Source organism: Bartonella schoenbuchensis R1, assembly GCF_002022685.1.
Taxonomy (GTDB): domain Bacteria; phylum Pseudomonadota; class Alphaproteobacteria; order Rhizobiales; family Rhizobiaceae; genus Bartonella; species Bartonella schoenbuchensis.
In genome coordinates this window covers 922745-980415 of sequence record NZ_CP019789.1, presented here as the reverse complement: position 1 = coordinate 980415, position 57671 = coordinate 922745, and the positions used below count along the sequence as shown (strand labels likewise).

Below are 57671 nucleotides of genomic sequence, written 5' to 3'. Positions count from 1 at the left end.
GATTTAATTACACAAGTCGGGAAAGACTTATTAAATATAGGTCCTGATCGACTGCGAGTTATTGCATTTGATAATCTTTTAATTAATAAGGCGCGTGAAATTCAAGCTTCGTTTCTTATTCGTGGTTTGCGTGATGGTACTGATCTCGATTACGAAATGCAAATGGCAGGGATGAATAAGATTATGGCTCCTGAATTACAAACTGTTTTTTTACCGGCAAGCGTTTCTAGTCGCCCAATAACTTCTACATTAGTGCGCCAGATTGCTGCTATGGGGGGAACGTTATGCCTTTTGTTCCTCAAAATGTTGCACAAGCTTTATGTTTGAAATTTAAATCCTTGAAGGAAAAATGATTGTGTATATTAGAATTTTTGCCATTTTAACATGTATTGTTCATCTTTTTTCATTTAATGCTTTAGCAAATGAGCATAATACCCTTGTTTTATCTCTTAAAAATGGTGATATTGTTATTCGTTTGCGTCCTGATCTTGCACCAAAACATGTTGCTAGAATCAAGCAATTAACACAAGAGGGTGCTTATAATAATGTCGTATTTCATCGTGTTATTCCTGGTTTTATGGCACAGACAGGCGATGTAAAATTTGGAAAAAAAGATAGTACTGATTTTGACCTTAAGCGCGTTGGTATGGGTGGTTCAGATTATCCTAATTTAGTGGCAGAGTTTTCAAAACAGCCATTCAAGCGTGGTACTGTTGGTATGGCACGTTCACAAGATCCTCATTCAGCAAATTCTCAATTTTTCATCTGTTTTGATGATGCTACTTTTTTAAATGAACAGTATACTGTTGTTGGGGAAGTTGTAAAAGGAATGGATGTTGTCGATAAAATTAAAAAGGGCACTGTAAGTAACAATGGATCTGTAACAAATCCTGATGTTATTGATACTGCTCATTTGCAACGTAATCAATAAATCAAAGGAATAATTATATGGTTGAGATAAAAGACCCAGAAAATACATTAATTCTTGAAACAACAAAAGGCAATGTAGTGATTGAGTTGTTTGCTGATTTAGCTCCTGGTCATGTGGTACGTATTAAAGAGTTAGTGCGTGAAGGTGCTTATGATAATGTTGTTTTTCATCGTGTTATTGATGGTTTTATGGCTCAAACTGGTGATGTGAAGTTTGGAAAAAAGATAGTGAGAAATTCGATTCATCACGTGTGGGTATGGGGGGTCAGATAAGCCTGATTTGAAGGCAGAGTTTTCAAATATTTCTCATAAACGTGGTACAGTTTCTATGGCACGCAGCCAGAATCCAAATTCTGCTAATTCGCAGTTTTTTATTTGCTTTGAAGATGCTCCTTGGCTTGATCGTCAATATTCTATATGGGGGCAGGTTATGGAAGGTATGGAAAATGTTGATAAGATCAAGCGTGGTGAACCTGTTGTAGAGCCTGATGCGATTATCAAAGCTAGAATTGCTGCAGATACAAAGTAGTATTAGAATATTGTGCAGATAATTTCTGTTTACAGTTTAATTTGGAATTTTATTGAAGTTGGTGTGAATTGTGTATTTTGGTGTAAATAGAATTTTTCAATTTTGAATTATTTCGAAATAACAAGCCTTATTGAAATTGGTTTTTTTACATCAGAATACACGGTTGCTTTATATTATGTTTTTCAAAACAAATATTACAATATTTTTATGTTTATATTTTTCTAAGTTTTTTAGTGAAAAAATGCACCAGTTTTCATGAAGTAAAATATTATTCCGGTATAGCTGCAAAGTATTTATTTTTGTTTTGGTGCTGTTACTCCAATTTATTCGAGTAAAATATCATTTCTGTCTTAATTTGTTGTGTTTTAAATGTTGAAAAAGGAAGAAATGCTAAAATTATTTTTATTTGTAAAATAAAGTAGCAACCCAGATTATCAGTTTATATTTTAGCAAGAAATTTCACGGTAGGCTTTAAAGTTATAAAATAGAGCACTATTTTGTTTCATAATGTAGAAGCTGTGTAATTTTACTTTGAACGTAACAAGTATACGTGACCATAAAATGGATTCAGACAAATTGATTATATTCATACTAAAATTATTCAAGCATTTATGGCACTGAAAACATAAAAATAAAGTCAAAGTCATTGTTATCGAAATACAATACTTAAGGTTATTTAAGACTGTAGTGGATAAATGTTAGTGTTTTAAGCTATATAATCCAGACACTACAGATATTTTTATTCGTCTGGCTGTTTTTAGTGTGTTGATTGTTTGATAATAAATTCTCATTTATTTTGTTGAACTCTCTTAAGGCTGATTTCAGGGTTTAGTAGAGTAAAATCATTTATAACACTTATAATAATACGATCAAAAAAGGAATTATGTTTGGTTGCTAGGCGATATGAATTTGTTCAATCAAAAAGACGAAAATGATGATTAAGACGTTTCACTATAACAAAATCGCTCAAGATGGACAGGCCCGTTTGGGTGAAATTATAACAAGACGTGGACGTATTCGCACACCCGCATTCATGCCCGTTGGAACGGTAGGGACCGTTAAGGCTATGTATATGGATCAGATACGTGATCTTGGGGCAGATGTTATTTTGGGTAATACTTATCATTTAATGTTGCGGCCTGGGGCTGAGAGGGTTGCACGTTTAGGAGGTTTACATGAATTTGCACGTTGGCCTGAACCTATTTTAACAGATTCTGGTGGTTTTCAAGTTATGTCCCTTTCAGGGATTTGTAAAATCACAGAGAAATGTGTGATTTTTCGCTCTCATATTAATGGAGCGTATTATGAAATGAGTCCAGAACGTTCTATTGAAATCCAAGGACTGCTTGATTCTGACATTCAAATGCAGCTTGATCAATGTATTGCATTACCTGCGAGTGAGAAAGAAATAGAAGCTGCTATGGAGCTTTCATTGCGTTGGGCACAGCGTTGTAAGACAGCTTTTGGTGATCAACCAGATAAAGCGATGTTTGGTATTGTTCAAGGCGGTGATAATATGAAATTGCGTGAACGTTCTGTTCAAGCATTGAAAGAGATGGATTTGAAGGGCTACGCTATTGGAGGACTTGCAGTTGGTGAAACTCAAGATATTATGATGGCGGTATTGGATGCTACTTGTTCTCTTTTGCCAGAAAATAAACCACGCTATCTCATGGGAGTAGGCACTCCAGATGATATTTTAAAAAGTGTCGCTCGAGGTATTGATATGTTTGATTGTGTTTTACCAACGCGTGCTGGGCGTCATGGTTTAGCTTTTACCCGCTTTGGTAGAATAAATTTGCGCAATGCACGTTATGCAGAAGATTCTCGCCCTCTTGATCCACAATCGCCTTGCCCTGCTGCACGTGATTATAGTCGTGCTTATTTGCACCATTTAGTCAAATCTAATGAAGCTCTTGGTGGCATGTTGTTAACTTGGAATAATCTTTCTTATTATCAACAGCTTATGCAAGGTATTCGTACTTCCATTAAAGCAGGATGTTATGCTGATTTTTGTGCAGAAACGAGTGCTTTATGGGAGCAAAGCAATAAGGCGTTAGCACATTAAGTATGTGTCTATTTTTGACGGTATTTGAGTTGTTTTTCATTGTGTTAAGTTTATCTTCTCATGAAGAGAGTTTTTCTTAACAGTTTTGATTGACGAGAGTAACTTTTTTGAAAAATATAAAACTGCGCTATCATAAAAATGAATTGCGCAGTTTTATTGAAACATTTTCTCTGTCAATTTAACAGAGATTATTGCTCCGATACGCATTACCTGATCCGGAGAAAAACAGTTTGTTTTCTGTTTCTGGACAACTTTTTAGATTAACAATGTTAATTACAGGTTAGTGATTTCTTAAAGAAGTATGAAAATTGCATTTTTTATACAAGATCTTTAGATACGCAACATATATTAGCATGGTGCTGTTTATTATGTTTCAACCAATATTATGAACACTCGTTTTTTGTTTTACTTAATTAGTGGTATTACAGTTTGTAAGCAGTTGCTTGTATAACATTTATTTCAAAATTATGACTATGGTTGATTTAAATGCTGAAAAATAGCATCTGAAAGCTGTTAATAGTATTACACGTCATTTTGACGATTACGATTATTATTCAAGTTAATACAACTTAGATTGGATGAGCTTGCGAGGGGAGGGTAAGTTGCTTTTATTTTTGTGACTGTTGTTATTTTATGGGGTTGATAATAAAAGCTATTGAATAAATAGATTTGATAAATACTTCAAAGTATCTCTTTTTTGCAATATTCACATTAGAAAATGTGCGTATATTAATACTAAAGTGTCAATATTTTATTCTTATGAAACAGTATGTTTCATTATTTTTTCATTGAGAAAGAAATTGCCTGTTTCACTTAGAATACAGTTCTTTAATTTTGCAAAAACCCCAAGCTCTCCTTTCGCAGAGCTTGAGGATTTTAATTATATTAATTAGCCATTTCTTTTTTTAGATTTGCATCAATTTTATCGAGAAATCCTGTTGTAGAAAGCCATTTTTGTTCTGGTCCGATCAAAAGTGCGAGATCTTTTGTCATAAAACCTTCCTCAACAGTGTTGACACAAACTTTTTCTAATGTAACGGCAAAGTTTTTCAACTTCTCATTATTGTCAAGTTTTGCACGATGAATCAGACCACGTGTCCATGCAAAAATAGAGGCGATAGAATTTGTTGATGTTTCTTCACCTTTCTGATGCTGACGGTAATGACGTGTTACTGTACCATGCGCAGCTTCTGCTTCAACAATTTTACCGTCTGGTGTCATAAGAACGGAAGTCATAAGACCAAGGGAACCAAAACCTTGAGCAACGATGTCTGATTGAACATCACCATCATAGTTTTTACATGCCCAAACATATCCACCTGACCATTTGAGTGCTGAAGCAACCATATCATCAATCAAGCGATGCTCATAATGTAATTTGCGGCTTTCAAATTCAGTTTTAAATTCTGTATCGAATATTTCTTGAAAGATATCTTTGAAACGACCATCATAGGCTTTTAAAATAGTATTTTTTGTCGAAAGATAAACTGGAACATTTCGTTGTAGGCCGTAATTGAAAGATGCGCGTGCAAAGTCGCGGATTGATTCATCAATATTGTACATGGCCATAGCAACCCCTGCGCTTGGGGCATCAAAAACATCGTGTTCTATAATCTGACCATCATCACCAACAAATTTGATACTTAGCTTTCCTTTACCAGGGAATTTAAAATCGGTTGCTTTATATTGGTCACCAAAAGCGTGGCGCCCAATAATAATAGGTTTTGTCCAGCTAGGAACGAGGCGTGGGACATTTTTACAGATAATGGGCTCACGAAAAATGACTCCTCCTAAAATGTTACGTATTGTGCCATTTGGCGACTTCCACATTTTTTTTAAGTTAAATTCTTTAACACGTGATTCATCAGGAGTGATAGTTGCACATTTTACACCAACCCCATACTGTTTAATAGCATTGGCAGAATCAATAGTGACTTGATCATTGGTTTCATCTCGGTTTTTGATGGAAAGATCATAATATTTAAGATTAATATCGAGATAAGGGTGGATCAATTTGTCTTTTATATGCTTCCAAATAATACGGGTCATTTCATCACCGTCGATTTCAACGACGGGATTTTCTACTTTGATCTTTTCCATTAGAAGTCCTTTTTCATTTAAGTAATATTATCTTCTATAACACTTTCAAGTCTATGATGAAAAGTAAAAATAAGTGAGAATAGAAGAGTATTAAATTTCATAAGCAAAGAGTTATTGAATATATCAATAAGCTGTTTTGTAATTTTTATTTTTTAAAACAAAATTATAATGGATAAAAATAAACTTTATGAAATAACCTTTGTTTTTTCTGTATTTGTTTTAATATTTATTTGTGTTATATAAAAATCTGTAAAAGTGTTATTGAAATACATCAGCTCAGATGGGGAGGGGAGAAGAATGGTTTTTATTAATTCATCTCAGTTAAACATAAAAATTGATGAATATCAAAAGCACAGCTTACCTATAGAGCAGCATTTTGGCGAAACGCTTCCCGACACTATTCAGGCACCATCTGTATCTATTGATACTAAAGATATTTTTCCTTTAAAATTTTATGATGCATTATCATATATTAAAGAGGTATCTGATGATAAAATTCAAACTGCCGAAGCTTTATCTCCTGTAATGGAGTCCACTCATTCTGTTGCTTTGTGGGGGAATTTGATTGACGCTGATTCTTCACAATTTCAGGGGTATGATGATGTTCCAAGTGGTCACTTTCAGGTTTATGCCCCTTTGACAATAAGCGATAATCAATTGAAGGATCTTGTACATTCCTTAGCAAAAGAAGGTAAATTGCTTGGAGGATCACAAGCTTTATTTAAAGCTTTAGATCATGATACTGCCAGAATATATAATCGATCAGCTATGGAAAATTTTACTGGAAGACCTGTTGATTGGAAAAAAGGTTATATGTTTGGCACAATGTGGGATCGCCGCGTGATTGATGAAAAATTAATTCAACAATTTGAACAAGAAGGTAAGCAGATATTTACTGGAGCTATAGGATCTATACATTTTTCTATTGTGTATTAAATACTGTTTAATACATCATATTATTTGCTAACAGCTATTGATAGCAAAATATGGATATTTTTTAGATATACTGAATAAATTCATCACCTTTGAGTTTGCTAAATTTTTCAACAAATGAAGAAATTTTCTTTTGTGTAGCAAATTCAATATGAGCACTGTAACTGCTCTTCATTGATGTAAACTATCAATCATTTTTGTTCCAAGCATGCTTAATTCTATAAGCTTGCATTTGTCAGCATAAGACTAAAAAGAGAAACATCCATATTTGTAAGGTACAAATTCATAACTTTGTTTTTCTTCCCATTTGTAAATAAAATAAATATTTTTGAAAATCTGTATTGAAAGACGTCCTCCAAATTCTTGAAGCAAGGCTAACAATAGTTTTTGCTGTTTGAATAGAGTCTTGCCTTTTTTTGTTTCCATAGTGTTATCTCGGGTGTCTGATTGAACGGTATTTTACGGTACAAACCGGTAGATGAATTTGAAAAACCATTCAAATTTCAACAAGTCGCGCGGGTTTATATTTGCTTGGTATAAAGTCAATAAAATTATAGTACAAAAAAGCATTTATGCACTGATAAAATCACCAATAAACTGTTTATTTTCAGTTATTTATGCTGTTTTTTCTTTGGAAAAATGCACTATGTTATGCTATAGTAAAAATAGCTTTTCATATCCGTATTTTGTTTCAATTATTTTCCCTAGAAAAGGTGTAAAAATATGATCAATAAAATAACTTAATAGGTTATCTTGGTGCAGATCCTGAGAGCAAGACAATGGCATCTGGAATAGAAGTAGTGAACTTTCGTATGAGCACTTCTCAAAGTTGTACAGATAAAATAACCCCTCAAAAAGTAGAGAAAACAGAGTGGCATTCTGTCGTGATTTTTAATCCACATCTTGCAAAAGTTGTACTTCAATATCTGAGTATTGGAAAAAAGATTAATTAAAATCAGTATGATGCATCACAGCAGTATATTCAAGTGTTAAATGATTATCGATGTGCGAAAGGGTTTCAGAGTGCGGTTTATAATGAGATGCCAACATCTTATGATGACCGAGGAAGGGAAAAATGAGTTGAGGTAGCAACTGATCGCTATAAAGCTATGCAAGAGGTTATTAGAGAAACACAAGGGTTATATCGTCAGTATAATCTTCATGCTGCATTGCAGTATATCGTTATTGAAGATCAACAACTGCCATATTTTGTCAGTTCTCTATATATTGCTTTGAATGCTCTTCATAAATATTTTGATCGTTAACCAAAAGCGAGCATCAATAATATTGAGCAACTAATTACAGCAGTTGTTATTATAAATAAAAATGCGGAAACTTTCAATCCAAAGCGCCACAGTAAGCTAATTGGGATAGACATGATGCTGATGAATATAAGCAGCCCTATTGGAAAAACAAAGTTATCAATTGCCAAATTCATTTTATTCCTCCATTACTTTTTCTGTTTCTCATTTATTTCTTTTAACATTTGAATAGCTAGGTCACGTCCTATAATCGCTTTACGGCGTAGTTTCAGATATTTAATGATGGAATAAGGAAGTGAGATGGTTAATACTACCTTTACACAAGCCGCCATAGAAGTTACGGCCTGTGCTAATAAGAATAGAGTAAAAATCATTTTTCTCTCCTTCTTGGATTTTGATTAGCCATTATTTCGTTAATTTTTTCAATTGCTTCGTCCAATTGTTGAATTATGTCCTTCAGTTTCTTTTTTACTATTATGTATAATCCTAAAAATATCGGTAAAGATATGGATATTAAGAGAAAAGCCACCAATCCTATTGCAGTTGGGATATCAAATTGATCTCTATCTAGATTACCCAATATTAAAAGAGTATTAGATAAACCTAAACTTATAAAAAATATTAGTATTAGTTGCATCCGTGAAATAACACCAAACTTCATTACCTTCTTCATCTCTTTTTGTGTGTTGAGTATCGAATCCCATTTTGAAGTCATCTTTTCTCGTTCCTTGATTGCTTTACTATGCTTTTTAATCATGTTATCGTAGTTTTCTATTGCTGGATTATAGAGATCAACAGAATTATCGTGTGTATAACTTGTATTCCAACCGTCTTTTATTATTTTATAAATGGGGTAAATTATACTTGATGCTACGAGTATTCCCGCTGTTATTATGACGGCGTAGATCATTGTTGCCCCTCCTGATTTTTTTTGAGTTATAGGCCCGTATAATTAATTGATTCGATGAGAGGGGGCAATTTACACCATATTTAGATTGAATGAGATAAAAATATACTAGATCGTGATTTTAGTTGACAGGAGGATAAAAATAGTATTTACTAATGAAGCGGCGTGAGTGTCATTGTGTTAAAAATTACAAATTAATGTAATTAGTTTTGTTGTTGAAGGCCCTACGAATGCGGGTTTTTTATTAAAGTAATCAAGTTTATTCGTTTTTATTTATTGACGATTTATTGACCTCCTCTTTGTTCTTGAGAGTGAGGTTTTTTTATTGTCTCAACTACTCGAAAGGAAAATAACTATGGAAGAAATACCAGTAGTTATCACAAGGCCTGTGTGCGTTCTTGGCGACAACAAAGCCACTGTTAACATTTATTGCACGGTAAAAGCATCTAAATTGATATGGTTTGATAAGATTGAAAAAAGGAAAAAGACAACAGCCATTCAAATCTTAGAAGACAAAAACAAAATTATACTGCAATAGGAATATACGAATATGGATATAAATTTTTTTAATCACAACGCTTTTTCATCAGAAGTAATGACAAAAGCGATTGAAAACTATGAATTTAAACCTAACCTGATTGGTTCACTCAACCTTTTTAAGGAGGTTGCGACAAACAAAACAACGGTTAGTATTGAAAAACGTAAATTATCGCTCATTCCAGTAAGTGAACGTGGTACACCTCCAACAGAAACAGAAAAAGATGAGTATGATCGTCGGTGTTTTAAAACAACACCTATTATTAAAGAGTATATTATAAAAGCGGAAGAAATTAAAGACTGGCGAGAATTTGGCATAGAAGATCAGTTTGAAACAGTAATGAAATTTATCGCTAAAAAACAAAAGAAGTTGATTTCAGAAATTGAACTGATATGGGAAAATATGCAACTTGGAGCTATTCAAGGTGTTGTCCTTGATGCAGATGGATCAGTGATCTATGATTGCTATGAAGAATGGGGAATCACGCCACAAAAGGCTATTGATTTTAAACTAGATGAGGACACAACAGATGTTGCTTATATGGTTAATCAAGTCGTTACAAATATGGCGCAAGCTTCAGGCAATACATTTTCTATTTATTCACGAATTATTGGGTTTTGTGGAGATGAATTCTTTTTCAAGTTAAAAAATCATAAAGCAATTCGTGACACCTATTTAAATACACCTTCAGCACGAATATTAAAGAACACAGCAGGTATTACAATGCCTGGTACTATTGAATCAGGAAGTTTTAAGAGTTTTGATTTTGCAGGTGCGACGTTTATTAATTACTGCAACATTCATGATTATAATATGAACACTAATAGTTCAAAACGAAGCATAGGAATCAAACCTGATGAATGTCAATTCGTTCCTGTTAATGTACCTGGTGCATTCCAAAAAACCTTTTCTCCTGATAAAGGCGTGGAGTTTATCAATACAGTTGGAAAGCCTCTTTATACGAGACTTATTGTAGATCGTGAATCTGCAACATGGGCCAAGCTTGAAGTATGCAGTTACCCACTCTTTGTCTGCGCGCGTCCTGAAATGCTCTTTAAAGCAGTAGTGAGAGCAAAATAAAATATGCTAGCACACGGGCTGCTTAGTTAAATGTTTGAGATAGATGAAAACATTTTTGGGTAGCCTGTGATCTATACATGAAAGAAAAATAGAGTGATCTTTTCCTTTCAAGCTGATTATAATTTAGAAATTGATGGTGTTGTTGGTGCCAAAACTCAAGTAGCATTAGATATGCTACTCCAATGATTAGCTCCCGCCATTCCTGTAAGTATGGGAGGATTTGAGAAGGAATAGTACAAACATTATTATGAAGATAAGAATAAAACCAAATAGTTTGCAGGGCTATTATTGCTAGTTCAGCTCTTATGGAAGCAGAACAAATGGGGGCGTTCGATAATTTCAAATTTTGATAGGAAAAATGAGTGCCCTTGTAGAATCATTTACTCATATTAGTAAAGCAATTTCGGATCATTGGTGGATTGATACTATTTTTGTGGACTTGATTATTTATATTCATGTCAAATCGGTAAAAGAGTTTGTCTGAAAGCTTACAAGAAGGACAGAGCGCTCTAGAAGGATATCTTTTAAAGGGCAGAGGAGAGCAAGGAGTGAAAAAATATCTTGCGATTATACTTGATGCATCCGCTGTTCTTTTAGAGATTGTAATGGATGTTTGTCAGATTAGAGAAAGAAAGTTGAACAAACGCAAACAAATAGAGGAATCTTTAAAGACAGTAACACGTGACTGGAAATAAAAGGCGAGATTAGCAAGAAAAGTGATGCTGGTATGCATTCTGGTCTTTCTGACTGGGTGTGTAGTAACAAATGAAGATGCTGCTTGTATTGGGTGGTTGCCAGTGCATTTGGATCAAAAGATTACAATGTGATCAGTTCAAGCTTAGCAAGAGATATTTTAAAGAGTAGTGAGTGTGGGAAACATTTGTATAGGTTGTTAGAAAACCAATTCACAAAGAGTTCAAGGGAATTGTTAGAGGGCAAGTTTGGAAAATCTTATTCTCTAACCTTACTACTTTATTTTTGAGTTTTAAAAAGGATAATAGAATCAAATAGATATAGAGATGAAAAAGTAACTGGTACGCCCAAGGGGCCCACCAGTCCCTTTTTTTGCATTTGTAACCTATTGATTTTATTATTATTTTTTTAGGTTAGGGAATGAAATAATCAGGTTAGGGAATAGGATTTTTACATAGACTTTGTTTATTATGTGCTGTAATATCAATAAATATGAGATCTCATATACCTGATGGAATTCTTGATATTGCTAAGAATCGAGCGTTACCATTTGATTCGTTCCAACCTAATTTGGAAACATTACAAGCTATTGAAGATGTTGAAGTAGGGCGTGTCAAACGTACATCCTTGAATGGTTTACGTGCTATGATCCACAACGATCAAGATAATTCAAAATAGAAATTTAACATCACAATCATTTTGTTTTCTGAACATGCTTCCATCCACACAACTGTTTACCGTGCTGATTATGTTTTAAAATGTCTCGTGCTAGGTTTGGACTGATCGTATTGAGATCTTGTCTGTCTAAATAAATAGGCAACCATCCTAGACAAGAGGAAGTGTATTTATTTGTCGCGCAGCCAGTTAGAGAGATCAGAGCGCACATTATCATCACTTTTTTTGTTAATCTCATCTTCTATTTTTAACCTTGTTTTGGCTGCCTTTAAAGCTTCCTCTGTCTGTTTGTGCTGTTCAACTTTCTTTCCAATCTGACAAACATTCATCAAAATCTCGAAAAGAGCAGCGGATGCATCAAGTATAATCGCAAGGTATTTTTGCACTTAGATAGCTCTGCCTTTCTTGTAATCTTTTAAATAAGTTCTTTTGACACGATCTGAGACGAGAACAATAATCAATCCTACAAAAATAGCAGCCATCCACCAATGATCCGAGATTGCTTTACCAATATGAACAAGTGGCTTTACAAGAGAACTCATTTTTCCTATAGAGAGTTTAAGATTATCAAATAGCCCCATTTGTTCTGCTCCCATGAGAGCTGAAGTGGCAGCAAGACCATAGCCCGCCGTTTGGGTTTTATCTGCATCTTTAATAATATTTGTCCCATTCTTTCTTAAGTCGGCCATGCTTACACCAGAGCGACGGGGACTAATCATTGGAGTGGCCACATCTAGCGCTGCTTGAGTTTTAGCGCCAACAACACCATCAACCTCTAAATTATGATCAGCTTGAAAAGCAAAGATTGCACTGCGTGTATTTGGTCCATAATCACTATCAATGGCAACAGGATAACCAAGATCATTGAGACGTTTTTGCAGCGCTTCAACACGGTAGCCTTTACACCCTAGTCGTAAACCATTGGCACGAACTGAATTACTAACCTCTGCTGATTTCTTTGTGAGAGCACAATAAGCATTACGCATGCGTCGGCCATATTCTTTGACCATACCACTGCCATTGTAAGCACGTGCAATGGCATTAAAATCCTTGTCTCGTAAACTTGAAGCAAGGCCACGGACTTTGAAAAAAGAAAACATTGCTCTTATTTGTTCGTCTTCACACGAACACATGCTGGTGACAAAATCTTGAACACTATTCCAACCAAGGATACCATAGTTATTTCCCATAATTTGACCAGCACCATAAGAAGCAGATTTTAAAGCAGCTTCTTCATCAATGGTCATAGCTGCAATAAGTAATTGTAAAGCTTGAGTATTGGTTTTTTGCTCTTTATATCCCCCATCTTTAGGGCTGATCCACTTCTCTCTCGCAAGATCTTCTGTAATAGCTTGTTTACGCTTATGAGGGGGTAAATTCTTATAAAACTGATGTTTTTCAAAAAGGACTTTTACACGCTGTTCATCATCAAAACCTTTACCATCTGACTCCACAGAAATAATCGCAGCAACGACAGCTTCTTCACACCCAATCTCTTGTGCTAAGGATTTCACCAGACCTTGTGTACGTGCTTTGCATTCACCATTGAGTAATTGTTCTACAATCTCTGTCATATATCTTCCTTATCCATGTGAATAACACCTTCACCTTCATCGTACTCTTCAATGTCCTCTGGGTTTTGTGCTGTTGATGTTACTTTTTGATCATCCCCTTCAAAGCTTCAAAAAAGACAGCATCATCTTCTTCAGAAGAGATATTCGTTACATAAGTGACTTCAAATGTTAAAATAGAACCATGCAATGCTAAGGAGCCATTATCACCAAAAGCCATGGCAATGTTTTGTAAGCGACAGCTTTCAACTGTGTTGTTAAGACTGGGATTACTATGGAAAATCGCTTCAATTTCCCAAGCTAATTGATCAACAAAACGCGCTCCATTTTCTCTTGTGTCATAGCATTCAACATCAACCGTTAAAACACGTCGTCTTGCCCCATAATCGTGTCCATCTTCTATCGTTTCGTTTGGAGTCGATACATTAACAAACGGATGCTCTTCATTAAAGAAATTAAAGTCTCGCATATTGTAAACTTCATCACCAGCCGATGTCTTGCTAGCTTTAATTAACTCAACAAACGTCTCTCTTAATGTATCTCGTAGATGCATCTTAAATCCTGTTTAGGACATATCAGTTGAAAACTATAAAAAGCATTGAATAGTATCAATAATAATACTATATAATAAAATTATGAGTCATAAAATTGAAAAAATAATCAGCTTGATGAAAACATCACCAAAGAACATAAAGTTTTTAGATTTGTTGGCTGTATGTAGACATTTCTTTGGAGAACTGCGGAACAATGGTTCAAGCCATTTTGTTTTTAAAACCCCGTGGTTTGGAGATCCTCGTGTAAATATTCAAAAAAGTTCTGGTAACAAAGCAAAAGCTTATCAAGTTAAACAAATCTTACAAGCGATAGAAAGGATAAAGAATGAACAATAATCATTATACGTATCGTGTTCTGTGGTCGCAAGAAGATGAGGAATATGTTGGTTTATGTGCTGAATTTCCTTCTCTTTCATGGTTAGATGTTAAAGCAGAGAACGCTTTAAAGGGTATTATGAACCTCGTTACAGAAGTTGTTGAGGACATGCAACGCAATGGAGAGGATGTTCCTATACCTTTGTCACATGTAAAATATAGTGGCAGATTTCAGTTAAGAATACCGCCAGAACTCCATAGACAATTAGCAATTCAAGCCGCTGAAAATGGTGTGAGTTTAAATAGATATATTTCTTCTAAACTGTAGCTCCTTTCCTCGATGCTTTATGAAGATGGAAAACTAATAAAAAAATTTACTTTACATCAGACACAGCGTCCTCACGAAGGATAAGCTTATACATATTTGCTTCTGAGGCTTGTACATTTGCGACAGTAAAATTCTCTTGGGAAGTGAGTAGAACAATACGATCTCCTAGTTCAGGAAGCACGCCTCCAATATCATTGATGCAAACATCAAGTTCTTTTCTTGGGATTGTTGTTTTTACTCTTCCCCCAGCTTCTGGCTCTGCATGCTTAATGCTATAAATCGCTATGATATGAAAAGATTGCCCTGTTTTCTTTCGTGTATAGATAACGGGCTGCCCAAAAGTGTCGCGTACATCTTCAATCATTTGACTGAGCAGCCCATACCATTGCATTTTATTTTTCTCCCACTACTGCTTTGAAGAGCATTTCAGGACGCGTGCAAATGAAGAGTGGGTAACTGTATACTTCAGGTCTCACCCATGCGTTATGTTCGCGATCTACAGTAAGTGTAGTATAAAGAGGTTTGCCAACTGTATTGACAAACTCCCAGGTTTCACCCGGAGCAAATGTTTTTTGGAATACACCAGGTGCGTTAACAGGGAAGAATCGGCATTCATTAGGCTTAATCCCTATAGCTTGTTTGGTGCCAGCTTTAGCGTTTACATTATAGTTACCAATATTACGATAATTGATAAATGTTACACCAGCAAAGTCAAAACTCCCGAAACTTCCTGATCCAATAGCTCCAGGTGTTGCAATACCTTTTGGGCTATTTAATGTTTGTGCTAAGGGTGTGTTGAGATAGGTTTCACGAACTGTTTTGTGATTTTTTAATTTTGAAAAGAATTCACGTCCACAAAGCCCAATAATCCATGACCAATTGGAAAATGCACCACTTGATGCTTCCACCATATTGGTGACAACTTGATCAACCATATTGGCAACATCTGTTGTGTCATCATCGAGTTTAAAATTAATAGCCTTTGGTGGTGTGATTCCCCATTCCTTGTACCAATCATAGACCACTGATCCGTCAGCATCAAGAACAACACCTTGAATAGCTCCAAGCTGCATATTTTCCCAGGTCAGTTCGATTTCTTTGATCAGTTTTTTTTGTCTTTTAGCGATAAATTTCATCGCTGTTTCAAGCTGGTCTTCTGTACCAAATTCTCGTCGGTTTTGAATTTCTCCTGATTTTATAGTATCGCTTTTGGCAATACGTGTTGTTTCAAAATATCGAATATTACGCTTATCTCTACCTGCTTCTATTAAAGGCGCACCGCGTTCACTTGTTGGAATGAGCGATAATGTATTATTACATCTCTCAATACTAACAGATGTTGTAGTTGTTTCAACTTCTTCAAAAAGATCAAGTGAGCCAATCAGACTAGGTTTAAACTCATAGTTTTCAATTGCTTTCATCATTGTTACCGATGAAAAAGCATCATGATTAAAAGATTTTATATCCATATTTGTATGTTTCCTATCGCAATAGAATGTTATTTTTTTCTAAGATCTGAATGGCAGTTTCCTTTTTCTTTTCGTCAATTTTGTCAGGCCATATCAGTTCAGATTTTTTTACTGTGCATAAACGCACTGTAATCGTTGCACGTTGATCGCTTTGTGATACATCAACATTGGCATAAGAAATTCCCGCTGGAATTTCACTGCCATCTGATGCATCAGGATTAAACGGCACATATTTGCCCGTTGATTTCACAAGCCCCATGACGGTTCCCGCTACAACTTCATCTCCTTGTGCAAAGATTACTTCCTCGTTTGACATGTCAGGATCATAACGCCCAAGATAAGCGCTATCACGAGGACCTTCATAAAAAACTTTACTCATTATATTGCCCTCCAAACTTTTTCCCATTTTGCATAAATATTTGTCTGAGTGTTTACTTCCGGATGGGGTGCATAAGACGATACGGCTAAAGCCTCGCTTTGTGACGTAGCATTAGCTAGAATAATGCTCTTTGCTTCTTCTAAGCTCATACCATCTTGAATAGCTTGTGCTGCATTGAAAGAAACACCTAAACGCTGCGCTTGCTTTTCCAAAGTCATAAAGCCCTGAGCACGCCTTCTTTCTTGTTCAAGTGTCGCTTGAATAACTACGTATTTATTTTCATTGACGTTATTATCTTTGTTAAAAACTTCAGTGTTAACACCAACGTCGACAGCATTTTCTTCTGCAGAAACTTTAATTTTTTCGCTTTCCTCTCCTGCAGGCAATTGTGCGGAAAGCTCGTAACGAAGCTGGCGCTAAGAAATCAGCTCACGGTTTGAGAAAATTAGCTGCAACAAGAGCTGCCAATGCTTGTGCAAATGTGCCTTGCGCATCTGCTAACCCAAGTTTTACAGCTTGAGCGCCTATAAATGTCTCTGTTTTCGTGTCGCGGATCGCTTGAACACTCGTAGGTCTGTTTTGAGTGTTTTTGTTTTTTCTGTCTGTGTGATGCTGGTTATGATTTTTGGATATGATTTTATGTTTTGTGTGTTTTTTGATGAATTTTTTTAAGTTTAATTTTTAGTTTTAAGGTGATTGTTTTGGTTTTGGTTCCACAGGGGTTCTTCTTGAGATGATGATGTAGGATAGAATGTTGTGGGGAGAATTTTGTGGTTTTTTTGCCCAGTTATTGGGTTTGAGGTGTTGGTTTTATTTTTCTGTTTTTTGAAAAATCGTTTTCCTCTTTTGATCCCATTGGTTTTGGGAGAAAGTGTGGGTGAGAGTTATGCGTCGTGTCTTAAATAATCATATTTGTTCTTGTATCCTATCAACCGCTCTGTTGGCAGCTCTGGCTCATTGCCTCTATCCGAAAAATGCAGTTGCTCAATCACAAAATTGTACGGGTGATGTTCAGGGGAATGGGGGGACTGATCGGCCTGGTGAGCCGATTGTGTGTGAGAGTGGATCAAAGTTTCTGAAGGGGCCTCGAGAAATAGATATGGGAAAAGTCTCTGATGAAGGTCAAGAAGCTGCTGTCACGGTGAAGGGGCAGGGGGCAATTATTACGATAGAGAGTCTGACGGTTAATGGTGAGGGTGCTGATGCTAATAAGCCGGCTGTTAAGGTGAAGAAGGGGACGTTGGTGTTGGAGGGGGTGTTGAATATTTCAGATGTCAAAACGGCGGTAGAGATTGATGGGAAGGGCTCTACTGTTATGCTGCTAGGGGAGACTGGTAGGAAGTCTATTACGATTAAGGAGGGAGGGCATGGGTTTAAGGTGAAGGGAGGAAATTTGTCATTGAAAGGGAAGACGGAGATTACGGGAGTGGGAAGTGGGGGGGTGGAGAGTACGGGGATGGAGATAAGTAATGGGGGAATGGTGTATGTGGAAGAGGGTGTGACTTTTGATAAGGTCACAACGGCGATAAGGATTGCGAGGGGTAGTGGAGAGGCGAGTATAAGTGGTAGGGGGAGTATGAATGTTACAGGAGAGGGTATTGCGATTCAGGTGGAGGGAGGGGGGAAGGCTAGTGTGACGTTGAAGACAATTACGGGAGATAATAAGGGTACGGGGATGGTGGTTTCGGGGAGTGGGGATTTGACGTTGAATGATGTGACGATGACGGGGATGAAGACAGCGATGCAGGTGGTGAGTGGGACGGCTAGTGTGATGGGGGAGACGCAGATTACGGTTAGGGGGGGTAATGGGATCGGGGTTAAGGTGGAGAGGAGTGGAACGTTGAATATGATGGGGGAGACGATGATTATGGTTACGGGTACGGGAGGGGTTGGGGTTAAGGTGGGGGAGGGGACGGTGAATGCTACTTTGACGAATACGAGGATTACGGTTGTGGAAAATGGGACGGGGGTTAAGGTGGGTGAGGGGACGGTGATCATGAAACAGGGGTCGATTACGGGAGATAGAACAGGAACGGGGGTACAGATGATGGGAGGGAACGTGACGTTGGAGGGGGTGAATATTTCAAGCTTCATGAAGGGGATAGAGGCAACAAAGGGGACGCTGAAGGTGAAAGGGGGAACGCAGATTACGGTTGCGGATGGTGGGACGGGGATAAACATGACTGGGGGGACGTTGAACATGAATCAGGGGACGATTACGGTTAAGGGGGGTGGGATTGGGGTGAATGTGGGGGATCGGTAGAAGCTACTTTGACAAATACGGTGATTATGGGAGGGAATACGGGGGTGACTATGGGGAGTTCGGGGGAGATGACGTTGAATAGTGTGAATATTTCAAAGGTGGGAACGGGGGTGAGTGCGACAAAGGGGACGCTGACGGTGACTGGCGGGTCGATTACGGTTGAGAATGGCGGAAAGGGGATAAACATGACTGGGGGGACAAAGTTAGAGGTGAGTGGGGGGACGGAGATTAATTTTACAGGAACAGGTACGGGGGTGCATGCGCAGAATGTGACGGGGGCGGTGAATTTGACGGGGACGACGATTGAGGGAGATGGAAAGGGTCATGGGGTGGGGATAACTATGGGAAGCACGGGGAAAATGACGTTGACTAGTGTGAATATTTTACAGGTGGGAACGGGGGTGAGTGCGACAAGTGGGACGCTGACGGTGACTGGCGGGTCGATTACGGTTGAGGGGGATGGGAGGACAGGTGGGGTTGGGATAAACATGAATGGGGGGACAAGTTTGACGATGAATGGGGGGACGATTGGGTTTAAGGGGGATGGGAGAGGGGTTAAGGTGCAGGGAACGGCGACGGTTAATTTGACGGGGACGACGATTACGGGAGGGGGAAATCAAGGGATAGGGGTGTGGGCGCAGAATGTGAAAGGGACGGTGACGTTGAATGAGGTGACGATTGAGAAGGTCAATCAGGGGGTGTATGTGAATGGGGGTGAGAGTTTGGAGGTGAGGGGGGGACGATTAATTTAACGGGAGCGGGGACGGGGGTGTATGTGTGGAATGGGACGAAAACGGTTAGTTTGACGGGGACGAAGATTACGGGAGATAGGAGTGCGAAGAGTTATGGGGTGGGAGTGCAGGGGGTAACGGGAACAGTAGTGACGTTGAATGGGGGATCGATTGATAAGGTGCAAACGGGGGTGTGGGTGTATGGGGGTGAGAAGTTGGAGGTGAGGGGGGGACGATTAATTTAACGGGAGCGGGGACGGGGGTGTATGTGTGGAATGGGACGAAAACGGTTAATTTGACGGATACGGTGATTAAGTTTAAGGGGGGTGGGATTGGGGTGTATGCGTGGGGGTGGAGAAGGTTGGTTTGACGGATACGACAATTGAGGGGGATGAAACAGGTACGGGGTTGGAGATGAAGGGGGGAGTGGCGTTGCTGCATGAGACAAATATAAGAGAGGTTGCAAATGGGATGACTATCGACAAGGGAATTGTACAGATGATTAGGGGAGAGATTGAGTTTAAGGGAGGGCATGGGGTTAGTCTTACAAAGGGATATGCTCATTTAGAAGATCTTACTATCGATGGAAAGGGAGCAGGAGGAGTGGGGATTAAAATTAATGAAGGGTTAGTAGGGTTGTATGGCACAAACTTGAGAGATGTCGGAAGTGGGGTGAGTATTACACAGGGAGCTGTCAAGATGGTCAAGGGAGAGATTGGGTTTAAGGGGAGTTATGGGGTTTATCTTTCAAAGGGGGGAGCTGGTTTAGAAGATCTCACTATCGATGGAAAAGGAACAGGAAAAGTAGGGATATGGATAAGTGGGAAGGGGACAGTGTTGTTAGAAAGGGTGAAGATTGAGAATGTACAAATGGGGGCAAGTGTAAAAGGAAGTGGGATGCTAAAGATGATTGGAGGGGAGATTAGGGGTGATGGAAGTGACAGGAGTACGGGGTTGGAGATAGTCCATGGAATGGTGCAGTTGGTTGATGTGGAGGTTTCAGGGGTCACAACGGGGGTAACTATGGCAGGGGGTGGGATTTTGATGATGGAGGGAAGAACGAAGATTACTTTAGCAGATGGGGATGGAGGGGTTGGGCTTAAAATAATGGGGGGTAATGCTTATTTGGCAGGTATAGTGGTTAAGGGAGAGGATTGGGGGAGAGTGAGGACGACAGTTAGGACAACAGCTATGGAGCGTACGGCAATCGAGGTGTCACAAAAGGGAACGCTGTTGTTGAAAGAGGTCGATTTGAAGGATATCGAAAATGGGATAACTGTCACAGAAGGGGCTGTCAAGATGGAGGGAGGAGAGATTGAATTTATGGGAGAGTATGGGGTCAAGATGGAGGATGCATATGCTTTCTTAAATAAGGTTACTATTACAGGACCTGGTTCTGCTGAGATAGGAGTGGGGATGGAGGTGGTTGGAAAGGGAACGGTGAAATTGGAAGATGTGATGATAAAGGAGGTTGCGACGGGGATAAGTATGATAGGGGATTGGATGTTGAACGTGAGTACGGGGACGATTGAATTTAAGAAAGGTTACGGGATCTATCTTTCAAAGGGGTATGCTAATCTAGAGGGGGTCAAAATTATAGGATCTGGTTCTGCTGAGACTGGGATGATGGTGCGGGATAGCGCTAAAGTTGTACTGAAAGGGACTTCCTCTCTTACAAATGTATATAAAGGTATGACGATCATAAACGGATCTGTCTGGATGACTGGAGGGGAAATTGGGTTTAAGGGACAACATGGGGTTTATCTCTCAGAGGGATATGCTTTCTTCAATAAGGTCAATATTACAGGATCTAGTTCCGCTGAGACAGGGGTGAGGATGGAGATGAGGGGAAAGGGGGCGGCATTGGAGTTGATCGATGTCAAAATCTCAGGGGTACAGAAGGGAATATGGGTCGCTAATAAAACTGTGAAGAATGAGACAGATACAATAAATGAGAAGCTAGTGTGGAAGACAAAAGGGACGAGGCTAGTGTGGAAGACAAAAGGGACGCAGACGCTAACGGGAGAAATGACGATAACGGGAGGGGCAATTACTTTAGAAAAAAGCAAAGGCTTTGGGTTTGGTATTCAGATGGAGGGATTGAAAAAGGCTCATGTGACAGAGCTTAATATTACAGGGGCTGGTCTTACTGAAACAGGGGCAGGAGTGGTTATCAGTAATTCAGAAATGGTCACAATCAATGACGTGACAATTCAAAAAGTCGCAACAGGGATTACTATGATGGGGGATGGGAAGCTGAATGTAATTGGGGGAACAATCTCGCAGGTGGAAAAGGGGATTGCTATCGCTGGGGGGACACTTTGGGTAAAGGGAAAGGCGACGGCTACTTTGACGGGTACGAGGATTATGGGAGATGAAAGTGAGAAGAGTACGGGAGTGGAGGTGAGTGATGGGACGATGATATTGAACAAAGTGACGGTAGGGAAGGTCAATAAGGGGATGAGTATTACAAATGGGGCTGTCAAGATGGAGGGAGGAGCTATTACTTTCCATGGAGATCACGGTATTTATCTTTATGAGGGAACGGCTGTCTTAAAAAAGGTTATGATGACATATCAAGGATCTAAGCATGATGCAGACTTCATTAATGTTGCAGGAAGAGAGGCAAGTGTTGCTGCAATAAAGGTGATGATCACAGGAAATAATAAAGGACAGGGGCTGCATGTGACAGAGGGTGGACATGTCACTCTGAACCATTCACATTTAACGCAGGTGCAAAATGCAATGACCGTTAATAATGCATCTGTATGGATGGGTAATGGTGCTATTAATTTTGTAGGGCAATATGCTATCAAAATGAACGGGGGAAAGGTTCTGCTCAATAATGTACAGATGAATTATAAAGGTTCTAGCAATACTACTGACTTCATTAAAGTAGAAGGAAGAGAGGCTGTTATTAAAACAATAGATGTAACAATTAATGCTAATAACAGTGGAAAAGGGGCACACGTTACAAAAGGTGGACATGCAATCCTAATCCGTACAAGCTTAAACGATGTTGATAAGGGAATAACCATTGAAAACGCTGAGCTAACTATGATCAGTACTTCAATGAGTTTTAAAGGACAACATGGGGTCAGTTTAAACTTCGGAAAAGCTATTTTAAATAAAGTCAACATGAAATATACAGGAAATACCAATACTGCTGATTTCATTAAAGCAGACGGAAAGGGAGCAGATATTAAGGCAAACAGAATTATAATTAAAGGACCTGGAGACAAAGGACGGGGCATACATGTAACAAACAGTGCAAAAATCACACTTCTCCGTTCGGAATTCACACATGTTGCTGAAGGAATCTATATCGATAGTGGAACAGTGAATGTTGAAAGCTCAACGATTACAGTAAATGGTAAAAATTCCTATGGTATAAGTCTTTTTGGGTCACACAAACCGGCATCTCAAGTACGGCTAAAAGGATCCCGAAAAGCTGCGCAAAATCTAGATGTTTCAGAAATAAGCAAAAGGGAGGGCATAGGATTTGTTAGTTTAACACAAACAATTTTAAAAGCTACAAATAGCACAGCTATTCATGGAAAAGGAGCTAAGAGTTTCATTGCTTTAAAGAACTCAGATATCTCGGGTAATCTTTTATTAGAAGCTAAAAATGGATCTTCTGTAATGCTTGCGGCAAATACCTCCTCACTGACTGGTGGTTCGCATGTTGATCATGAATCCGATGCTCTGTTTTATTTAACGAATAAATCAAAATGGGTCCTAACAAACAGAAAAAATCAAAATTCACAGAATTTATCTTCATCTATTTCTGATGTAATACTTAAAGATAGTGCTATCATTTTTGAAAGACAAACTTCGGGTAATTATCAAACACTGTACATTGGAACAGGGCAGGATAACATTTATCTTGCTCAAGGTGATGCGCAGCTTCATATCAATACTCAACTTGATAAGTCACTTGATCCTGATAAAACCGACCGTGTTCTGATTCATGGTAACGTTTTGGGGACAACTAAAATTCATATACATGCTACATCAGGTAATGACAATAAAGATGATAACAATCAAAGTATATCAATAGTGCAGGTTTCTGGAACGGCAAAGCAAGATTCTTTCAAGTTAAATTATGGTTATATCACATTAAATAATTCTCCTTACCAATATCATCTTGTTGCTTATGGTCCTGATTCTAATGTAGGGAAAGCAAATCCTGAACAAAGATTGGTTGGGGGAGAGGGAGATTTTTGGGATTTTCGTCTTGAAAGTAAATATATTGATCCTCATCCTCGTCATCCAGGAAAAGTGCCATCTAAACCAGCAATCGTACCACAAGTTCCAACTTATCTGCTCTTACCCAATTCCTCTTGCTTTTTAAGTGTGTCTTGTTTTTGAAGTGGTTTTGCTGACCGAGCTAATGAACGCAAAGGGGATTCATCCATATGAATAACACCTTCATCATACTCTTCAATTGTCTCTGGGTTTTGTGCTGCTGATGCTGCTTTTTGATCATCTCCTTCACCTGGGGTTAAGCCTTGGGTAGAGAAGCTGTTAAGCTATATCAAGGAACATTATACAATAGGTGATACAGTGGTAGAAAAGAGTACAAAACTGATTATAGAAAGATGCATAGAATTGCTTTCTATTTTCACTTTACACGACATTTATTAGCTCATTTAAAAGCTTTGAACTGTTAAGGAAGCCATAGAATTTACTGCCATTTAAATTACTTTCGTCAAAAGGATATAGCTAATAGTATAATTTCACTATTTTATTATAAAAAATAATAGAAATTTATAAGATTTATTCTGTCTACAAATAAAACAGCTCATTTGTTAAGTAATTTTGTATCTTTTATGTAGAACAACATATTGCCAGGTTGACGAATTTTTCTAAACGCGATAGTTGAAGATACTTTTACGCGGGAATAATGAGCGGGGAATATATGGCAGAGAAGACACTACAGTCGCTTTTGCAGACATATCGTGAAGAAGCACGTACCCAACGGGACAAAGGAACATATTTTGAGCGTCTTGCTCTTACTTATCTCACTCATGATCCTGCCCAATGTGATGAATATGAAAATGTTCAAACCTTTAAAGATTGGGCTAAAGAAAATGGTTGGGATGCTCGCGATACCGGTATAGATCTTGTCGCAAAGCTTCGTAAAGAAGACGGTTTTGCAGCCATCCAATGTAAATTCTATGATGCAGACTATAGAATTAGAAAAAGAGATATTGACAGCTTTATTTCAGCATCAGGTAAATCTCCATTCAAGCGACGTGTTGTTATAGACAGTACCGAAAAACCTTGGAGTGACAATGCTGAAACAATGAAAGAGGGGCAAAGTATCCCTGTTATACGGATCAATCTTTCTGATATGCAACAAAGTCCTATCCGTTGGGAAATCTTTGCAGCTAAAAATCAAATTGTTCTGGCACCAAAAAAAGATTTGCGTGAACACCAGAAGGAGGCATTGCATGCTGTGCGTTCTGGGCTTGCTGAAGCAGACCGTGGCAAGCTTATTATGGCCTGTGGTACAGGTAAGACATTTACCAGTCTCAAGATTGCTGAGGATTTAGCAGGTAAGGGTAAGCGTGTCTTATTTCTTGTTCCCTCCCTTGCTCTCATGTCACAAACGGTGCGTGAATGGGCAACCGATGCACAAATCCACTTAAGATCCTTTGCAGTGTGTTCAGATACACAAGTTGGAAAACGTCGTAAAAATAACGATGATATTGCTGAAATTGATGTGTCGGATCTTGTTTTTCCAGCAACAACCAATGCTGCTCAACTTGCAAAAAATGCTAGCGATGTTGTGGCAGACGAAATGACCGTTGTGTTTGCAACCTATCAATCTATTCAAGTTGTTTCTGATGCCCAAAACGAACATGGCTTACCTGCATTTGATCTTGTCATTTGTGATGAAGCTCATCGTACAACAGGTGCAACAGTAAGTGGAAAAAGTGAATCTAACTTCATTAAAGTGCACTCTAATGAGTTTATTCGTGCAAAAAAGCGCCTTTATATGACAGCAACACCCCGTATTTTTGGTGATAACGTAAAAAGTCAAGCCAACGCAGTTGGTGCAGTTCTTGCTTCAATGGATGATGAGCAGCTCTTTGGTAAAACACTTTTTTATCGCGGCTTTTCATGGGCAGTGCAAAATGGTCTTTTAACAGACTACAAAGTCATCGTATTGACAATGGACGAAAAACTTGTGAGTTCAGCTGTACAAAAGCGCCTTAGTGATAGCGATTCTAAACTTATCCTTGATGATGCAACAAAGATCATTGGGTGTTATAAGGCCCTAACCAAAACCGACATAAAAGCTGACGTTAGCTTTGACCCTGCGCCTATGCAGCGTGTTTTAACATTTTGTAAAGATATCGAAAGCTCTAAACTGCTCCGTGATGAGTTTTCTGCAGTTGTTGAAGAATATCTTGATTATATCAATAAAGAAAATACTGAAAACGAACCATCTCTGAAATGTGAAGTTAAACATGTTGATGGCACATTTAATGCTAAAGAGCGTAGTATATTGCTTGATTGGTTGAAAGCTGATGCTGGGGATAATGTTTGCCGTGTTTTGACGAATGCACGCTGTCTATCTGAAGGGGTGGATGTTCCAGCTCTTGATGCCATCATATTTTTACACCCGCGTAAGAGCGTGATAGATGTTGTTCAGTCCGTTGGGCGTGTGATGCGTCGTGCTGAAGGTAAAAAAATGGGCTATGTCATTCTACCAGTTGGAATTCCTTATGGTATTCCAGTGGAACAAGCCCTAAACAACAATGAAAAGTATCGCGTTATCTGGCAAATTTTAAATGCTTTACGTGCTCATGATGACCGTCTTGATGCTACGATTAATCAAGCATCACTAGGGCAAGATGTAAGCAATAGGATTGAAATCATCAACATTACTCAAAATTCTGAGCTGCAAGCTGTTACTTCTGTTGTAGATGATCTTCCAACACAGGCAAAATCTGCACACTTGAACATAGGAACATCGAGGAAAGACTTTACTACCACAAGTGAAGTTCAAGGGGAGCTTTCTTTCTGTGTTGATGAACTCTCGCGCGCGATCAAGGCAAAGATCGCCCAAAAATGTGGTACGCGTGAGTATTGGGAGGATTGGGCTAGCAATATTGCTGACATTGCCAAAAATCATATCACGCGTTTAACAGGCATTTTAGCAGAGCCAGATACTGAAGTTCGGCAGGCCTTTGATAAATTTTTGACAGAACTGCGTAATGATTTAAATGATGCCATCACAGAAGATGACGCGATTGAGATGCTCGCACAGCATGTTATCACCCGCCCTGTATTTGAAGTGTTGTTTGAAGGGTATCAATTTATTCGTGATAACCCTGTGTCACGTGCCATGCAGCGTATGCTTGATGTTCTGAATGAAGCTAACCTTGAAAAAGAATCCAAAGATCTTGAAAAATTTTACGATAGTGTAAAAACACGCGCCAGTGGCATTACCGATCCACAGGCAAAACAAAGCTTAATTTTAGAGCTTTATGATAAGTTTTTTCGTTATGCTTTTCCACGCACTGTGGAAAAACTGGGGATTGTTTATACTCCTGTTGAAGTTGTCGATTTTATTATTAACTCAGTCAATGAGGTGTTACAGACTGAATTTGGGCAAACACTTGGTTCACCCGATGTTCATATCGTGGACCCGTTTACGGGAACGGGAACTTTTATCACACGGCTTTTACAATCTGGTCTGATAAAACAGGAGGAAATGGAACACAAATTCCGTCATGAGATTCACGCTAATGAAATAGTATTGTTAGCATACTATATCGCCGCCATTAATATTGAGACGACATATCATGGCATTATGGGTGGAGATTATGTACCATTCAAGAAGATTTGTCTAACCGATACATTCCAGCTTTATGAGCACAAACATGAGCAGGAGCAAGGAAAAGACCTGTTTAGTGATCTGATGAAGGATAACAGTACACGCCGATCACACCAACAAAATCTGAATATTCGTGTCATCGTTGGCAATCCACCTTATTCTGTCGGGCAAAAGAGTGAAAACGACAATGCTAAAAATATCAGCTATTCCAAATTAGATAGACGTATTCACGAAACCTATATTGCTCAGTCTAAAGGTAATTTAATACGATCACTTTATGACAGTTACATTCGAGCAATTCGTTGGGCAAGTGATCGCATAAAAGATTGTGGTGTCATTGGCTTTATCACAAATGCTGGGTTTATTAATACACGTTCTATGGATGGCTTACGAAAATGTTTGAATGAAGAATTCTCAAATATTTATGTACTCAATTTACGGGGTGATATTCGTAAAAATATGTTAAGTAAAGGTCGTGCTCAAGAAGGTCAGAATGTTTTTGGGAGTGGAAGTATGACAGGTATTGCTATTTCTATTCTTATCAAAAATCCCGCAGCACAACAGCGTGGAAAAATTTATTATTATGACATTGGTAATAATCTCACGAGAAAAGAGAAACTTTCTGAACTTCAACGTTTGGGCAGTGTTGGTGGCATCAAGCGTGAACACGGCTGGCAGGTGATTACACAAGATGAACATGGTGATTGGCTTAACAAGCGCAATAGTGATTTTGAAAAATTTCTAGCCTTAGGGAATAAAAAAGACACTGATCTAAAATTATTTGAAACTTTTTCCTGTGGTATTGTAACAAACCGTGATGCTTGGGCATACAATTCAAGCTATGAAGCCTTAGCAAGAAATATGAGCAATATGATTGCTTTTTATAATAGTGAAGTAGAGCGTTTTAATGCTGCATATCTACATTTTGACCATAAAGCACGTGCAAATGCTTTGAATAGTTTTATCAACACGGATGCTAGAAAGATCAGTTGGAGTAGAGCTATTAAACAACAGTTAGCCAAAGGAAATATTTTTACATTTGAGGACGACAGCCTTACTCAAAGTTTTTATCGACCTTTTATACGCCAGTGGCTTTATTATAATCGTGCTTTTAATGAGATAATATCTCAAATGCCGCGTATATTTCCCCTAAAAGAAGCAGTCGAAAACAGGGTGATACAAATCACAGGACCTGGAGTAAGAGGGGACTTTTCAGTTATCATGGCTAAAAATTTACCTGATTATGGTGCGATGGATGCTAGTCAATGCTTTCCAAGATATGTTTACGAAAATGCTATGTCTTTAGAAAATGAGGGTGCAGAGCAGATACATTTATTTGAAAATTGCGTAAAGGAAGCCAAGGCAGATGGCTTACAGCGACGTGATGCTATAACTGATGAAGGATTAGCGTATTTTAAAGAAGCCTACCCTGATGAAACAATTACGAAAGATGATCTCTTCTTTTACGTTTATGGAATTTTACATTCTGAGGATTATCGTGCCCGCTACGCTCATAATCTTTCCAAACAATTACCTCGTATTCCAACGGTCAAAAAGTAGAGGACTTTTGGGCTTTTGTTGAAGCTGGTCGAAAGCTTGGTGATTTGCATACAAACTATGAAGAGGTCGAGCCATATCCCGTCACCTATAAACAGGGTGATCCAAGCACTTGGGTTATTGATGATGAAGTGAATTTCTACCGTGTTGAGAAGATGAAATTTGCTGGTAAACGTGGTGATATTGATAAAAGCACTGTGATTTATAATGCACAAATTACTATGCAAAATATCCCATTGGAAGCTTACGACTATATAGTAAGTGGTAAACCTGCTCTTGAATGGGTTATGGATAGGCAAATTGTGAAAATTGATAAAGCAAGTGGCATTGTTAATGATGCTAATCGCTATGCTGTGGAGACTGTTGGTAATCCTGCTTACCCTTTAGAATTATTTCAACGGGTGATTACTGTAAGTTTAGAAACAATGAAAATTGTTCGTGATCTTCCAAAATTGGAAATAAGAGAAATTGAGGATACTCAAAAAACTGTACACTAAAAAAGTTTAAGTACAGCTTGGAGCTATCTCCTTAAATAAAAAGAAGCGTTGTTAATTTTTCAAAGTGGGTAAAGTCTGTTTTAGCAATCACACCAGCAGCTAGTGAACTTGTGTATGGTTGCCTCCTGTATCAATACAAGCTGCTGCTATTTGTATCCCGTCTTTGAAACCAGGATGTGGCCATCGTTTTCGAAGATACTCATCCAACTGATCCCAAACATCGAGAGAAGAGGGATCACCCGGCAGAACTTGATAATCAATGTTCCAACTTTCTTCACCACGCCCCCAACCTACAACTTCAAGCTCTAAGCGATCATTTTGTACATCAATACCCGCTATGAGGAGGACTGCTTGGGCAGGAGCAAGAGGATAATCTTCACGTTGGGCATACAAACTATCCAGATCAATGACTTCTCCTGATTTATCTTCCCATGGTTCACCTAAAACACCATTGACAAAAACCTGTAAAAGCGCAGGATCATTTTTAGCTTCTAAGAATTTGATAGCGCATTCTCCCCATGTCATCCAAGGTGAATAGAGTGCTGAAATATGGTAAGAGCGCAAACGAGATCTCATTGCCTCTTGTGTCGGTATCCAACAAGCTCCCCTTTCTTCAGACAATAAATCTTCTTTACGGTGTTCAGCATGTTCATGACCACAATGCGCACAAGCAAATACGGCTTTTTCAGGATCCCCTTTGGGCCATTTAATTTGCGACCAAACAATGGGTTGAAGTGTACCACATTCATCACAAGGCACATTGTAATATCTCTGATCTCCTAAGGCAAAATCTTTAGCGATACGACTTGTGATACGGTGACGTGGTTTAGAAAATTTGAAAATCTTTTGTTGGATAAAAGTTGATGTACATGTTTCAGCAAGAGTTACTGGATCTCCTCTTCGATTAACATTCAATGGATAACCATCAACTTCATCAAGGATCAAATAACGAATAGGCATTGATCGCAAGCCAGCAGCACTATTGGCTCCTGTAAGCATCAATACCCCACCATCAAATTCTTTCGAGAACATTGTATTCCCCTTGTCTCTAGCGCGGGCAGGGGAGATACGTTCGCTTAATGCAGGGCTGGCTTCAATCATAGGGTCAAGACGGGTCTTAGATACTCTCTTAGCCAGATCAACTGTAGGCATGACATAAAGAATAGGGCCAGGACTGTGGTGAATAACGTAACCACAAAAGTTTAAGCCAGCTTCTGTTATACCAATCTGTGTAGCTTTCATCACAACTGTTTTTTCAACCGGTACGTAAGAGGAAAGATTGTCCATGATTTCCCGTAAATAAGGGGTGCGTTTAGTTCTCCATAATCCAGGTTCAGCACTGGCTACTGTACTCAAATAACGGTTTTTATCTGCCCATTGTGAAACTGTGTAAGGGGGATCTGGTTGACAAGCTTCACAGGCATGAAAATAAACAAACCCTTCTCCTGTATTAGTCATTCTTCTCCTCCTTATAATTGAGAGGGTCTTGATCATGGAAAGGAAGAGGAATACTAACTGCTTTTTATAATAACACTAAACAAACTAATAGAATCACTTCCAATTTATAAACAATATATATATCAAAATGATTAAGGTGATACAATATGATGTAACAATAAAATTTTATAAAATAATGTATTTTTCTTTCCTTCCTTCACGATCAACAGTTGTCTTTCGTAACTGTTCAAGAGCAATTTTCTCTCTTTCAAGCGCGACTTGCATTCTCTGGAGTTTTATCTTGTGTTCATTAGCTCCTTCTATAGAAGCCTGCTTTGTTTTTGTGCGAGGTTTTCCATCATCGCCTACAATATAGGCTTGCTTGGTGGGATTCTCATTCCATAGAGCAGTGGCTAATTCTTCATTGATAGAACCGTCATCATAAAGCGCTTCATCAAACTTTCCCGTCTTAAAACGAGCAATAACCGCGTTAGGATAAACACCCATCTTCTTCGCAAACGCTCGAGCCGACAGTCCTTCTCTATTCTTTTTATTCATTGTTTTTGTTATTTTCTGAACTAATTTTTAAAAGACTTTATTGTATTTGTGGATACATTTTGATATACATTCGTTATGAAAAATATTAAAATATGTGGTATAAACTGGGACGAAGGTAATTGGCCTAAATGTGCTAAACATGGAGTTTCTAAAAAAGAAATTGAGTATCTATTCTCTGGTTATGGTCGCTTAGTTATCAAAGATGATCCAGATGTTAGAGAAGAAAGGTTTAGAGCTATCGGGAAAAGCTATAATGAACGATATATTTTTTTAGTTTTTACCTTTAGAACAATGAACAATAAATTATTCGTGCGCCCCATTAGTGCTCGTTATATGCACCAAAAGGAAATTGATTTTTATGAAAACCTTTAAGTTAAAACAAATGCCTGTTTTTAAAACCGATGCAGAAGCAGAAAACTTTGTAGATACTGCAGATCTTACAGAGTATGATTTAACTGGTTTTAAACCCGTCCATTTTGAATTTTTACCTAAAGAAGCCTCTATTAATATTCGTTTGCCTCAAGCGCTTATGAACGCTTTAAAGGAAAAAGCTAAAAACCAAGCTATTCCCTATACACGTTATGTCCGACATCTCATTGAGCAAGACTTACAAAAAAGTTATCGCGATTAACATCCTGTTAACTTAACATGCAAGCTACTTACGATGTTAATGTACTACAAATTGAAAAAGCTGATGAATTTGCTAAAATAGATAAATTTAAACAAATGGCTTAAAAGCTATCTCGCCATGGAAGGAAGATAGCGTATGATAATTGTTATTTTCCAATAATTTATGTGTACAATGTACAGTCATTTAAAAATTCTGTCGCTAGCGATATGTTGCGCTTGATTGCCCCGCAACACACGTACCCCACTGGAAAGTACCTTTTAAAAACTTTTCTTCCGATAGTTTGGTTTGAAACATTAAAATCATCATATTGTTTGTATACAATTGGTATAGTTTAAGAGCGTGGGGCCTTTTGATTGACCATATATTCTTGCCGAGCAATTTGGCTCTGTATATTTTTGGTTAGCCTCTCACGTGCATGGTGTTCAATAGAACTTGAGATCTTTGGTTTAGACATGACATAAGCAATCGAGGTGCCTTCTTGTTTTGCAATTGGGAACCTATCTCCAGAGGTTCTTGTAAAGACATGCCCTCCCATCTTTAGATTGACACGCTCTGGAAATTTTCCTCCCCGAATAAAACCATGGGGCATAATTTCTCTTTTGCCGAAGATTTTATAAATCACGCCACGTTTCGTTTCCCTTGCCTTAAAAATCTTAAGAGGCAATAGCGAAGCTGAACCAATGATATCCGTTTCAAGAAATTTTGCTGTGGCTTTGCCGCTAATATAAATACCTTTCTTAACGCGCTTTGGTGGAATTGAAGCATCCTCTGCAACTTTCTTTTCAGCAAAACGTTCAACCTGCTTTGCTGTGCTATTAATGGCATTACGCAAAGCCCAATGAAGACGCGGTGCTTGAAGACTAGTAAAAGTATTTTCTGCTTGTTGCAGATACCACTTGGCATGGATCTTTAACCCCAAAACCTAAGCCTTTTTTGTCGCACGCGTTGTGGATTTAGAAGTTTTTGCTTTTGGAGATTGTTCGTCGGATTCTATAGACGTTTGCTCAACATCTTGAGTAGTCTGTTCAGTATCTTGCGTATCTACATCTGTAGAGACTTCTTGCTTATTAGGTTCTGGTATAGAAACTTCTTGTTCATTAAGCGCTGGTTTTTCATCAACAGTTTGTTCAACTTCTTCAACGACCTGTGCAACCTCTTGAGTACTAACATCTACAGAGACCTCTTGCTCATTAGGTTCTGGTACAGAAACTTCTTGCTCATTAACCTCAGGTTTTGCATTAACGTTTTGTGATCGCCATTGTTGATAAACCTTGGCAGCACCAGCGCGTTTAAGGCGACAATACACCTGATAAGAAACCTCAACGAATGGCTCACTTTTTGTGGAAGGCTCAAAACGAACGGTTGTTTTGTTATCACCAAGAACACACATAGGTCTTGTGATAACTACTTGTACTTTTCCCATAATTATTCCTTTGGAGAGATTGAGACATAAAAAAGACCTCACTCTCAGGAGGAAAGAAGAGTGAGGTCAATAAGTGTATGTCAATAAATAGGAGTGACTAAATTTGAGTTGTTTAATAAAAAACCCTGCAAACGCAGGGCTTTTAACAACAAAACTCAAAAGAAAAATTTACATAAATCTGTAATTTTAGACGCAACAAAACCAGTGCAGTAGCGCTATTAAATACTATTTATATCCCCATGTCAACTAAAAAAATCACAATCTGGTATTTTTTATTTCAATCAAACTAAATATGGTATTTGTTAAGTGTAAATGGTCGTAGAAGAAAAATTGTAAATTTTCTCATTACATCTGATGACTCAAATATTAAGCTCATGACGTGCTGCCGTTGCTAAAAAGGCAGATCGTGTTAAGCCTCTTTCTTGTGCACAATCATCAATTGCGCGCAAGAGCCCTCGTTCAATTGATATATTCATACGCACCACTTCTGAATCATTTTCAATAAATGGAACTTGTATTAAAAAAGCTCCTTCCGACAAAGCTATTTTGACAGTTTCTTTCTGTATCACTTCTTCAAATTTTAAAGGAGTTGGCAATTTATCCATTTCTTCGCAATATAATTGAAGAGCTTCTGTTGCATTAGCAATAAGATTTTCTTCCTGATCGGCAGCAGAAAATAGTCCTTTAAAATCAGGAAACTGAACACCAAAAGCAGAATTTTCATCCTTGTGAACAAGAGCAAAAAATCTTTTCATTCTTCTTTTCCTTTTTTTAACCAGCCCGCTTGTTGTGCAATGGAACGTGCTGTACCGATTGGAAGATCTTTTTTAGGATGGGGAACAATAATTACTTGACCATTTTTCTTAAATTTATGATGAGAACCTTTTACTTTAACAAGTTCAAAGCCGTCACACTTCAATTTTGCAATGATTTTTCGGCTATCTTGTTCCATTTTATATACTCATAATGTGTAAATATATACACATTTTATTAATTTTAAATCTGATGTCAACTCTTTAATTAACGATCAAAATATTTATGAAGAGCATTCAGAGCGATGCGTAGAGAGTTGACAAGATGTTCCATTGGTTGATCTTCAATAACCAGATGCTCTAATGCATCATGAAGATTATACCGACGATGCAAAACTTGTACTTCTCTAATAACCTCTTGCATAGCTTTATAGCGATCAGTTGTTACTTCAACCCACTTGTTCCTTTCGCTATCATCAGAAGATGTTGGCATTTCATCATAAATAGCCCCTGGTAATCCTTTCGCACACCGATAATTGTTTCGCACCTGAATATACTGCTGTGATGCGTCGTACTGATCTTGATTAATCTTTTTTTCCAATAAATATAACCGCCCTACATAAGTGCCCATAATCGGGTTTTTCGCATCTTGAATGCTTATCCCATAACGCTTGGCACGCATTTCAAGTGTCTGTTGATATGAAGACTTATCAGATGTTTTTGCACGCGAGATACGTCCATTGGGTTCTTTTATTTGACCGGCTATTCTAGGTTTTCCCCTTTTTTTGCGTTTCTTCATGAACAACTCTCCTGATTAAAACGGAATTCTGTCATTCAAAGTTGTTTCTAAAGACTGTTGTTGTCTACTATTCTCCCATGCCGTTGCTTGCTCTTGAGTGGTCATGTCAGGATCAGACTTTTGAACGCTATCAAGGATCTTCAATTCACCCTTATATTGCGGCAAGACAATTTCTGTTGTGTAGTGTGTTTGCCCGCTTTTATCTTGCCATTTACGCGTCTGTAATTGACCTTCAACATAAACCTTGGAACCTTTACCCAGATACTGAAGTGCAACCTTTGCAAGATGTGGATTAAAAACCACTATAGAATGCCATTCTGTTTTCTCTACCTTTTCACCTGTTTTTTTATCTACATATCTTTGAGAAGTGCCTATACGAAAATTCGCCACTTCTACTCCAGATGGCATTGTTCTGCTTTCTGGATCGGCACCCAGATAGCCAATTAAAGTTACTTTATTAAGCATGTCTTTATATCTTTTCTAAGGAAAATAATTGAAATGAAATACGGATATGAAAAGCTGCTTTTACTATAGCATATACAGTACATTTTTCCAAATAAAAAACAGCATAAATAACTGAAAATAAACATTTTATTGTTGATTTTATCCGTGCGTAAATATTTTTTTGTGCTACAATTTCATTTGTTTGTTTTATTGTTGACTTTCGAACTTTTTTGTGCGATATAAATTGTATTGAAAATTAAAGAGGGACCAAATGAAACGAGAAGCTCTTCTTAGGGAATTGCGTAAAGAAGCTAGAAAGAGAGACATTCATTATAGTGAAGCTCTTGATGCGGGTAAAGGCTCGCATTGTTTAGTGACTTTTGGAGATAAGACGACTGTTATCAAATCTGGTGAGTTAACACCCCTTTATGTGAAAATAATAAAAAAGCAGTTAGGGGTGTAAATAACGGTTCAAACGCTTTTAATTTTTCGTTTCAAACATGTTTTGGTAATAAATGAGGTATAAAAATGGAATATATTTATCAAGCAAAATTAGAGGCTGATCCAGATGGCGGTTTTGTAGTAACTTTTCCGGATGTACCTGAAGCAATTACAGCAGGAAAAGATCGTGCTGAAGCACTAGAACATGCGGTTGAAGCTTTAGGGTTGGCGTTGCGTAGTTATACTATGCGTGGGTTGCCTTTACCTACACCACAACGGTATAAAAACTTAGTGGCAGTAACAGTGGATGCGTGGAATGCTCTTAAATTGGCAGTGGTAGAAGCTTTTAATGAAGCTAATATCACAAAAACGGAATTAGCTAATCGTCTCGGCAAAAAAGAAACAGAGGCACGACGCATTCTTGATCCAAACTATCCGACGAAACTTCAAACATTGGAACAAACATTGGCTGTTCTCGGTAAACAGGTGATTATCACAATTAAGGATGCAGCTTAGTCTCCCCACCTTTAGAAGATGGGAAGGGGAAGGTGGTTTATTTAGAAACCTTTTTAAGGGATTTTTCTAAATTTGGATTGTAAACTTTTAACAAAGGGTACATGAAGGGGGAAATTTTATTTTCCCAAAATATCCTGCACAGCTTGAACCAATTGATTTTCTTTAACGGTTATTTGTGCAGGGCGACTTTCACGCCATGTTTGATTATCCTTAATTTCAGTAGCTAAACGCGCACCTTCCACCAAATCTTTAATCTGAACCTCTCCACGATCGCGCTCTTGTGACCCTTGAATCACCACACAAGGTGCACAGCGCCGATCCGCATATTTCATTTGCGCTTTAATACCTGACTCCCCTAAATATACTTCAGAACGAATGCCCGCATTGCGCAATTGCATCACCATGTTTTGATAACGTGCAATGCTTCCTGGCTCTTGATCCATCATCAACACCACAACTGGACCTGTCTTTGCATTCACACGCAATTTCCCAACATTTTGCAAAATTGCTATTAAGCGGGACAAACCAATTGAAAAACCTGTCGCGGGAACATTGTCATCACGAAAGCGTGCAATCAGACCATCATAACGGCCACCCCCACCAATAGATCCAAAACTAAGCTTATTACATAATTCAGCTTCAAAAACAGGCCCCGTATAATAGTCTAATCCTCGCACAACTGATGGATCAATTCTCATACAGTCCTTATAACCATTGGCGACAAAAATCTCCTGCATTTCTTCAAGTTCACGAATTCCTTCAAGTCCACAAACATTACGGTCAACTATGTTTTTGAGATTATTAATCGTTTCTTCTGTAGTTTCGTTTCTCGCACGCAACAAACTAAGAATACACTCAATCTGGTCATCAGCCAGTCCTGCTCCTTTCGTAAAATCACCGCTTTCATCTAAACGGCCATCTCCTAAAAGCAAACGTACACCTTCCAAACCAAGTCGATCGAGTTTATCAATTGCCCTAAAAACAATTAAGCGTTTGTCTGATTGTTCATTTTCCCCCAAACCAATATTTTCCAAAACACCATCTAAAATTTTCCGATTACTCAGACGAATGACATATTCATCACGTTTAAACCCTAATTTGTCTAAACTATCTGCTGCCATCATACAGACTTCTGCGTCAGCAGCTACTGTTGGTGCCCCTACAATATCAGCATCCAATTGCATAAACTGACGAAAACGCCCTGGTCCTGACTTTTCATTACGAAAAACATATCCTAAACGATAACTACGATAAGGTTTTGGTAAGACTTCAAAATTTTCAGCAACATAACGCGCAAGAGGTGCTGTGAGATCATAGCGTAAAGACATCCATTGTTCATCATCATCTTGTAAAGAAAAAACGCCTGCATTTGGGCGATCTACATCAGGTAAAGACTTTCCAAGTGCATCTGTATATTCAAAAATCGGTGTTTCAAGTGCTTCAAAACCGTAAAGCTCATAAACTTCATGTATTTGAGCCGTCATTGCTTCAAGTACTTGTAACTCTACACCTGTGCGATCAACAAACCCGCGTGGTAGACGCGCTTTAGTTTTCTTTTGTTTTATGGACATGATATTTCTCTATTCAGCAATGTAAGTAATTTGCTAAACATACAAATGAAAAATTTAACCTCTCCCCACCTTTAGAAGATGGGAAGGGGAATGTGGTTTATTTCACAGTTGATAAGATACTTCATCCGAACATGGACTATAAGCTTTTAACAAAGGATCTAACATTCGGGGAAGTTCTGAACTGCCAAAACCTGTAAGAATTGCCATAATCTTGAGAGTATCTGGAGTCTCACTTTGAAGCTTTGCAATTAAAGTTTTTTCTACTGTATCCATAATTTCAACCAGAGCAATACAGTCTTCTTCTTCAGCACTTTCATGACTGACAAACTGAAACAAGGACATCCACAAATCGCATAAAAAGTCGACACTTTTACTCATTGCACACCTCCAAATTCTTCACTCAGGTATGCTAATCCTTTGACTGTGATTTTTGCACTGGAAACGCTCATTTTTGTTCCGTCTGATTTTTGAATGGTGTGGATTACACAATCCATCAGTCCTTTCCTAATTTTATCCTGATAAGGTAACATGGGTCCACCCGGAAAATTACGATAAGCCCACTTATGGAACTGTAAGTGCTTAGTAAAATCTGTGGGACGTACATCTAACATCTTTGCAGCTTCATATAAAGCAAACAGACCGTCAGAGCGTTTTAAATGTTCAAGTGCTTCTGCTTTTGGTTTAAGTGTTTTAACTTCAGTTCTCAAATCTTCCAATTGTGTAATGCTCTCTAAAAGCAATTGCCTAATTGTGAGAGGATTCTGTAAAGCATTTGCGAGATTTAAAGGCTGTTTTGCTTTCCGTTCGCATTCGATAAAATACTGACGGGCTTGTTTACCTTTCTCATTACGTTCGACCATGGCTAATTCTTTTGCCATGTCTAAAGTAATAGCGTAATCCTTAGAAGGACGGCCTCCTACACTTTCGCTCAAAAATGAGCAAAAGTCACATCCTTCCTTAAATTCATAATCTTGAATACGTCTAGTGATCCAATCTTTAAAACTGGTTTTCACTTCCAAAAATGTGTGCAACTCACGTGCGTTGACTGTTTGAACAGTTTCCTGCCCAACAGTGCTTTCTTTAATTTCTATAAGATTGTTCATGATGAACTCCTGTGAAAGTTAGATGTTTTTGATTGACACTCAAAAAGAGCGCCGGGTGCTCAAAAACACGGTTCACAGTCCGTCGTTACGCTTTCCCCATGAGGGTATTGTATAGCATAACTACACCCGACAAAATCACTATACGCTACACGCATACAATGAGTCAAAGTCTTTAATTTACGGAAAAAAGATTGTGTCGGCAATCTATCCGCTGTGAAGTAAAAGTGTTTTTGAAGCACCTGATTCGCATATATAAATACTTCTGCAACATTGTCAATAGGTAAAAGCAGTTGCCTAATTGTGAGAGGATTCTGCAAAGCACTTACGAGGTCTAAAGGCTGTTTTGCTTTCCGTTCGCATTCGATAAAATACTGACGGGCTTCTCTTCCTTTCTCATTACGTTCGACCATGGCAAGTTCTTTCGCCATGTCTAAAGTGAGATGGTATTCTTTGCGATTATGACCACCTCTGCCTTTGCTCCCCAAAATAGGGGAGCAAACAAAGTCTTGATTTTCAACAAATTCATACTGATTAATACGGTTTGTAATCCAAGTGGAAAAATCTTTTCCTACCTCTAAAAAAGCACACAACTCACGTGCGTTGACCGTCTGAACAGTTTCCTGCCCAATAGTTTGTTCTGATATTGTTATGAGAGTATTCATAATGAACTCCTAGTTGTAATTAGCGTTTGTTAATGACACTCAAAAAAAGAGCGCCGGGTGCTAACAAACACGGCAACTAGCCCGTCGTTATGCTTTCCCCATAAAGGGTATTGTATAGCATAACTACACCCGACAAGATCACTATACGTCATACGCATACAATGAGTCAAAGTCTTTAATATGTGCGGAAGACTGATTATTTCGGCAACCAATCCGCTAGTTGTTTTAAGGTGTTTGTTAGGCACCTGATTCGCATATATAAACGCTTCTGCAACATTGTCAATAGGTAAAAATACATTACTGCACGTGAATAGTTAGGTAAGTAAGGTAGTAGTTTTTTATTTCTCCACCCCGGTAAAAATTTACCGCGGTTATAAAGTCTTTGTTTTTATTTTAAAAATACTGTTCAATACGTTCAGTAATCTAATCTGCAAAATCACTCACCTCAATTTTGAGTTCAGTACATATTTGTCTAAATGAGCGCCCTCAAATTTGAGGAGATATAATTCTTCAAAGTCATTTATTCTACAAAAAGTGGACAGCGTTTAATCTAAGCGATTTTATAAAATTGTTCACGAAACCGTACATTTGAAAGATAATAGTGCCTACAAAAAGTAAAAACAGATGCCAAAAAATGAGTTCCACTTCTCTGTTAATGTTTTGAAAAAGTAGTAAAAGAAACGCCATCACAGCTATATGCAAAAACCTATGCAAATATCTTTGCAAATAATCTGTTGCGATATTCAAATCTGTTGTTTTTTCATGTTGATGTTTAGGGTTGTGATACAACTCTGAAGCAAGTTTGGAATTAAAGAAAGCTGTCATAAAAATCATTGTTATGACAATGGCAAGAGATGAAAACATTAAAACAGCTTGAATAAATTCAATGTTTTTTTCTATTTGCAAAAACTGTAATACCGCAAATCCTATGCTGTATATCGCTACAGTTCTAATCTTTTTAAACATATCCAATTGTCCCGATTTTTGCATCTGTTCTACTTTTCTCAAATTAGCCCCGTACAGAGCGTTTTATGTTTCAGATGTGGAATTATTAAAAAACTTCCAAATCTTTCTCTAAGGTGCCTTTCTGTTGATTTAAACGCATATCTAATCCAAAAATGATCAGCACTTCTCTCTATTTTGCTGTCTCAAATGTTTTGCGAAGTTCTTTTTGAAAAGCTTCCAGACGTTCTGACGTTACCAACTTCTCCCGTTTCTTGCTTTCTAACTCAGGTTTTTGAAGATCTTTAAGAATACAACTAGCCCTTGTGCGAATACGGTTTTCAAGTTTTTCACAGTAATGATAAAAATCTGCTGTTGATGGCATAAAGGTCGTGTTTAACCCTTCTGCTTTTCCTTTCAAGGCATCCTTGGTAGCCGTTTGCAATACCCAGCTGCTTATGCCATCAAGAGCGTAGAAATACGCAAGTGATGTTGATTTTTCATCTGATCCCAATTGGCTTTTTAAACCACTTGAAAGGACAAGATACGCCGTCTGGATTTCTTCCTCAGTGGCTTTTTTCTCAAGTTTCTTCAAGGCATCATGGACCAATGAGGTAGCTTTCTTCGCTTCTGCAATCGATGGTTTTTGCCCCGTTTTCCAAAGGAACGGCGGTTCTTTCGTCATCCTCGAATAAAAATTTGAAAACATTATCTGAAGTTTTGATATTGGACATGTGCTGTGCAACTCGATAATTCCACCCACGTTGTTGTTTTGTTTGTTCAATGCCTGGTTTTCCATAGTTTTTTCCTTTCTTAAGATCCTCGACAGCCTTTCTTACCCAGTTACGCCATGTTGCTGGCCAATCCGTTTTGGTTGCACCTTGACCAGACTTGCCTTTCCAATAATCCCGAAATTTTGCAATCTCGATTTTAACCCGTTCTGGAGGCAATCCCTCTTGAATGGCAAAATCGTAATCAGGTTCGAAATCCTCAGGAATGCGACATCCCCGTTTATCTCCAGACCGCTTGGTTTTCTTTTCAGTGCTTTTTTGCTGTGAAACGGGTGATTGGTTTTCTGATGAGGGTGTATCGTGATCCAAATGCTTCTCAACCATCTCATCGGTTGTTTCACTTTGAACCGAAACTTCAGTTGCTAAATCTTCCAAAGCATTTTCTTTTTTTGATAACACGATAGTGTTAGTTTTTTTATTATATATGTTATTGTTATATGGTATTTCATTCGTATTAATTCCGTATCGGTTCTGTATCAATTCCGTATTACGGTCGTAATGCGCTTCAGTTTCATTCACATTACGATTAACTTCTTTTAAGCAATGATCATGATTACTTTCTTTAGCTTTTTTCCATCGAGCATTAACAGCCTTTGAAGCTGCTGCTGATTTTTCTTTGCAATCTTTAAGCTCTTCTTCGACTTGCTGACTCCATAAACGGCCATCTTCTAAACGGATAATTTTTCCCTTACGCAACAAAAGATCTAGTGTCTTGTTAAGAGCATTTACTGAACAACCAATACGACGCGCTAATGTAGTAATCTCTTCCCAAATTGGTTCTTGTGCTCGATACATGAGAGCAGTGAGTGTCATATAAGTAGCTTTCTCTGCTGCACTTGTACCAGAAAAATCCATGATCCATTCTTCATAGAAATTTCGAACCCAAGGTAATTTAGTGGCCATCACGCGCCTCCTTGTTTTATTAAATATAAAATTGCCAAAGCATCTGCTTCATTATCATCTTCAGGCTCATGTCCTTTTGCACGCACAGCCTTAATCATTTCTGTTTTTGGGGCATTACCTCTGCCTGTCATTGCTTTCTTAATCGTAGCAATGGGGATACCTTGATAAGGAATCTGATGGTGTTCACACCAAGAGGTTAAGATTGCTAACAAGCCCCCATAAACATGAGCAGCATCTGTACCAATGTGACAGCGCACTTCTTCAAAATACACTGCGTCAATATGCTCTAGTATCGCCTTGGTTTCTGTAAGCCACTGCTTGAATCTTAAATACCTCATCCCACCGCCTTCAAATCGACGTGTAGAAAAATTTACTGTTCCACTGGCTATCGTGCCGTCTTCAGAAGAAATTGCCCAACCTGTTTTCGTACCTAGATCAAGACAAAGAATGGTTTGTGAATGAAAGCTCATGACATTACTGTCTTAATCTGTGGACGATCATCACATCCTATCTGTTGGACGTCGTAATCCATCAAGAAAAGAAGACAACAAGCCGCGTGCGCTAAATGAGATAAACCGCTTTCAGGATCTTTATCCTCTCCATTAAACCACGCTAACAAATGACGTAAAGCTGCACCGTGCAACCGACTCCAATCCATTCCATTACGCCAATTATTGGCACCATACTTTCTTGCTCCAACCGCAAGAACATGTCCAATGGCAAACAACGCTGATGGGGGGATAAGATCAACACGTGACTTATGAGCATCATCCTTACATGCTGCTTTTACATCACGTTCAGTGTAGGTATTCGTGTCAATTTCTGCATCATCGCCAAAATGCTTACCCGAACAGATCTTGTTTTCGCCAGTAATATGAGCATTGCCACCAATTTCTGCGTCACCATAAACCCGTGCATTATCAGAAATTTCCGCATCACCGAAAACATGTGCATTCTCGAAAACCAGCGCATTGTCGAAAATCAGTGCTTTACCATACACTCGAGCTTTACCACCAATTTCTGCGTAACCATAAACCCGTGCATGACCATGAACATATGCATTTTCATAAACACAAGCACCATCCCAGACCCAACAATCGCTCTCGTGAGAAAGATTTTCTTCTGTCTCTATAAAACCTCCAAAATCACCAGCTTTAACATCACCAAAGTCTCTTAAGGCTCTAATTCGATAAAGAGTGCGGGTGGACTCCCTTCCAAATCTTAATATATGAACTTGCTTACTTTCTTCCGTAAGCTCGTATTTCTTTGCTATACTCATGTTTATCCACCTTAGTTTAGGTAATATACGGCCATGCACGCTATGACAGAGCGTCTAGCGCGTAGCTCTATTGAAACAATATTTTTGAAAAAGTAGCCTTCTTAAGAACTCTGAACACTAAACTAATGAGATGGCCACGTTTAAATGGAATACGAGGTTAAGCCTGAGCACATTCCTTTTGTTCAAAAGGAATAACTTTTTTGGGCGATGAAAACTCTATTGATTTAGCTAGCTGTTTTACGTTGACTTCAGGATTGTTTTGTCCATTTAGTACATCAAACAACTTTACCTTTACATCCAGCTTTTTCTTTTGCTGCTGTAACGCCTTATTTTTTTGCTCAATTAGATTAGACAGATTTTCAAGTGCAATTTTCTCTTCTTCAATCAATTGACCTTCTTCTTCAAGAGCCTCTTCATAGCGTTTTAGACAACTTTCGACTTTTGACTTATGCAACATCTCTTTTAATGAAGGGACATTTTCTTTTAGTAAGCGAACATTTTCTTGAGTAGAATGTTGTATGACGAGTTCATTTGTATTATCATCAGACGGTATTGTGTCTGTATATTCTTCTATTAATTTACTTGCATTCTCTATTCTCTTATGACGACTTACCAATCTGTAAAATCGTGTATAAATTTCTTTGAACATTTCCTTTGCTTTCATAATCTTTCTTCTGTTTGATAGGGGGTATTATCCTGCTGATGTTCATTAAGTATGGAACTATCGGTAAATGTAGACGTTGGAGGCACTAAACTATCTTGCAGTTGGCAAAATTTTAAATAATTTTTTAAAGAGATAGAGCCTTTTTTTTCCCAGTTAGACACAGCAACCTGAGTTACACCCATCATTCTCGCCATTTCTGATTGTGTCCAATTAAATTTGATCCGTATTGATTTAATCAAATTTTTAAAATTTTCCCGTTGTTTCATTTAATAACTCCAGTCACAATTTTGTCTTAATTAATTATTATAATTATAGTTATATAAAGTCAAGAAAATTTATCTTTATTAATAATAAAAAAATAAGGTAAGTAAGACTATGAGTAATAAGTCTAATATTATTAACACTTTAAAGAAGATTTTGACTGAATTTAATTTAACACAAGAAGATGTGGCTAAACGACTTAATGTAACACAAGCTTCTGTGTCCAAATGGTTGAAAGATTCAGATCCACGTGGTTCTAACCGTGATGCTATTTTAGCTTTATACAGAGAATTGACGGGAGAAAGTCACCTAACGACTTTTGTGCCTCTTATGGGATATATCGGAGCAGGAACAGAGATAGATCCAAGTTTTGAACAAATTCCAGAAGAAGGTCTTGCGCAAGTAGAAATTCCTTTTGCTTTCCCTGATGATATGATTGCCTTCGAAGTTAGAGGAGACTCTATGTATCCCGCTTACAAAGATGGGGATATGGTTATTGTTAGGCGACGCCAAATCAAAACGATAGAATCCTTTATTGGAAAAGAAGCAGTTATTTTAACGCATGATAATAAAAGATACATAAAACAAATCAGTCGAGGAATGAATGGGGAGATAGATCTTATCTCTTGGAATAATGTATCGCCTATTAAAAATGTTAAAGTTACATGGGTTGGGGAAATTTTTGCTATTTTACCAGAAAATTCTTACAACAAAATGATTCGCTTTCATCCTTAATTATCACCTATATAAAAGCATCTTCTTAATCATTTTATACAACAAAATTTTATGGTTATTTTTGCTAAAATATAATTTTTTATAATTTTTACTTGATATTTTTATAATTATAGTTATAACTATCCCTATAACTTAAAACAAACATTTGCCAATGCGAATAAGAGGGGATGGAAGATGAGTAAACAGGTTTCTGTAACTGATCATGAGATTCTGTTAGCTGTGTGTGATGATGGTCATCACCTTTCTTCATCAGGACCAATTGATGAAACTGAAATCATGAACATTATTAACGGTGTAGGTGATGTTGTAAGTATCCTCCGCATTGATCTTCATTCAAACCGTTATGATGATATTTCTGAAGAAGTTGCTGAACTTTATGTTCAAAAATACTTAAACGATAATGACCATTATTATTTTGTAGAAGATGCCCCATATCCCTTTATAGCTGACAGCTGGGCATACAGTGATGTCTTAGACAAAATAAGAGAACGGGAAAATACAAGTCCATTCTACAGTAATTGTCAGCAATAACCCTTTTTTCCCAACACATCTGAAAATTAATCCAAACACTATGAGGTTTGCAATGGAAGCGCTTATCGCTATTCATAACAATACAATTAATCAAGAACCTGTTCAGACAGTCAATGCACGTGAGTTACATACGTTTTTGGAAGTTGGTAAAGATTTTTCTACTTGGATTAAAGATCGTATTGGTCAATATGAATTTGAAGAAGGAAAAGACTTTATAAAAACACAAGATTTGCGGTCCCCAAAATTGGGGAGCGCAAAATCTAGAGCTGTCCTTGTAATAAACTACCATCTCACCTTAGACATGGCGAAAGAACTTGCTATGGTTGAACGTAATGAGAAAGGTAAACAAGCTCGTCAATATTTCATTGAGTGTGAACGGAAAGCAAAACAAGTAACAACCCCTCAAATTGACTACTCAAATCCCCAAGTCATGTTAGGTGTTTTTACGCACTTAAAAAATGAAAATGAACGCAAAGATCATGTCATTGCTCAGTTAATCCCAAAGGCAGAAGCACTTAAACGTTTAGAACGATCTGATGGTCTGCATTGTGTAAGTGATACAGCAAAAATGTTAGGCTTACTCACAAAAGATTTGACGAACTATTTGCTTAATCATCGTTGGGCTTATCGTCGTACTCAAAAAGGACCTTTGTTACCTTATCAGAGCAAAATCAATGAAGGACTGATGGATTGTGTATCTAGAACTATCCAAATAGCCGGCGGAAGAGAAATGAGTGTTTCCAATGCAAAAATTACACCAAAAGGATTAACACGCCTAAGTGTGGAACTCCAAAAACAGACTCTGCATTAAGGATATAAAGATAATGACAACTTCTATCGTAGCAACAGTGGCGCAGAAATATGGTTTATCAGAACAAGAATTTTGCAAAAAGATCATAAAGAATTGTATCAATTTCAATATTTCTAAGGAAGATTTTGAAGATTTTGTTTACCTTGCCGATGGGTATAAATTAAATCCCTTGAGAAAAGAAATATATGCTGTCCCTAAAAGAGGAGGGGGCATTGACGCAGTTGTCGGTATTAAAGGGTGGTACAAGCTTATACGTTCACAGGATGATTACGACGGAATAGACATTATCTATCAACACGATAACAACGGAAAACTGCATGCTGCTCAATGTATTATATATTTGAAAAGCAAGAAATATCCTATAAAATTTACCGAATTTTTAGAAGAATGTAGACGCGATACGGAACATTGGCGAAAATCTTCTTCTCGCATGTTATGTTATAAGGCCATTACACAATGTGCACGTCTTGCCTTTGGTTTTGATGATATCTATGACGAAGATGAGGTCGATTGTATTGATGAGGCTTTTATCAGTGAAGTTAATCACAATCCCCAAAACGAGAGGGTATCTGATGAAGTGCTTGCACAAATCAGAGAATTAATGGAACAAACAAAAACAGAAGAAAAAAAGGTACTCTCTTTTGCAAAAGTCGCAAGCCTCACAGAAATGTCTCATGAGACGGGGCAAATTATTTTAGAAGGTTTAAAGGAAAGGCAACGCTTCCAAATGGAAGAAGAGCAACAAACTTTGCCTTCACCAAAACAACCACACACACCAACTCAACAAGATCTACCAGGGGTGTGATATGGAACAAAGAACACCAGAGTGGTTTCAAGCTCGTTTAGGTAAAGTCACAGCTTCAAATATTAACAGCATCGTTGATAAAACAGCTAAAGGCTCACCGACAAGTAAATATGAAGAGTACAAACTCAAACTCATTGGAGAACGCTTAACGGGCATAACAAGTCTATCTTATGAAACACATGCTATGCGATGGGGACGTAAATATGAAGACAGTGCAATTCAAAAATACAGCCTTAGACGTTTGGTTACTGTCACACGGTGCGGATTTATTCCTCATCCGACAATTGAAATGGCAGGGGCTAGTCCTGATGGTCTTATTGGTGATGAGGGGCTCATAGAGGTCAAATGCCCTCAACTAACAACGTATACACGTTTTTTGCTAGATAGTGAAATCAAGCCTGAATATATCTTACAAATGCAATTCCAAATGGCTTGCACAGGGCGAAAATGGTGTGATTTTGTTAGCTATAACCCCTTGTTTGTAGATAAATCACCTCACTTATGTATCAAAGTTCAACGCGTTCAACGCGATGATGAGCAGATTGAACGTATCAATAAGGCTGTCGAAACATTTTTAGCAGAAATAGAACAGGAAATGCGTGTCTTTACGCAAGCTGCTTAACCCCATAGGGAGTGCTCTTTTCCTCACGTCTCCTTCTAAAGCGCCCCCACCCAATTTGAAATCACTTTCAACATACGCGTGCTTCACATCACAGGTGAGGCGCAATCAAAATTAAGGAAATTTAACATGGCTCGTCGCCACGCTATCGTAACACAGTCCGCTATTGCAAGAGCTTTACGAGAGGCTAAAAAGCAAGGATGTGAGTTAATGGAAATCAAACCAACTGGTGAACTGTTAATTTATCTCAAACCTGACATCACTGTACCAAATACAGCTACTCACCCAGAAAGATTAGATCTCTCAAAGGGTGATTATGATTATGACATTGGTATGTAAGGTCCTGTCATGCCTAAACAACGGCCACCTCATCTTGTCAAGGAAATTACACGCCATGGTAAAACTATATGGTATGTTCGCATTAGTCATGGTCCAAGGCGTAGGGTGCATGGAGTCTATGGAACACAAGAATTTGTCGACGATTATAAAAAAGCACTTTCTGAGTTACAAGGATACACACTCCCTAAATCTAAATCTGATAAATTTGTTGAAGGTAGTTTCATATGGCTCCTGAAACAATATTTTGACAGTGTTACTTGGCATGAACTATCTCATGTTACGAAAAGGCAAAAAGAACTCATTCTAATGAAAGTGTCAGATGCTATAGGGGACATTCCGTATAAAGCAATCAAAAAAGATCATATTGTAGCTGGTGTTGAAAGACGCAAGGAAACACCAGCAACTGCTCGGAATTTTCTAAAAGCAGTTAATGGCCTTTTTAAATGGGCAATTGAACAAGGACTTTTGGAAGACAATCCTGCTGCAGGAGTTAAAAGACCATCTCTTAAAAACAAAGAGGGTTTCCCTGCTTGGACAGAAGAAGATATCAATAAATATTATCAACAATGGCCTCTTGGAACGCATGAACGCGTATGGCTTGATGTTCTTCTTTACACAGGCTTACGACGGGGAGATGTTGTGCGTATCGGTTGGAAGGATGTAACAGATAATATTATTCATTTAAAAACAGAAAAGAGCAAATTTCAGACAGATGTTTTTCTTCCCATTTTACCCGAATTAACAAAAACACTTGAAACGGGTCCTATTGGTGATGAAACATTTATTTGTGGGAAAGGAGGGAAAAAACTAACCAAAGAAACTTTTGGTAACTTGTTTAGAGACGCTTGTAATGAAGCGGGAATAAAAAAATCAGCCCACGGTTTGAGAAAATTAGCCGCAACAAGAGCTGCCAATGCTGGTGCTACGGTTTCACAACTTAAAGCGATTTTTGGATGGACTGATGATGAAATGGCATCTCTTTATACAAAGACAGCTGACCGCAAAAGATTAGCTCTGGAATCAATCAAAAAACTTCAAAAAGGTGCGGGATAGGGTATAAAAAAGCTTAATAGAATCAATAAGTACAAATTCCCTTACTTTTACAATAACCTATTGATTTTATTAATAGATGGTACGCCCAAGGGGAATCGAACCCCTGTTTCCGCCGTGAAAGGGCGATGTCCTAACCGCTAGACGATGGGCGCAAACCAGTGATGAGGCTTATAGAGAGGATCTTTTTACTTCGCAACCCCTATGAGTGATTTTTTTACAAAAAACGCATTTTATTGGATTAGTTAAATATATATGTTGATGCAATTCACATTATTTCACACAACATTAAATAAGAAAATCTACGAAATAATTATAAAAGTTGGTAAAAAATCTTAACGTTAGTAATGATAATAACCAAATGATATTTTGTTATTTCCATTTTCGGTAAATAAATAAGAATGATGAAAATCGGTAGCGTTTGATAGCTAAGAAACAATTTACTAAAACACAATAATGGCTTCTTATTAATTAACTAAGAAATGATGCATATCATATGAAAGCTGTTTTTTAAGACACAAATCGCAGATTCATTGAATTTAATTGAAAAATAAGAAAATATTGCGTTGTGAAATTGAAAAAATATTACATCAATTGTACGAAGCGGAAATCGGTAATTATTTAAATGCAGCGCTTTATTTTGAGGGTAATTTATTTATCAATTTCAAAATTTCAGATATTTAAACGCAATATATAAACGTTGAATTTATATCAAGCTCTAAAGTCTTTGCAGTATTAGAACGAATAGGTGAGGAGGGTACACTGTTGGATATAGAAAATAACAACTGCTTTAACATGCGTGACCTTACTTAAATTTTGCAGCATTTATATACCCATGCAAGTTATAGTTTTTAAATTTATTCCTTAAAAATGCAAATTTTGTATTCCTCATAATTTTTGAATATTTGATTAAATGAACGGGTGTTGTTGTCATTTTAAAAGTGGGAGTGTAATAAGTACGTAGTGTATTCGTTGTGAATGAGTACGATTTGCATCAAAAGCAGTAAGTGTTATTTCAAATATTTTTCAATAAAGATAAGAAATTAGCAGGCAGTTTAAATAATGGCGGAAGCTTTGAGGGTTGGAATTGGAGGCCTTGGAACGGTTGGTGCTTCAGTTGTTCGAATTTTACGCGAAAAAGCAAATACTTTAGCTTGTCATTGCGGACGTCCCATAGAAGTTGTTGCTGTTAGTGCGCGTGATAAGAATCGTGACCGTGGAATTGATTTGAGTCATGTTAAATGGTTCGATTCACCTGTGCAAATGGCTTCTTCTAATGAAATTGATGTTTTCGTTGAATTGATTGGTGGTGAATTAGATGTTGCGCATGCTTCGGTTGAGGCGGCTCTTAAGGCAGGACATCATGTTGTTACTGCCAATAAAGCGCTGTTAGCCCGACATGGAGTAGCGCTTGCTACTCATGCAGAAGAAAAAGGCGTTTTTCTTAATTTTGAAGCTGCTGTCGCGGGGGGAATTCCTGTTATCAAAGTGATGAGAGAATCTCTTTCCAGTAATCATGTGTCACGAATTTATGGGATTCTTAATGGGACGTGTAACTATATATTAACGCGCATGTTTACTGAAGGTCTCTCATTTAAAGATTGTTTGGCAGATGCGCAAAAACTTGGTTATGCTGAGGCTGATCCGATTTTTGATATTGAAGGTCACGATACCGCTCATAAATTAGCTTTATTAACAAGTTTGGCGTTTGGAACTGTCATTTCATTGGATGATGTTTATGTTGAAGGGATTAGCAATATCTCGCAAGTTGATATCCGCGCAGCTGATGAATTGGGTTATCGTATTAAACTTTTAGGGGTTGCGTTAAAAACTGATACGGGAATTGAACAACGTGTTCATCCGGCAATGGTACCCACATCATCGGTAATTGCACAAATTCATGGTGTCACTAATGCACTTGCCATTCAAAGTGATTTATTGGGTGAGTTACTATTTTCTGGTCCTGGTGCTGGAGGGGCAGCAACAGCTTCAGCAGTTATTGGGGATTTAGCTGACATAGCAAAAGCACATCCTGGTTTTCAGTGTGGATCTGTTTTGGGACGGCCAGCATTAACGCTTACTCCTTATAAAAAAGCATGCATTGCTACCCACGCAGGTGGTTACTTTATTCGTTTGAGTGTTCATGATCGCGCTGGTGTTTTTGCGACGGTTGCACAGCATATGGCTGATCATGACATTTCATTGGAGTCTATTGTTCAGAGATCTTTTGTAGAAGGTCAAATTGGGGGGACAAAAACAATTATTTTAGTTACGCATGAAACAACAGAGGCAAACATACAACAAGCGCTTGCAAGAATTGCAGAAGATGGTCACCTTGTTGCAAGATCTCAATTCATTCGTATCGAACGTATGACATAAAATTACGGAGATTTATTTTATATGATCCTATTTATTTTATGATGATAAAGGGGAAAGTTGATTATTTTTTTGTAGAAGGCTTTCATTTTTACGAAAAAGTTTTATTGTTAACATTTGATAGTGAATGCTAATGTTATTAGCTAATACCAATCTGGTAGGATTTTTATATGCCCAAAGTAACTCAGAATATTTTAAATGGACTTGATCGTATTTTAACGCTTGAATTAGTCCGTGTGACTGAATGTGCTGCTGTGGCAGCTGCACGTTTACGAGGGCGTGGTGATGAAAAAGCAGCTGATCAAGCTGCTGTGGATGCAATGCGTCAGGAGCTTAATCGTTTACCTATTGATGGTACGGTTGTGATTGGTGAAGGTGAACGCGATGAAGCTCCTATGCTTTATATTGGAGAAAAGGTAGGGCTTCGCACTGGACCAGAAGTTGATATTGCACTTGATCCACTTGAGGGAACGACAATTTGCGCTAAAAATTTAGCTAATTCGCTTGCAGTAATTGCGATTGCTGAAAAAGGTAATTTGCTTTATGCTCCGGATGTTTATATGCAAAAAATTGCTATTGGTCCTGGCTATCCGAAGGGTTTGGTGGATATAGATGCTGAACCTTCAGATAATATTTATGCTCTTGCAAAGGCTAAGGGAGTGGCTGTTGATCAAATTACTGTCTGCATTATGGATCGGCTTCGCCACACAGAACTGATTAGTAAAGTACGTGCAACTGGTGCGTCGATCCGCTTGATTGGTGATGGTGATGTTGCTGGTGTTATTCATACAACTGATCCAGATGAAACGGGTATTGATATTTACATGGGTATTGGTGGAGCACCAGAAGGGGTGTTAGCTGCAGCGGCTTTGCGTTGTATTGGTGGGCAAATGCAAGGGCGTTTAAAACTTGATACAGAAGAAAAGATTGCACGTGCTGCCAAAATGGGAATTAGTGATCCAAATAAAGCTTATACAATGGAGGAAATGGCAAAGGGTGATGTCTTGTTTGCTGCAACGGGTGTGACTGATGGTAATATGCTTTCTGGTGTTAAGTTTACACGCAATTATATTCAGACAGAAACTATTGTGATGCGTTCATGTACGGGCACAATTCGTAATATTAAGACACAGCACAAAACCCAATCAAAATTTAGCTGATTTTTTTATTCTTTTAAGCTGTTGTTTTAAAAAAAAAGAAGCTTTTTAGAAGCTAAATTCTTATAAAATTTAAGAATGAATTTTAAAGATATTCTTTAGTTTTTATGAGTTTTTAAGTGAGTTGAACAGGGTGCACCCAGCCATTTTTATCTTCTATATTTCCTTTTTGAATGCCAATTAGTTGCGCGTGAAGTTTTGCTGTAATCTCACCAATTGTTTCATCCCCAATGGCAAATTCTCCCCCTTTATATTTAAATCGTCCAATTGATGTGATAACAGCGGCAGTACCACAGGCAAAAACTTCTTTAAGTTTACCATTTTGTGCGTCTTCTTTTAGAGATTCAAAAGAATAAGGACGCTCTTCTATTGTTAGATTCATTTGTTGCGCTAACTTCAAAATTGAATCACGTGTTATTCCTGAAAGAATGGTGCCATTTAATGCAGGTGTTACAAGAGTATTATTTGCCATAATAAAGCAAATATTCATACCACCAAGCTCTTCAATCCATTTATGTTCAACCATATCAAGGAACAGCACTTGACTACAATTATTTTTAATTGCGTTATTTTGTGCAAGTAAGCCTGCTGCATAATTTCCACTACATTTAGCAGCTCCCGTACCACCTGGACCAGCACGGCTATATTCTGTTTCAAGCCATACACTAACAGTCTTTTCTCCTGTGAAATATGACTCAACTGGAGATGCTATAATGCAAAAAATATATTCTCGGGAAGGACGGACTTTTAAGAAGCTTTCATTACCAAACATGAATGGGCGTAAATAGAGGCTAGCATTTGGACGGTCAGAAACCCACTTTTGATCAATTTTCACCAATTGATTAATAGCATCTAAAAAGATATCTTTTGGTAGTTCAGGCATAGCTAATCGTTTGGCAGATTCTGCAAAACGTTGCGCGTTAGCATCAGGACGAAATAATAAAATACGTCCATCTTTTGCACGGTATGCTTTCAAACCTTCAAAAATTGCTTGAGCATAGTGCAAAACGGTACTTGCAGGATTAATCTCTAGAGATTTGTACTGAGAAATAGTGGCATTGTGCCAACCTTTTTCTTCATTCCATTGAATAATCCCCATATGATCTGTAAAAAATTGACCAAAACCAGGATTTTTTAGAATTTCTTCTCGTTTTTCATTCGATAAAGGTGACGGATGCTTTTCTATTTTAAATGGAAGAGATGATGTAAAAGAAGTCATAAATGAAACCTTCTGAGATTATGTTTTATTTTTATATATTTTTACTGAGAAGATAACAAGACATTTCAATTACAACATTATGATTAGCAATTTCTTAGTATCAATGTTTTTATCGCAGATGTGAGATTATTCTTAAATATTTTTGACTATATTGTCAGAGTTTTACTTTAAGAATTTGTCGAGAGACTAAAAAACTTTTGTAAATATTCATTGTTCTTCTGAAATAAAAATCTGAATAACTATATGTATGTACATCATTTGAATGATTTAAAATCAGGGGAAATAAAGAGAAGAATTTACGATGATTAATTAAACTCATTCATATGTGTGAAAGACATGTGAAGCTGTAAAAACAAACGAAAAATAAAAACACGTATTTTACTTAATAAAGGCTTTTGGCTATTTTTGTGTTTGTTATTTGCTTGTTTTTACTTTTGAATTTTTTACAAAATCACAAGAACGCGTTTTTATAAGGTAATGCTATAGAATTGAATTAAGAAAAAATAAGTAAAACATAGCAACAGTTTTTTTAGCTGTTACTATATTATTTAGCGTGTGACAAAGCAATTTCCGCCAGAGATTTTGATGTTTTCGCAGAGGTTTATAGCTTCATTACGATTTTGAGTTTGAATACGCACACGATAATAGGTCCCTTTTTCTGGTATAGAAGTAGATTGAATATTGAAAGGACGCTCACCAATAAGAGACCCGAATTTGGATTTTAATTTTCTCAAAGAATTTTCAGCTAATTCAGACGTTGGGTGCGATGCAAGTTGTACATAGTAGTTTTCTGAGTTTTGTGTCGTTACTTGTGCCGATAAATTTGAACGATCACCACTGTGTGTTTGTGCAGTTGGATTAGGTTTTACAGATAAAGGCACTGGTATGAATGAATCTTTAGTTTTCTTTTCAGTATTAGGAATAGAAGGACTTTCATCAGGAGTAAAGAAATTTCCATCATCAGGGATAGAAGCACTTTCCGCGATAATTGTGTCAATATTTGTTGCAGTATCATCTTCTGCTTGATTATTGTTGATATTGGATGATTGCACGGAATCTACAGAGTCATCTTGAGGTTGATCAACAGATTGATTAATTGCTTCAGATTGATTAGTGGGTTCTGTAGACTGATCTGCTAGTTTTTCATTTGTCTGATGCGCTGGAGCAAGTACCATTGTACCATCTGTTTTTACAATAACAGTTTGAACCTCTCGTGTTGGTACAGTATGGTCGAGAGCTTCTGTAATTGCATCTTCAATATTAGGTTCATCATGAGAAGAAGCAGAAGAGGTATTTTCTGGTGCTTCCTCATTTTCCGGTGCCTTCTCATTTAATACTGTTAAATTTTCAGGCGTTTCAGAACTGTCAACAAGAGGTTGTTGTGCACTTTCTTGTGTTTCGTCTTTACTGTTTTTTTGATTGTAAATTTTTAAATCATGAGTAACGTTATTTTCAGTTTCAGTTGTTTCTGGCTTGACTTTAAAAGGTGTGTTATCAGCATGGATAATGAGTGGGCTTTCATTTTCACTTGGTGATATAAAGCGAAAATAGCTAAAAATACTAATTGCAATCAGAGCAAAAAGAATAATACCTTTAATAAAACTTTTTCTGATAAAATTTCTCGAATATGCAGTTGCCAATACATGGGTGGGCACTTCGTCTGCAGATTTATGTTGCGAACTATTGGAAGGAGGAGGGAAAGATTGTTCTTTGTTTTCAACAGAAGAATGGTTAGCACTCTGTTGCAAGGTGTTTAGGGGTGAACTTTCTTCTGGATCTTGCTTAGTATGATGAAAAATTTCATTGAAAAAGTCATCTTGTTGCTGCTGTAAAAAATCTTCTGAAGAGACATTTCCTACATTGAATACTTCAGAGAATTCTTTTTGAAGACCATCAGCAGGTACATCATGTTTGGGGGCTTCGTAGAGAATTTTTGAAGCCATAATGGGTTCAGTTTTTTCTACGATTTCGTCTGCAAATTTATAAGTATCAACCTCTGGAGGAGGATTGTTATTGTGAGAATGCTCATCTACAAAAAATTTTCTGTTTGTGGGGTGTTAAAAGGTTCTGATGAGGCTTGTGTGTCACTTAAATTATTTTGATTATTCCAAATTTCACTCATACTGTTTTGATGAGAAATATCTTCAGTAGTATTTATATTATTTTGGGAATATTGGGTTTGCGCATCTTTATATTCTGTAATTTTCGCAGTTTCATCTTCTTGTTTTAAGAATCCACCATCATAATGATTATTACCCAAATTCTGTTGATTAGCCCGCATCTCATAAGGAGAATTTACAGGTGTATGATAAGCACTTTGCTTGTCATCATAGTTTGATTGTGTATTGTTAGTTGTGGGCTGTTGTGCATTTGTTTGTAAAAAAGCTTCAGTTTCTTCATATGCTTTTTTAGTGACTGTATTTTTATTTTGTTCGTCTATCTCATCAAGAAAAAAATTTTCTAAATTTGCGTTAAAATCATCTGTTTCAAAAAAAGGATCAATATTAGTTTGTGCCGTTTTATCTTGCAGCCCTTCATTCTTTTGAATGGGTAATGGGGAAAGTGCTTCTAAGATTTGTTCTTCATCATTATGGGGAGAATAAGAATGCATTCCTTCAGAAAAAGAACTATTTTTTTCTGAGCGATTAAGAGCAGGGGCAGCTGTATCCGTTGAAGTTGGATTGTTAACGTTTGATTGTAAATTCCATTGCTCATCTTGACCGTCAAATGGCAAATCACCCACTGAATTATTTTCAAAATTGTCTTCTAAAAAGGGAAGGTCAAAATCATCATTTTGGAATGGAGTTTGAGGTATAGAATAATCAGATTCTAACGAAGAATGAGTATGATGAGAATTTTGATTTCTATTTTGTGTGTTTGAATTAAAAATTTGCGTAAACTCTTCCACAGAATCATGCTGTTCATGATTTTGTTTTTCTTCTTGCAAATTTTTGCGATTATTATCGCTCATAAGTTTTCTCACATGATGATCTGTGTTTGAATACAGTAAATTTGTTAATTTAGATTTATTATATTTGGAATTATAAAATCTTTTCTTTCAATCAAAAAAATGCATCTTTATAAAAGAAGTATACAAAAAACATTTTTAATAAAAAATCCATTTTATAGCTTTGTAGGACTTTTTCAACGCATTTCTGTTGATGCTTTTATTCCTACAATTTGAAGTCCTGATGATAAAATATTAATGACAGCTTGGATCAAACCTAATCTAGCCAAGGACAATTCTTTATCTTCAAGTTTTGTAAAGCGTAAATCAGGATTATCATTACCTTTATTCCAATGTCCGTGAAAGTTTGAAGCAAGATCATAAAGATAAAATGCTAGTCGATGCGGTTCTTTATGAATTACAGCTTGTTCAATAATACGTGGATATTCAGCAAGTTTACGTATTAACGATATTTCGCTATCGTCTATTAACTTGTCAAGATAAGGAATCATTATATTGCTTGAAAGGTTGTCAATATGCAGGCTTTCTTGTGCTTGACGAAAAACTGAGTGACAACGTGCACTTGCATATTGCACATAAAAAATAGGATTATCTTTTGATTGTTCTGTCACTTTTGTGAAGTCAAAATCAAGAGGTGCTTCACATTTACGATA

57 protein-coding genes, 1 tRNA gene and 9 pseudogenes (2 of these 67 running past the window's edge) are annotated in these 57671 nt (G+C 37.5%); 32 read left to right on the top strand and 35 right to left on the bottom strand.

Annotated elements, in window-relative coordinates:
• The 4 genes and pseudogenes from coaD to tgt all read left to right on the top strand — a co-directional run.
• A pseudogene (coaD, locus tag BscR1v2_RS04265) lies at positions 1–353 on the top strand (pantetheine-phosphate adenylyltransferase) (it extends 153 nt beyond the left edge of the window).
• A gap of 2 nt (positions 354–355) precedes the next feature.
• Positions 356–931, top strand: coding sequence for a peptidylprolyl isomerase (locus BscR1v2_RS04260; protein WP_078690320.1), 576 nt, complete (start codon positions 356–358; stop codon positions 929–931).
• A 17-nt stretch (positions 932–948) separates the two neighbouring features.
• A pseudogene (locus BscR1v2_RS04255) lies at positions 949–1459 on the top strand (peptidylprolyl isomerase).
• Between the two features lie 934 nt (positions 1460–2393).
• Positions 2394–3527, top strand: a complete 1134-nt coding sequence (tgt, locus tag BscR1v2_RS04250) for a tRNA guanosine(34) transglycosylase Tgt (RefSeq protein ID WP_078690319.1) — start codon at positions 2394–2396, stop codon at positions 3525–3527.
• 885 nt (positions 3528–4412) lie between these two features.
• Here the strand turns inward: tgt and BscR1v2_RS04245 are convergent.
• Positions 4413–5627, bottom strand: a complete 1215-nt coding sequence (locus BscR1v2_RS04245; RefSeq protein ID WP_078689864.1) for an NADP-dependent isocitrate dehydrogenase — start codon at positions 5625–5627, stop codon at positions 4413–4415.
• 297 nt (positions 5628–5924) lie between these two features.
• On the opposite strand from BscR1v2_RS04245, the gene BscR1v2_RS04240 reads away from it, so the two are divergent.
• The 3 genes and pseudogenes from BscR1v2_RS04240 to BscR1v2_RS08255 form a co-directional block, all read left to right on the top strand.
• On the top strand, positions 5925–6563 hold the full coding sequence (locus BscR1v2_RS04240) for a hypothetical protein (protein ID WP_078689863.1): 639 nt from the start codon (positions 5925–5927) through the stop codon (positions 6561–6563).
• 720 nt (positions 6564–7283) lie between these two features.
• Positions 7284–7507, top strand: a pseudogene (gene ssb, locus BscR1v2_RS04230) (single-stranded DNA-binding protein); the annotation flags it as partial.
• A 6-nt stretch (positions 7508–7513) separates the two neighbouring features.
• A pseudogene (locus tag BscR1v2_RS08255) lies at positions 7514–7825 on the top strand (hypothetical protein); the annotation flags it as partial.
• A gap of 185 nt (positions 7826–8010) precedes the next feature.
• Here BscR1v2_RS08255 and BscR1v2_RS04225 read toward each other — a convergent pair.
• A complete protein-coding gene (locus BscR1v2_RS04225) occupies positions 8011–8196 on the bottom strand; it encodes a hypothetical protein (RefSeq protein ID WP_236828978.1) in 186 nt (61 codons plus the stop codon).
• Positions 8193–8732 carry a hypothetical protein gene (locus BscR1v2_RS04220; protein ID WP_236828977.1) on the bottom strand — a complete coding sequence of 180 codons (540 nt, stop codon included), beginning with the start codon at positions 8730–8732 and terminating at the stop codon, positions 8193–8195. Before BscR1v2_RS04220 ends, BscR1v2_RS04225 begins: the two co-directional genes overlap by 4 nt.
• 352 nt (positions 8733–9084) lie before the next feature.
• Between BscR1v2_RS04220 and BscR1v2_RS04215 the strand changes: the two genes are divergently transcribed.
• The 5 genes from BscR1v2_RS04215 to BscR1v2_RS04200 all read left to right on the top strand — a co-directional run bounded on the left by BscR1v2_RS04215 (position 9085) and on the right by BscR1v2_RS04200 (position 11718).
• Complete coding sequence (locus tag BscR1v2_RS04215) at positions 9085–9267, top strand: hypothetical protein (protein WP_078689858.1); 183 nt, start codon at positions 9085–9087, stop codon at positions 9265–9267.
• A gap of 12 nt (positions 9268–9279) precedes the next feature.
• Positions 9280–10347: a major capsid protein gene (locus BscR1v2_RS04210; RefSeq protein ID WP_078689856.1), complete on the top strand. Its 1068-nt coding sequence runs from the start codon at positions 9280–9282 to the stop codon at positions 10345–10347.
• A 93-nt stretch (positions 10348–10440) separates the two neighbouring features.
• Positions 10441–10533, top strand: a complete 93-nt coding sequence (locus BscR1v2_RS08555) for a peptidoglycan-binding domain-containing protein (RefSeq protein ID WP_418214925.1) — start codon at positions 10441–10443, stop codon at positions 10531–10533.
• 290 nt (positions 10534–10823) lie between these two features.
• The gene (locus tag BscR1v2_RS04205; protein WP_078689854.1) at positions 10824–11042 is read left to right on the top strand and encodes a hypothetical protein; all 219 of its coding nucleotides are present in this window, start codon (positions 10824–10826) and stop codon (positions 11040–11042) included.
• A 490-nt stretch (positions 11043–11532) separates the two neighbouring features.
• A complete protein-coding gene (locus BscR1v2_RS04200) occupies positions 11533–11718 on the top strand; it encodes a hypothetical protein (protein WP_078689853.1) in 186 nt (61 codons plus the stop codon).
• A gap of 167 nt (positions 11719–11885) precedes the next feature.
• On the opposite strand, the gene BscR1v2_RS04190 is transcribed toward BscR1v2_RS04200, so the two are convergent.
• The 3 genes from BscR1v2_RS04190 to BscR1v2_RS04180 form a co-directional block, all read right to left on the bottom strand.
• The gene (locus BscR1v2_RS04190; protein ID WP_010704199.1) at positions 11886–12101 is read right to left on the bottom strand and encodes a hypothetical protein; all 216 of its coding nucleotides are present in this window, start codon (positions 12099–12101) and stop codon (positions 11886–11888) included.
• Positions 12102–13289, bottom strand: a complete 1188-nt coding sequence (locus tag BscR1v2_RS04185) for an N-acetylmuramidase domain-containing protein (RefSeq protein WP_078689851.1) — start codon at positions 13287–13289, stop codon at positions 12102–12104. It abuts the gene before it with no gap.
• A gap of 79 nt (positions 13290–13368) precedes the next feature.
• Positions 13369–13839, bottom strand: coding sequence for a hypothetical protein (locus BscR1v2_RS04180; RefSeq protein WP_078689850.1), 471 nt, complete (start codon positions 13837–13839; stop codon positions 13369–13371).
• A gap of 82 nt (positions 13840–13921) precedes the next feature.
• Here BscR1v2_RS04180 and BscR1v2_RS04175 point away from each other — a divergent pair, with 82 nt between their 5' ends.
• The gene (locus BscR1v2_RS04175) at positions 13922–14176 is read left to right on the top strand and encodes a toxin HicA (RefSeq protein WP_236828976.1); all 255 of its coding nucleotides are present in this window, start codon (positions 13922–13924) and stop codon (positions 14174–14176) included.
• The gene (locus BscR1v2_RS04170) at positions 14166–14483 is read left to right on the top strand and encodes a type II toxin-antitoxin system HicB family antitoxin (protein ID WP_078689848.1); all 318 of its coding nucleotides are present in this window, start codon (positions 14166–14168) and stop codon (positions 14481–14483) included. The genes BscR1v2_RS04175 and BscR1v2_RS04170 overlap by 11 nt, the downstream gene beginning before the upstream one ends.
• A 46-nt stretch (positions 14484–14529) precedes the next feature.
• Here BscR1v2_RS04170 and BscR1v2_RS04165 read toward each other — a convergent pair whose 3' ends face one another.
• The 5 genes and pseudogenes from BscR1v2_RS04165 to BscR1v2_RS08245 all read right to left on the bottom strand — a co-directional run.
• Positions 14530–14874 carry a head-tail joining protein gene (locus BscR1v2_RS04165; RefSeq protein ID WP_078689847.1) on the bottom strand — a complete coding sequence of 115 codons (345 nt, stop codon included), beginning with the start codon at positions 14872–14874 and terminating at the stop codon, positions 14530–14532.
• Position 14875: 1 nt separating this feature from the next.
• Entirely contained in the window at positions 14876–15952 is a 1077-nt protein-coding gene (locus BscR1v2_RS04160; protein WP_078689846.1) for a major capsid protein, read from the bottom strand.
• Between the two features lie 13 nt (positions 15953–15965).
• Entirely contained in the window at positions 15966–16331 is a 366-nt protein-coding gene (locus BscR1v2_RS04155; protein WP_078689845.1) for a head decoration protein, read from the bottom strand.
• Positions 16331–16717, bottom strand: a complete 387-nt coding sequence (locus tag BscR1v2_RS04150; RefSeq protein ID WP_236828975.1) for a hypothetical protein — start codon at positions 16715–16717, stop codon at positions 16331–16333. The genes BscR1v2_RS04155 and BscR1v2_RS04150 overlap by 1 nt, the downstream gene beginning before the upstream one ends.
• A gap of 70 nt (positions 16718–16787) precedes the next feature.
• Positions 16788–16892, bottom strand: a pseudogene (locus BscR1v2_RS08245) (S49 family peptidase); the annotation flags it as partial.
• A gap of 325 nt (positions 16893–17217) precedes the next feature.
• Between BscR1v2_RS08245 and BscR1v2_RS04145 the strand changes: the two are divergent.
• The 5 genes and pseudogenes from BscR1v2_RS04145 to BscR1v2_RS04125 all read left to right on the top strand — a co-directional run bounded on the left by BscR1v2_RS04145 (position 17218) and on the right by BscR1v2_RS04125 (position 29231).
• On the top strand, positions 17218–18594 hold the full coding sequence (locus BscR1v2_RS04145) for a hypothetical protein (protein WP_078689844.1): 1377 nt from the start codon (positions 17218–17220) through the stop codon (positions 18592–18594).
• A gap of 8 nt (positions 18595–18602) precedes the next feature.
• Entirely contained in the window at positions 18603–19346 is a 744-nt protein-coding gene (locus tag BscR1v2_RS04140) for a hypothetical protein (protein WP_153301979.1), read from the top strand.
• A gap of 17 nt (positions 19347–19363) precedes the next feature.
• A complete protein-coding gene (locus tag BscR1v2_RS04135) occupies positions 19364–19570 on the top strand; it encodes a hypothetical protein (protein ID WP_153301978.1) in 207 nt (68 codons plus the stop codon).
• A gap of 121 nt (positions 19571–19691) precedes the next feature.
• On the top strand, positions 19692–23696 hold the full coding sequence (locus BscR1v2_RS04130; protein ID WP_153301977.1) for a NosD domain-containing protein: 4005 nt from the start codon (positions 19692–19694) through the stop codon (positions 23694–23696).
• A 550-nt stretch (positions 23697–24246) separates the two neighbouring features.
• Positions 24247–29231, top strand: a pseudogene (locus BscR1v2_RS04125) (DEAD/DEAH box helicase).
• Between the two features lie 108 nt (positions 29232–29339).
• Here BscR1v2_RS04125 and BscR1v2_RS04120 read toward each other — a convergent pair.
• Both BscR1v2_RS04120 and BscR1v2_RS04115 read right to left on the bottom strand, forming a co-directional pair.
• Positions 29340–30689, bottom strand: a pseudogene (locus BscR1v2_RS04120) (phage terminase large subunit family protein); the annotation flags it as partial.
• Positions 30690–30872: 183 nt separating this feature from the next.
• A pseudogene (locus BscR1v2_RS04115) lies at positions 30873–31226 on the bottom strand (hypothetical protein); the annotation flags it as partial.
• A gap of 75 nt (positions 31227–31301) precedes the next feature.
• On the opposite strand from BscR1v2_RS04115, the gene BscR1v2_RS04110 reads away from it, so the two are divergent.
• Entirely contained in the window at positions 31302–31598 is a 297-nt protein-coding gene (locus BscR1v2_RS04110) for a BrnT family toxin (RefSeq protein WP_078689840.1), read from the top strand.
• On the top strand, positions 31585–31857 hold the full coding sequence (locus BscR1v2_RS04105; RefSeq protein ID WP_078689839.1) for a CopG family antitoxin: 273 nt from the start codon (positions 31585–31587) through the stop codon (positions 31855–31857). Before BscR1v2_RS04110 ends, BscR1v2_RS04105 begins: the two co-directional genes overlap by 14 nt.
• Before the next feature lie 331 nt (positions 31858–32188).
• On the opposite strand, the gene BscR1v2_RS04100 is transcribed toward BscR1v2_RS04105, so the two are convergent.
• The 6 genes from BscR1v2_RS04100 to ssb (BscR1v2_RS04075) form a co-directional block, all read right to left on the bottom strand.
• Positions 32189–32776 carry a hypothetical protein gene (locus tag BscR1v2_RS04100; protein WP_078689838.1) on the bottom strand — a complete coding sequence of 196 codons (588 nt, stop codon included), beginning with the start codon at positions 32774–32776 and terminating at the stop codon, positions 32189–32191.
• Between the two features lie 3 nt (positions 32777–32779).
• Entirely contained in the window at positions 32780–33280 is a 501-nt protein-coding gene (locus tag BscR1v2_RS04095; protein WP_078689837.1) for a hypothetical protein, read from the bottom strand.
• Between the two features lie 359 nt (positions 33281–33639).
• The gene (locus BscR1v2_RS04090; RefSeq protein WP_078689836.1) at positions 33640–34035 is read right to left on the bottom strand and encodes a type II toxin-antitoxin system HicB family antitoxin; all 396 of its coding nucleotides are present in this window, start codon (positions 34033–34035) and stop codon (positions 33640–33642) included.
• Positions 34032–34232 (bottom strand): type II toxin-antitoxin system HicA family toxin, encoded by a 201-nt coding sequence (locus BscR1v2_RS04085; protein WP_010703152.1) that lies wholly within the window; start codon positions 34230–34232, stop codon positions 34032–34034. The genes BscR1v2_RS04090 and BscR1v2_RS04085 overlap by 4 nt, the downstream gene beginning before the upstream one ends.
• 68 nt (positions 34233–34300) lie before the next feature.
• Positions 34301–34831 (bottom strand): hypothetical protein, encoded by a 531-nt coding sequence (locus BscR1v2_RS04080; protein ID WP_078689835.1) that lies wholly within the window; start codon positions 34829–34831, stop codon positions 34301–34303.
• Between the two features lie 15 nt (positions 34832–34846).
• A complete protein-coding gene (gene ssb, locus BscR1v2_RS04075) occupies positions 34847–35296 on the bottom strand; it encodes a single-stranded DNA-binding protein (protein ID WP_078689834.1) in 450 nt (149 codons plus the stop codon).
• A 250-nt stretch (positions 35297–35546) separates the two neighbouring features.
• On the opposite strand from ssb (BscR1v2_RS04075), the gene BscR1v2_RS04070 reads away from it, so the two are divergent.
• Together BscR1v2_RS04070 and BscR1v2_RS04065 are read left to right on the top strand one after the other, a co-directional pair.
• Positions 35547–35738 carry a hypothetical protein gene (locus tag BscR1v2_RS04070; protein WP_078689833.1) on the top strand — a complete coding sequence of 64 codons (192 nt, stop codon included), beginning with the start codon at positions 35547–35549 and terminating at the stop codon, positions 35736–35738.
• A gap of 65 nt (positions 35739–35803) precedes the next feature.
• Entirely contained in the window at positions 35804–36232 is a 429-nt protein-coding gene (locus tag BscR1v2_RS04065) for a type II toxin-antitoxin system HicB family antitoxin (RefSeq protein WP_078689832.1), read from the top strand.
• 116 nt (positions 36233–36348) lie between these two features.
• Here BscR1v2_RS04065 and hisS read toward each other — a convergent pair whose 3' ends face one another.
• From hisS to BscR1v2_RS04010, 11 genes are all read right to left on the bottom strand, one after another.
• The gene (gene hisS / locus BscR1v2_RS04060; protein WP_078689831.1) at positions 36349–37803 is read right to left on the bottom strand and encodes a histidine--tRNA ligase; all 1455 of its coding nucleotides are present in this window, start codon (positions 37801–37803) and stop codon (positions 36349–36351) included.
• A 102-nt stretch (positions 37804–37905) separates the two neighbouring features.
• Positions 37906–38181 (bottom strand): hypothetical protein, encoded by a 276-nt coding sequence (locus BscR1v2_RS04055; RefSeq protein ID WP_078689830.1) that lies wholly within the window; start codon positions 38179–38181, stop codon positions 37906–37908.
• Positions 38178–38906 (bottom strand): antA/AntB antirepressor family protein, encoded by a 729-nt coding sequence (locus BscR1v2_RS04050; protein ID WP_078689829.1) that lies wholly within the window; start codon positions 38904–38906, stop codon positions 38178–38180. Before BscR1v2_RS04050 ends, BscR1v2_RS04055 begins: the two co-directional genes overlap by 4 nt.
• Before the next feature lie 59 nt (positions 38907–38965).
• Positions 38966–39568 carry an antA/AntB antirepressor family protein gene (locus BscR1v2_RS04045; protein ID WP_078689828.1) on the bottom strand — a complete coding sequence of 201 codons (603 nt, stop codon included), beginning with the start codon at positions 39566–39568 and terminating at the stop codon, positions 38966–38968.
• A gap of 525 nt (positions 39569–40093) precedes the next feature.
• Positions 40094–40576: a hypothetical protein gene (locus BscR1v2_RS04040; protein WP_078689827.1), complete on the bottom strand. Its 483-nt coding sequence runs from the start codon at positions 40574–40576 to the stop codon at positions 40094–40096.
• Positions 40577–40703: 127 nt separating this feature from the next.
• Positions 40704–41120, bottom strand: a complete 417-nt coding sequence (locus BscR1v2_RS04035; RefSeq protein WP_194284938.1) for a hypothetical protein — start codon at positions 41118–41120, stop codon at positions 40704–40706.
• Complete coding sequence (locus BscR1v2_RS04030; protein WP_078689825.1) at positions 41110–42204, bottom strand: DUF1376 domain-containing protein; 1095 nt, start codon at positions 42202–42204, stop codon at positions 41110–41112. The genes BscR1v2_RS04035 and BscR1v2_RS04030 overlap by 11 nt, the downstream gene beginning before the upstream one ends.
• A complete protein-coding gene (locus BscR1v2_RS04025; RefSeq protein ID WP_078689824.1) occupies positions 42204–42674 on the bottom strand; it encodes a crossover junction endodeoxyribonuclease RuvC in 471 nt (156 codons plus the stop codon). Before BscR1v2_RS04025 ends, BscR1v2_RS04030 begins: the two co-directional genes overlap by 1 nt.
• Entirely contained in the window at positions 42671–43483 is an 813-nt protein-coding gene (locus tag BscR1v2_RS08500; protein WP_078689823.1) for a dATP/dGTP diphosphohydrolase domain-containing protein, read from the bottom strand. Before BscR1v2_RS08500 ends, BscR1v2_RS04025 begins: the two co-directional genes overlap by 4 nt.
• Before the next feature lie 157 nt (positions 43484–43640).
• Complete coding sequence (locus tag BscR1v2_RS04015; protein WP_078689822.1) at positions 43641–44147, bottom strand: hypothetical protein; 507 nt, start codon at positions 44145–44147, stop codon at positions 43641–43643.
• On the bottom strand, positions 44144–44413 hold the full coding sequence (locus tag BscR1v2_RS04010; RefSeq protein WP_078689821.1) for a helix-turn-helix transcriptional regulator: 270 nt from the start codon (positions 44411–44413) through the stop codon (positions 44144–44146). The genes BscR1v2_RS04015 and BscR1v2_RS04010 overlap by 4 nt, the downstream gene beginning before the upstream one ends.
• 109 nt (positions 44414–44522) lie before the next feature.
• On the opposite strand from BscR1v2_RS04010, the gene BscR1v2_RS04005 reads away from it, so the two are divergent.
• The 7 genes from BscR1v2_RS04005 to BscR1v2_RS03975 all read left to right on the top strand — a co-directional run bounded on the left by BscR1v2_RS04005 (position 44523) and on the right by BscR1v2_RS03975 (position 49301).
• Complete coding sequence (locus BscR1v2_RS04005; protein WP_078689820.1) at positions 44523–45143, top strand: XRE family transcriptional regulator; 621 nt, start codon at positions 44523–44525, stop codon at positions 45141–45143.
• 174 nt (positions 45144–45317) lie between these two features.
• Positions 45318–45674 (top strand): hypothetical protein, encoded by a 357-nt coding sequence (locus tag BscR1v2_RS04000; RefSeq protein ID WP_078689819.1) that lies wholly within the window; start codon positions 45318–45320, stop codon positions 45672–45674.
• 52 nt (positions 45675–45726) lie between these two features.
• The gene (locus BscR1v2_RS03995) at positions 45727–46485 is read left to right on the top strand and encodes an antA/AntB antirepressor family protein (protein ID WP_078689725.1); all 759 of its coding nucleotides are present in this window, start codon (positions 45727–45729) and stop codon (positions 46483–46485) included.
• A 13-nt stretch (positions 46486–46498) separates the two neighbouring features.
• Positions 46499–47290, top strand: coding sequence for a recombinase RecT (locus tag BscR1v2_RS03990; protein ID WP_078689818.1), 792 nt, complete (start codon positions 46499–46501; stop codon positions 47288–47290).
• A 1-nt stretch (position 47291) separates the two neighbouring features.
• Positions 47292–47912 (top strand): lambda exonuclease family protein, encoded by a 621-nt coding sequence (locus tag BscR1v2_RS03985; protein ID WP_078689817.1) that lies wholly within the window; start codon positions 47292–47294, stop codon positions 47910–47912.
• A gap of 126 nt (positions 47913–48038) precedes the next feature.
• Positions 48039–48248, top strand: a complete 210-nt coding sequence (locus tag BscR1v2_RS03980) for a hypothetical protein (protein WP_078689816.1) — start codon at positions 48039–48041, stop codon at positions 48246–48248.
• Between the two features lie 9 nt (positions 48249–48257).
• Complete coding sequence (locus BscR1v2_RS03975; RefSeq protein WP_078689815.1) at positions 48258–49301, top strand: tyrosine-type recombinase/integrase; 1044 nt, start codon at positions 48258–48260, stop codon at positions 49299–49301.
• 77 nt (positions 49302–49378) lie between these two features.
• Here BscR1v2_RS03975 and BscR1v2_RS03970 read toward each other — a convergent pair.
• Positions 49379–49453 (bottom strand) — tRNA-Glu (locus tag BscR1v2_RS03970).
• 907 nt (positions 49454–50360) lie between these two features.
• Between BscR1v2_RS03970 and BscR1v2_RS03965 the strand changes: the two genes are divergently transcribed.
• Positions 50361–51677 (top strand): homoserine dehydrogenase, encoded by a 1317-nt coding sequence (locus BscR1v2_RS03965; RefSeq protein WP_078689814.1) that lies wholly within the window; start codon positions 50361–50363, stop codon positions 51675–51677.
• A gap of 167 nt (positions 51678–51844) precedes the next feature.
• The gene (gene glpX, locus BscR1v2_RS03960; protein ID WP_078689813.1) at positions 51845–52834 is read left to right on the top strand and encodes a class II fructose-bisphosphatase; all 990 of its coding nucleotides are present in this window, start codon (positions 51845–51847) and stop codon (positions 52832–52834) included.
• 112 nt (positions 52835–52946) lie between these two features.
• Here the strand turns inward: glpX and BscR1v2_RS03955 are convergent, their stop codons facing one another.
• From BscR1v2_RS03955 to argS, 4 genes and pseudogenes are all read right to left on the bottom strand, one after another.
• Positions 52947–54050 (bottom strand): branched-chain amino acid aminotransferase, encoded by a 1104-nt coding sequence (locus tag BscR1v2_RS03955; RefSeq protein WP_078689812.1) that lies wholly within the window; start codon positions 54048–54050, stop codon positions 52947–52949.
• A 548-nt stretch (positions 54051–54598) separates the two neighbouring features.
• A pseudogene (locus BscR1v2_RS08605) lies at positions 54599–54856 on the bottom strand (SPOR domain-containing protein); the annotation flags it as partial.
• Positions 54857–56079: 1223 nt separating this feature from the next.
• Positions 56080–56997 carry a hypothetical protein gene (locus tag BscR1v2_RS08235; protein WP_236828972.1) on the bottom strand — a complete coding sequence of 306 codons (918 nt, stop codon included), beginning with the start codon at positions 56995–56997 and terminating at the stop codon, positions 56080–56082.
• A 197-nt stretch (positions 56998–57194) separates the two neighbouring features.
• Positions 57195–57671, bottom strand: partial view of an arginine--tRNA ligase gene (gene argS, locus BscR1v2_RS03945; protein ID WP_078689811.1) — the 3' portion only. 1281 nt of this gene lie beyond the right edge of the window; the window shows 477 of its 1758 coding nt (coding positions 1282–1758); its start codon lies beyond the right edge, outside the window; it ends in the stop codon at positions 57195–57197.

Bases quoted from the DNA above. Each gene is read 5' to 3' on its own strand.
- tgt (WP_078690319.1), top strand. From the start codon at position 2,394: ATGATTAAGACGTTTCACTATAACAAAATCGCTCAAGATGGACAGGCC.
- BscR1v2_RS04245 (WP_078689864.1), bottom strand. From the start codon at position 5,627: ATGGAAAAGATCAAAGTAGAAAATCCCGTCGTTGAAATCGACGGTGAT.
- BscR1v2_RS04240 (WP_078689863.1), top strand. From the start codon at position 5,925: ATGGTTTTTATTAATTCATCTCAGTTAAACATAAAAATTGATGAATAT.
- BscR1v2_RS04225 (WP_236828978.1), bottom strand. From the start codon at position 8,196: ATGATTTTTACTCTATTCTTATTAGCACAGGCCGTAACTTCTATGGCG.
- BscR1v2_RS04220 (WP_236828977.1), bottom strand. From the start codon at position 8,732: ATGATCTACGCCGTCATAATAACAGCGGGAATACTCGTAGCATCAAGT.
- BscR1v2_RS04215 (WP_078689858.1), top strand. From the start codon at position 9,085: ATGGAAGAAATACCAGTAGTTATCACAAGGCCTGTGTGCGTTCTTGGC.
- BscR1v2_RS04210 (WP_078689856.1), top strand. From the start codon at position 9,280: ATGGATATAAATTTTTTTAATCACAACGCTTTTTCATCAGAAGTAATG.
- BscR1v2_RS04200 (WP_078689853.1), top strand. From the start codon at position 11,533: ATGAGATCTCATATACCTGATGGAATTCTTGATATTGCTAAGAATCGA.
- BscR1v2_RS04185 (WP_078689851.1), bottom strand. From the start codon at position 13,289: ATGACAGAGATTGTAGAACAATTACTCAATGGTGAATGCAAAGCACGT.
- BscR1v2_RS04180 (WP_078689850.1), bottom strand. From the start codon at position 13,839: ATGCATCTACGAGATACATTAAGAGAGACGTTTGTTGAGTTAATTAAA.
- BscR1v2_RS04175 (WP_236828976.1), top strand. From the start codon at position 13,922: ATGAGTCATAAAATTGAAAAAATAATCAGCTTGATGAAAACATCACCA.
- BscR1v2_RS04170 (WP_078689848.1), top strand. From the start codon at position 14,166: ATGAACAATAATCATTATACGTATCGTGTTCTGTGGTCGCAAGAAGAT.
- BscR1v2_RS04165 (WP_078689847.1), bottom strand. From the start codon at position 14,874: ATGCAATGGTATGGGCTGCTCAGTCAAATGATTGAAGATGTACGCGAC.
- BscR1v2_RS04160 (WP_078689846.1), bottom strand. From the start codon at position 15,952: ATGGATATAAAATCTTTTAATCATGATGCTTTTTCATCGGTAACAATG.
- BscR1v2_RS04155 (WP_078689845.1), bottom strand. From the start codon at position 16,331: ATGAGTAAAGTTTTTTATGAAGGTCCTCGTGATAGCGCTTATCTTGGG.
- BscR1v2_RS04145 (WP_078689844.1), top strand. From the start codon at position 17,218: ATGCGTCGTGTCTTAAATAATCATATTTGTTCTTGTATCCTATCAACC.
- BscR1v2_RS04110 (WP_078689840.1), top strand. From the start codon at position 31,302: ATGAAAAATATTAAAATATGTGGTATAAACTGGGACGAAGGTAATTGG.
- BscR1v2_RS04105 (WP_078689839.1), top strand. From the start codon at position 31,585: ATGAAAACCTTTAAGTTAAAACAAATGCCTGTTTTTAAAACCGATGCA.
- BscR1v2_RS04095 (WP_078689837.1), bottom strand. From the start codon at position 33,280: ATGGGAAAAGTACAAGTAGTTATCACAAGACCTATGTGTGTTCTTGGT.
- BscR1v2_RS04090 (WP_078689836.1), bottom strand. From the start codon at position 34,035: ATGAAAAGATTTTTTGCTCTTGTTCACAAGGATGAAAATTCTGCTTTT.
- BscR1v2_RS04085 (WP_010703152.1), bottom strand. From the start codon at position 34,232: ATGGAACAAGATAGCCGAAAAATCATTGCAAAATTGAAGTGTGACGGC.
- BscR1v2_RS04080 (WP_078689835.1), bottom strand. From the start codon at position 34,831: ATGAAGAAACGCAAAAAAAGGGGAAAACCTAGAATAGCCGGTCAAATA.
- ssb (WP_078689834.1), bottom strand. From the start codon at position 35,296: ATGCTTAATAAAGTAACTTTAATTGGCTATCTGGGTGCCGATCCAGAA.
- BscR1v2_RS04070 (WP_078689833.1), top strand. From the start codon at position 35,547: ATGAAACGAGAAGCTCTTCTTAGGGAATTGCGTAAAGAAGCTAGAAAG.
- BscR1v2_RS04065 (WP_078689832.1), top strand. From the start codon at position 35,804: ATGGAATATATTTATCAAGCAAAATTAGAGGCTGATCCAGATGGCGGT.
- hisS (WP_078689831.1), bottom strand. From the start codon at position 37,803: ATGTCCATAAAACAAAAGAAAACTAAAGCGCGTCTACCACGCGGGTTT.
- BscR1v2_RS04055 (WP_078689830.1), bottom strand. From the start codon at position 38,181: ATGAGTAAAAGTGTCGACTTTTTATGCGATTTGTGGATGTCCTTGTTT.
- BscR1v2_RS04050 (WP_078689829.1), bottom strand. From the start codon at position 38,906: ATGAACAATCTTATAGAAATTAAAGAAAGCACTGTTGGGCAGGAAACT.
- BscR1v2_RS04045 (WP_078689828.1), bottom strand. From the start codon at position 39,568: ATGAATACTCTCATAACAATATCAGAACAAACTATTGGGCAGGAAACT.
- BscR1v2_RS04030 (WP_078689825.1), bottom strand. From the start codon at position 42,204: ATGGCCACTAAATTACCTTGGGTTCGAAATTTCTATGAAGAATGGATC.
- BscR1v2_RS04025 (WP_078689824.1), bottom strand. From the start codon at position 42,674: ATGAGCTTTCATTCACAAACCATTCTTTGTCTTGATCTAGGTACGAAA.
- BscR1v2_RS08500 (WP_078689823.1), bottom strand. From the start codon at position 43,483: ATGAGTATAGCAAAGAAATACGAGCTTACGGAAGAAAGTAAGCAAGTT.
- BscR1v2_RS04015 (WP_078689822.1), bottom strand. From the start codon at position 44,147: ATGAAAGCAAAGGAAATGTTCAAAGAAATTTATACACGATTTTACAGA.
- BscR1v2_RS04010 (WP_078689821.1), bottom strand. From the start codon at position 44,413: ATGAAACAACGGGAAAATTTTAAAAATTTGATTAAATCAATACGGATC.
- BscR1v2_RS04005 (WP_078689820.1), top strand. From the start codon at position 44,523: ATGAGTAATAAGTCTAATATTATTAACACTTTAAAGAAGATTTTGACT.
- BscR1v2_RS04000 (WP_078689819.1), top strand. From the start codon at position 45,318: ATGAGTAAACAGGTTTCTGTAACTGATCATGAGATTCTGTTAGCTGTG.
- BscR1v2_RS03995 (WP_078689725.1), top strand. From the start codon at position 45,727: ATGGAAGCGCTTATCGCTATTCATAACAATACAATTAATCAAGAACCT.
- BscR1v2_RS03990 (WP_078689818.1), top strand. From the start codon at position 46,499: ATGACAACTTCTATCGTAGCAACAGTGGCGCAGAAATATGGTTTATCA.
- BscR1v2_RS03985 (WP_078689817.1), top strand. From the start codon at position 47,292: ATGGAACAAAGAACACCAGAGTGGTTTCAAGCTCGTTTAGGTAAAGTC.
- BscR1v2_RS03980 (WP_078689816.1), top strand. From the start codon at position 48,039: ATGGCTCGTCGCCACGCTATCGTAACACAGTCCGCTATTGCAAGAGCT.
- BscR1v2_RS03975 (WP_078689815.1), top strand. From the start codon at position 48,258: ATGCCTAAACAACGGCCACCTCATCTTGTCAAGGAAATTACACGCCAT.
- BscR1v2_RS03965 (WP_078689814.1), top strand. From the start codon at position 50,361: ATGGCGGAAGCTTTGAGGGTTGGAATTGGAGGCCTTGGAACGGTTGGT.
- glpX (WP_078689813.1), top strand. From the start codon at position 51,845: ATGCCCAAAGTAACTCAGAATATTTTAAATGGACTTGATCGTATTTTA.
- BscR1v2_RS03955 (WP_078689812.1), bottom strand. From the start codon at position 54,050: ATGACTTCTTTTACATCATCTCTTCCATTTAAAATAGAAAAGCATCCG.